Raw genomic sequence first — 53,865 nt, forward strand, 5'->3', positions numbered from 1 at the left:
CTGAAAGGCCAAGGCAGGGCGATCCGGCGCGAAGAGCCGCTCTCCAGAAAAATCTCGTTTACAAGGTCTATGAACCGCCCGCGGTCTCGTTCGATTCGTTTCAAAGTTTGCGAACGAATGTAATCCCGGGGAATTCGTCGCTCCTTCAGCGCTAAGACAGCCTCCGCGATGGATCGAGGATCGGGTGGAACTGTGAGCGAATAGTCGTCATCCAGATAAAGGTCTCGGCCGCCATGGTTCGGCGTCGTGACCACTGGAAGGCCCGCGAGAAGATATTCCGTGCTGGCGAACATTGGTCCTTCCAGGTGAGAGAGACAGATTCCCACGGCTGCACGATTTAGATGCGTGTTCACCTGAGCCGGTGCCAATCGGACAGGCTTGCCGGTGCCGTCAAACTCGTTGATAAAGACGTGATGCGGCGCGAGCTCCCTATGCCGATTTATTCGCGCTCTTTCCGACTCCGTCGTGGAGGATCCGCTTGAATCTCGATAGAAGACAAATGCGCAACGCTGGATGCCAAGCGACAAGTCATGGCGCTTCCACGGAGCCAGCTGCGCATTGTAGATTGCATCAAATTCTACAGGGACGTCATCGAGAGGCCTGAATATGTGTTCGGAGGTTGTTGACGTCTTGTTGTGCAGGACGGCGGCCTCGCCGGACTGATTCAACAGATCAGCCTCGGCCTGAGTGTTGGATAGGAAGATTAGCGAGTGACGGGGGTTCTTGAGTCTATGCAGAACGGCATAGGTCCGGATGGTTTTGACGCTAGCACTGTTTTCGATGGACCAGGTTGGCGAGATGAGAAACCAGGCGCGGTGGCCGCGTGGAAGGAAAGGCATATGACTTGCTAATCCGAGCGGCGTACCGGACATTCCCGAATAGGATATGAACGGATCGTCAGACAGCAAACTGGCCTGAAGAGCAGGTTGCGACTTCGCGGAAGGGTGCCCCTTTCTGACTTTGTGGCCATGACGCAGCATGGCTCTGACAATCTCGAATTTGGTAGGAGGGCGATACCCGTGCTGTAGGGTCAACATGCGGCAATTGCGATCTTGAGTGCGGGGCAAAACTCGCTTCGACAGAGAGAAATTTGGCAAAGAAACATCGCCAGTTGATCGACGGAATATCTCAGGCGATCAAATCTGGTGTACGGAGAAGCGCCTCTTGAAAGAAAACATCGTCCCAAGCGGGGCTGGTTCTCACATCGCGCTACCAACCGTATCCGTTTGCGTAGGCTGTTTCAATCAAGAGGCATTCATCGACACTGCGATCCGATCCGTAGCGGCGCAGACATACACTGCGTTCGAGTGCGTGGTGGTCGATGATTTTTCGACCGACGCTTCCCGCCGAAGGATTGAAGAGTGTCTGTCTCAGCTTGGCGACAGTCGTTTCCGCCTTCTGCCCCGACTGCAAAATGGCGGGCAGTTGGCAACAATGATGACCGGGCTTGACGCGACGGCCGGACCCCTGATCTCCTTTCTTGACGGTGACGATGCTTGGCACCCTGACTTCATAGAATGCCATGTGAGAGCGCATCTCAGCCACACCCGTATCGCGGCGATGTCGAGCTCCGATGAGGTGGTGATAGATACGGCCGGCAAACTGCTTGCGGGCGGTCATCCCGTATTCCACCTGAACGACCCGCGATCGATGCCGAAAATGAGCGGCTACCTGCATGTCGACACCGAAGCTGACCCGACATTATTATTTATTGATCGGGGCACCGTGGGTTGGTTTTGGTCAACCACATCGGGGATGATGTTTCGTCGAGCTCCGCTTGAAATCATGCGTCCATCCGATCCGGACGAAATAAAGATATGTGCCGATGGTTATATGGCTCGTGCCGCCCATATGATCGGCGGAACCGTGAGGATTGGGCGGGCTCTTGGCAGTTATCGGCTTCACGGCGGCAATGGCTGGGCGGACGGGCGCATCCTGGGTACCGGAGTCGGCCTCGGCAGGATGTCGCCTGATACTGAAATAGCGATACGGCGGGCACTGGCCAATCGTTGGTGCGAAGTGGCGCCGGGACTGGAGCATTTAATCTCCCGCCACTCAATGCGTAGGACCTTGGTCGACCTGATCGGACTGTCTGCGGCTTTTGCATTGCTGGAAAAGAACGCCGATGCGGGTTTTCTGCTGAAAGACTGGGCAACACCACAGCTAAAATTGCAGACCAGACTTATCGGTCTCCTTCCTCCGAAACTGAGGCCTCGGCGCTTCCGGGACATAGTTTGATCTGATGAGCCGCTTGCTCGGCAGTCTTACCCGATAAAGAGCATCTTTCGATGCTTCTCTGGACCCACCAAAGTCCTCCGTAGCAACGCACACTACGCGGTCGAATTCCGCCGCTTTTCCTCCACCGCGTCCCAGAACAGGCTGGCGATATCCGCGCCACCAAAGCGCTGCACTTCGCGCACGCCGGTTGGCGAGGTCACGTTGATCTCGGTCATGTAGTCGCCGATCACGTCGATGCCGACCAGGATGAAGCCGCGCTCTTTCAGCGATGGGCCGATGCGGGCGCAGATTTCGCGTTCGCGTTGCGTCAGCTCGGTCTTTTCGGCGCGGCCGCCGACATGCATGTTGGAGCGCGAATCGTGCTCGGACGGAATGCGGTTGATGGCGCCGGCGGCCTCGCCGTCGATCAGGATGATGCGCTTGTCGCCCTTGCGCACATCCTTCAGATAGCGCTGCACGATGTACGGCTCGCGCGACAGCTGGGCGAACATTTCGAGCAGCGAGGCGAGGTTGCGGTCGTCCTCCTTGAGATGGAAGATGCCGGCGCCGCCATTGCCGTAGAGCGGCTTGACGATGATGTCGCCGAATTCCTTGCGGAAGGCCGCGACCTCCTGGGGATCCTTGGTGATCAGCGTTTCGGGCATCAGATCGGGGAATTCGGTGACGAAGATCTTTTCCGGGCTGTTGCGCACCCAGGCCGGGTCGTTGACGACCAGTGTCTTGGGATGGATACGCTCGAGGATGTGTGTGGTGGTGATATAGTTCATGTCGAAGGGCGGGTCCTGGCGCAGCAGGATCACATCCATCTCCGACAGGTCGGTGCGCACTTTGTCGCCCAGCGTATAATGATTGCCCTTCTCGTCGCGGAGCTTCATCTCTTCGATGCGGGCAAACACCTTGCCGCCCAGCATCGACAGCCGGTCGGGCGTATAGTGGAACAGTTGGTGGCCGCGCCGCTGCGCCTCCAGCGACAGCGCAAACGACGTGTCGCCTGCGATCGAGACGGTGGAGACATGGTCCATCTGGACGGCGATCTTCAGGGGCATCTTCCGGTCTCCAGCAGGCTCTGTCGCCGATATACGGAACTTGGCGGCTTCTGCCAATCGCGCTTGCTTGGCCCAGACCTTTAACGGTCGAAGACCAGCCGGGAGTAACCGAGGAACGACAGCGCCATGGCGACCGGCGAGGCGACGGCAAGTGCGGCCAGCGGCGGCAGCGCCGGCAGCGCAAACAGGATGGCGCAGTAGACGAGATAGTTGACGATGCTGGTGGCGATGCCGACGCCGCCATAGCGCGCGCCCTCCTGCGCCAGGCCGCGGCTCGACGGCGAAAAGGTCAGGTGCCGGTTGATCTGCCAGGTGACGCACAGCGCAAAGCCGATCGACAGGACACGGGCGACGAAGGGACCGAGCGGCGTCACCGCCAAGAGCAGCCAGAGCGCCGCGGCATCGGCGACGAAACCAACGCCGCCTGCCAGGACGAAGCGGGCGAGCCGGCTCACGGCCTCAGGCGGCCCGGGGCGTCTTGCCCGGTTCGGCCTTCGGGATTTCATCAGTGCGTTCGCGCCGTTCGACCCGGCCTGACGGCACCGAGAGATAAAAAATGCGCTTCTGCTCGGCGCGTCCGCGCGATACCGAATCGAGGATCAATCCGGTCACCATCGCAAGCATCGAGAGCAGCAGCAGGCCGACCGACAGCACCCAGGTCGGCATGCGCGGCACGAGGCCGGTCTGGGCGAATTCGATCAGCACCGGCGTCATCAGGGCAAGGCTCGACGCCAGGAAGAAAATCGCGAAGGCGCCGAAGAAGCGCAGCGGCTGCGTTTCCTTCATCAGCATGGCGAACATCCACAGGATCCTGGCGCCGTCGCGATAGGTCGACAGCTTCGACGACGATCCCTCAGGCCGGCGGCCATAATCGAGCGCGATCTCGCTCACCGGCAGTTTGAGCTGCGAGGCATGCACCGACATTTCGGTCTCGATCTCGAAGCCGCCGGAAACCGCGGGAAAGCTCTTGACGAAACGCCTCGAGAAGACGCGGTAGCCGGAGAAGATGTCGGTGAAGTCGGCGCCGAACAGCCGCTTGTAGAGGCTATTGAAGATGCGGTTGCCGAAGGCATGGCCGGAACGGCCGGCATCGTCGGTGACGCCGCGCCTGGTGCCTACCACCATGTCGCAGCGCTCGGTCTGCAGGATGTTGATCAGCAGCGAGGCATCTTCCGGCGCATAGGTGCCGTCGCCATCGGCCATCAGATAGATGTCCGCATCGATGTCGGCGAACATGCGCCGCACGACATTGCCCTTGCCCTGGCGCGGCTCGCGGACGACGATGGCGCCCGCTGCGCGCGCCTTGAGCGCGGTCAAATCCCTGGAATTGTTGTCATAGACATAGATCTCGGCCGACGGCAGCGTCTCGCGAAAGCGCCGCACCACCTCGGCGATGGTCAGTTCCTCATTGTAACAAGGCAGGAGCACGGCAATGGCCGGCTCATGGCGGACTTCGTGCGGCATTTCCGTCTCCCGACGCCCGGCGGAGCCTCCGGCCGCGCTCATATGCGGCCTCGCTCAGGCGACTTTACTATTTATTGAAGCTGTTAAGGCTAGGTTTAAGGCCGCAGTCTTTCCGACGAAGGTCATGATGATGAACGCAGCCAAGGCGGGTGCTTCCTCCTGGAAGTCCGATATGACGCTGGCGCTGCTTGCCATGCTGGTGGTGCTGGCTGTCAATGCCGCCACGGGCTTTCGCGAATTGAGCAATGCCGGCGGCGACAATGACAGCCTGCTGCGGCTGGTCGAGGTTCGCGACATGCTGGCCGGCCAGGGCTGGTTCGACCTGCATCAGTACAGGATGGGGCCGGAAGGCGGTTTCGTCATGCACTGGTCGCGGCTGGTCGACGCACCGCTCGCCGCCATCATCCTCGCCGCCTCGGCGCTGACCGGCAGCATGGCCATGGCCGAAGCGATCGCGCAGGTGCTGTGGCCGGCGCTGCTGTTTTGCCTGGCGGTGTTCTTCCTCGCCCGTGCGGCGCGCAGCTTCGCCGGCGTCGGCGCGGTGCTGCCGGCGGTCGTTATCGGCGCGGCGGCGCTGCATTTCATCGGCATTTTCTTGCCGGGTGCGCTCGATCATCACAATGTCCAGCTGACGCTGACCATGGCCAGCCTCAGCCTGCTGCTCGAGGCGCCGGCGCGTCGCTGGGCGGCGCTGATTTCCGGGCTGTGTGCGGCCCTGACGCTGGCCGTCGGCATGGAAACCGCGCCCTATGTCGCCACCATCGGCGCCTGCATCGCTTTGCTGTTCGTCGTCGATCCCGGCGGCGAACGCCGGATCGCCAGGGATTTCGGTCTCGGCTTTGCCGGCGTTTCAGCCCTGGTCTTCGTCAGCACCATCCCGCCATCGGCCTGGGGCCAGGCGCAGTGCGATGCCTTCTCGGCCGTACAATTCGTCGTCGCGGCAATCGCCGGACTGGGCCTTGCCGCCGTGACGTCGCTCAAGGTGTCCAACGGCACGGCCGGACGCCGCCTGATTTCGCTCGGCCTGCTCGCGCTTGTGCTGGGCGCCGTTGTCGCGGCGCTGTTTCCGCAATGCCTTGCGGCTCCCTACGCAACTCTCGATCCGCGCCTCAAGGAATTGTGGCTCGATCACATCGACGAGGCGCAGTCGCTGTTCAGTATTGCCGCCAGCGAGCCGGCCTCGCTGGCGGCGCGCTATGTCACGCCGCTGGTGGCGATCGCGCTGATGGCGCTTCGCCTGCGCGGACCATGGCGCCGCCAGGACAGCCTCGTCGGCGCCTTGCTGGTCGGCGCCTTCATCGTCAGCGCCTGGCAGGTCCGCGGCTCGACATTCTCGATCGCCTTTGCCGTCATCCCGCTGTCGGCCTGGATCGCAAGCTGGCGCGAACGGGCGAGGATCAGCCCTGCGCGCAGCGTATCGCTGCGCATGGCGGCGGTCTGGGTGGTGTCGGTGAATGCCGTCTGGGCCGGCGCTGCCGCCGCGACGTCGAGCGTGTTCGAGGCCAACAAGGTCTCGGTCGAGGCACAGGACACCGACAGCGATCCGTCCTGCGAGCGCAAGGCCTCCTTCGCGGCGTTGGCCCGGCTGCCGGACACCACGGTGCTTGCCATTTCCAATCTCGGCTCGCCCATCCTGGCCTATTCCGGGCACCGCGTCTTTGCCGGCCCCTATCATCGCAACATCGCCGGCGACCTGCTTGCGCTCGATGCCTTCCTCGGATCGGCGGACCAGGCGAGGACGATCGCGGCGGCTCACCACGTCGGCCTGATGGCGCTCTGCCGCGGCAGCGCCGAAAGCAAGATGCTTGCCGCCAAGGCGCCGCAAGGCTTCCTGGCCAGGCTGATGCAGGGAAGCGTCCCCGATTGGCTCGAACCGGTGGCCGAAACGCGCGGAACCCCGGTCGAACTCTACCGCGTCCGCTAAAGCATCATTCGCCAGCGAAAAATCGATTTCGCGATACGCTTCCTAAACGCTTTGCTGCCAGTCTCAGCCTAAATTTCGGGCGTCACAAACAGGGATACCGATGCAAACGACGTTTGGCACCGGGCAGGCAAGCAGGGAAAACTCGGATCTGGCGTTCACCGATGCGCTGACCGGGCTTGGCAACCATCGCCGCTTCTTCGACAAGGTCGATCGCCTGATCAGCGACCGTGCAGACGATCCCGCGCCGTTCACGGTCGGCATTCTCGACCTCGACGGCTTCAAGCCGATCAACGATCTGTTCGGCCACAAGGCCGGCGACGACATATTGATCCAGGTGGCGATGCGGCTGCGCGCCTCGATGGACAGCCACTCTACTGTCTGCCGCATCGGCGCCGACGAATTCGCCTTCCTCTACCCGATGGTGTTCTCGGAGGAGGCGGCGGCCGAGAAGTCGCGCATGATGATCGAAATCCTGTCGGCGCCCTACGATGTCGGCGAACGCACCGCCAGGCTTTCGGCCTCGGTCGGCTGCTCGCTCTTTTATTCCGGCGACGAAACCACGGAAATCCTCGTCAACAAGGCCGAAACGGCGCTCTACCACGCCAAGCGTTCGGGCCGTGGCCGCGTCGTCGTCTACACCCGCGAAATGGAAGAGGCGGCCAAGCGCGTCACCCGCATCGAACAGGCGCTGCGCCGCGCCGTCTCGGCCGGTGAGGTCGAGCCGCATTTCCAGCCCATCGTCGATCTGACCACCCGCCGCACCATCGGCTTCGAGACGCTGGCGCGCTGGACCGATCGCGACCTCGGCGTCGTCCCGCCGACCGTGTTCATCCCGATCGCCGAAGAGCGCGGCATCATCGGCCCGCTGTCGCAGCTGGTGCTGCGCAAGGCGGCCGAAGCGGCGCGCAGCTGGCCGAAGGACCTGTTCCTGTCCTTCAACCTGTCGCCCTCGCAGCTCGTCGACCAGAACACCGGCCTGCACATATTGTCGATCCTCGACCGCACCGGCTTCGATCCGCGACGGCTGGAGATCGAGATCACCGAAACCGGCCTGATGAACGATCCGGCCTCGGCCGAGAAGATCGTCGAGGACCTGCGTCGCGTCGGCATCCGAGTCTCGCTCGACGATTTCGGCACCGGCCAGTCCTCGCTCGGCCGCTTGCGCGAATTCCATTTCGACAAGCTCAAGATCGACCGCGCCTTCGTCTCCTCGATCCTCGACGACCGACCGTCGGAACACATCATCCGCGCCATTCTGGCCATGTGCGAAGGGCTCGGCATGGATGTCGTCGCCGAAGGCATCGAGGAGGAGGCGCAGGCCGACCGCCTCGTTCAGTTCGGCTGCGCCGGCGGCCAGGGCTATCTCTTCGGCAAACCGGTCGATGCCGACGCCACGCTCGGCTACCTCCGCGATTCCTATCGCGGCGCCCTCTACGCCAAGGCAGTCTGACCGGCGGTCTGGCCTGCGTCGAGCAAGTCAGCGGCGCGAGCCAAGATCGACTGTGGCCGCCATCTTGCGGCCTTTTGTCTGACATAAGCCAATCAAATCGCCGTTTTCGCCCTTGCTCCCCGGACTTGGCTGGATAGGATGCGCGCCGACCGGACCGGGAGATGAAGATATGATGCCATCGGCGGATTTTGCCGACCTCAGGGGAGCCTCGGTGCTGATCACCGGCGGCGGTTCCGGAATTGGCGCGGCACTGACCGAGGGCTTCGTTCGCCAGGGCGCCCATGTCGCCTTCATCGACATCGCCGATGGCCCAAGCACGCTGCTTGCCGACCGCGTCGAAAAAGAACTTGGCCGGCGACCGCTCTACCTTAAGACCGATTTGCGCGACGTCGAAGCGTTGCGCACTTCGGCCGCAAAAGCGGCTGAGGCGCATGGCGACGTCACCGTGCTGGTCAACAATGCCGCCTGGGACGAACGCCACGATGTCGCCGACGTCACCGTCGAGTTCTGGGACAACAATCTCGCCGTCAATCTGCGCCCGCATTTCTTCACCGCACAGGCGGTGGCGCCGGGCATGAAGCGGGCCGGCGGCGGTTCGATCATCAACTTCACCTCAACCTCCTATCTCATCAACCACCCCGATATGCCGGCCTACACCGCCGCCAAGGCCGGCATACTCGGCCTCACCAAAGGTCTCGCGGGCAAGCTTGGAGTCGACGGCATCCGCGTCAATGCGATTGCGCCGGGCTGGGTGATCACCGACCGGCAAAGGGAACTCTGGGTCACCGAGGAGAGGCTCGCCGCCCATGTCGCCAAGCAATGCATCAAGCAGGTCATGCAGCCCGACGACATCGTCGGCACGGTGCTGTTCCTGGCCTCCGACGCCTCGCGTATGCTGACGGCGCAGATGTTGATCGTCGACGGGGGTTTCCTGTGAGCCCGGTGAATCAAAATCCGGCAAAAGGCACGCCAGCAGTCGCCGCCGTCGACTGGGGCACGACCCGCATGCGGGTCTGGCTGGTCGACGAGGCGGGCGGGGTGCTTGCCGAGCGTCGCGGCGATGATGGGTTGATCACCGCGCAGCAAAAAGGCTTTTCGACCATCCTCGAGGGCCATCTGGCGGCGCTCGGCGCACCTGACACACTGCCGGTCATCATCTGCGGCATGGCCGGCTCGCGCCAGGGTTGGCTGGAAGCGCCTTACGTCACCGTGCCGGCGCCGCTCAGTGCCATCCTCGCGGGGGCCGCCCGCATTCCCGGCCAGCGCCGCGACATCCGCATCGTGCCTGGCCTGGCGCAGCGCCTGGAAGATGCGCCGGACGTAATGCGCGGCGAGGAAACCCAGCTTGCCGGCGCCGGTTTGCCGGCAAAAGGTCGCCATCTCGTCTGCATGCCCGGCACCCATTCGAAATGGGTTCTGGTCGAAGACGGCGCGGTCGACGGCTTCTGCACCTGGCCGACCGGCGAGCTGTTTTCGGTGCTGGCCACTCACTCGATCCTGCGCCATTCGCTGGGCGAGAGCCCGAAGCCGGTCATTCCGGACAATCCGTTCTTCCAGGAATGGTGCCGCAAGGCTTTGGCCGAGGGCGGCGATGTCACCTCGCGGCTGTTCTCGATCCGCGCCGCCGGCCTGCTGCAGAACCTCAAGGCCGACGATGCCGCCGCTTGCCTGTCCGGCCTGCTGATCGGCGGCGAGATCGCCTCGGCGGGCCGCCGCTATGGCGAAAGCACCACCGCAATCGTGCTGGTCGCCTCGGGGTCGCTAGCAGCCCTCTACAGCCAGGCGCTCGACCTTGCAGGGCTTGCCGTCAGGACGGTCGACGCCGACGAGGCGGTGCGTGCCGGCCTTATCGAGGCAGCGCGGGAAAATGGCATGATCGCCAAATGACTCACCAGAGTGGAGTGACAGCGTGACCCAGACCGCCCCCTTCCCGAAGCTCAAGCGTGGTCTTATCGCCATTCTGCGCGGCCTCAAACCCAGCGAGGCGGTTGCCATCGGCCAGGCGCTGTTTGACGCCGGCATCGAAGCCATCGAGGTGCCGCTCAATTCGCCGGAGCCGTTTTCATCGATCGCCAGCATTGTCACCGCTTTGCCCAAGACGACGCTGGTCGGCGCCGGCACGGTGCTGACTTCAGCCGATGTCGACACCTTGGCCAAGGCCGGCGGGCGGCTGCTGGTCAGCCCCAACATCGATGCCGACGTCATGGCCCGCGCCATGCACCATGGCATGGTGACGATGCCAGGCGTGTTCACCCCCACCGAAGCTTTTCAGGCGATTAGGCTTGGGGCTTCGGCGCTCAAATTCTTCCCGGCAAGCGTGCTCGGGCCCAGCGGCATTTCGGCGATGCGGGCCGTGCTGCCGGCCGATACCGTGGTCGGCGCCGTCGGCGGCGTTTCCGAGAAAGACTTTGCCGGCTACAAAGCCGCTGGGGTGACCGCTTTCGGTCTTGGCTCCAGCCTGTTCAAACCCGGCATGAGCGTCGACGAGGTGGCCACGCGTGCCCGGGCGGCGGTAATGGCCTGGGATGCGGCCTTCGGCGGAGCGGCATGATGGACAACGTTTCGGTTTTCTCGGACCATGTCTGCGAACTCGGCGAGGGGCCGAGCTACGATCCCGCCACCGATACGCTGTTCTGGTTCGACATCGTCAACGGGCTTTTGCTGGAGCAGGGTGTCACGTCCGGCGCGCGGAAGGTCCATGAGCTCGCCCAGATGGCCAGCGCCATCGCCATTGTCGATGGCAATCGCCAGCTCATCGCCACCGAGACTGGCCTGCATGTCCGCGACGTCTCGACCGGCAAGCTGACGCTGCATACGGCCATCGAGGCCGACAATGCGCTGACCCGCTCCAACGATTCGCGCGTCCATCCGTGCGGCGCCTTCTGGGTCGGCACGATGGGCAAGGGTGAGGAGAAGGGCGCCGGCTCCATCTACTGGTTCTTCAAGGGCGAGCTGCGCACGCTTTACACCGGCATCACCGTGTCGAACTCGATCTGTTTCTCGCAGGATGGAACGATCGCCTACTACACCGATACCTCGACCGGCCTGTTGATGCGCGTCGCCTGCGATCCGGCGACGGGCCTGCCGATCGGCGAGTCGAAAGTGTTCGTCGACCATCGCTCGTCGCGGGGCTATGTCGACGGCTCGGTTGTCGACCGTGACGGCGTGCTGTGGAACGCGGTCTGGGGCGGCAAGGCAGTGAAGGCTTATGCGCCGGACGGCACATTGTTGCGCGAAATTGCCGTGCCGGCGGGGCAGTCCTCGTGCCCGGCCTTTGTCGGGGCCAAGGCCGATCGGCTGGCGGTGACCTCGGCCTGGAAAGGCAAGGACGACAAGCAGCGCAAGCTCGACCCACAGGCCGGCATGACCTTCCTGCTCGACATCCCCGTCAACGGCCGCTTCGAGCCGCGCGTGGTCATCGCCTGAGCGCTGTCGCGCAGGCGTCCGCCTCGGTCGGTTTCGCGCAAGTCTGAAGCAGGGGCCATGCCATGGTGGGACAACACCACCGAAGGTCCTGATCCATGCCGCGCCCGACCCTGATCCTCGTCCATGAGCCGGAAAAGGCCTGTCTCGACCGGCTGGTCGCCGACGGCTTTCCCGCCGAGCGTGCCTTGGAAATCTCGTCCTATCTGGCGCAATCGACCGATCTCGCGCCCGAATTCGATGAAATCACCGCCGCTTGCGGGCGGCGCGGCCTCGCCTTTATGCCGGTTGCACTCGACGATGCGGCAAGCGCGCTGGCGAAGGCCGATCCCGCAACCACGCTGGTCTGGACGCTGACCGACGGCATTGCCTATTTCCGCGGTGCTGCAGCGCCCGCACTTGCCAGGCTGAATGGGCTTAGAACCATCGGAGCCGACGATGCGCTGTTCGCGCTTTGCCAGGACAAGTTCCGCTCCGGCGCCGTGCTTTGCGCGCTCGGCCTGCCGGCGCCGCAGGCAGGCCTGGCCCGCGACGGCCGCTGGCTGGCCGCCCCGCCAGCTTCGGAAGCCGGCTGGTTCGTCAAGCCGAACCGGCTCGGCTCTAAGGTAGGCATCTGGCCGGATTCACGCTGCAACGACCTGGCCCATGCGCTGGAGCTTAGCCGGCGGGTCTATGCCGCTTATCGCGACGATGTCGTCGTCCAGCCCTATGTCGGCGGTCGCAATGTCCGCGCCAGCTTCCTTGGGCTGCAAACGGATGCCGGGGCGGAAGCGCTCGGCATTGCGTTCGTCGACTCCGGCGGCGATTTCCAGACCATGGCGGACTCGATGGCGCTTTACGGCGACACCGGCGAGGCCGCCAAGGCGGCTGGACTATACAGCGAGCCGGTGCTGGAGGCGGTTGCCGACACCCAGCCGGCAGCCGCGGCAACCATCCGCCGCATCGCCGAGCGGCTGGTCAGCGGACTTGGCCTGCGCGACGTGTTTTCCATCGATTTCAGGGTCGAGGCCACCGATCATGCCCACCTCATCGAGTTCGAAGTCTGTCCCGGCCTGCCCTGCTTCGATTTCCGCGCCTATTGCCGGCTGCAATGGAGCATGACGCTGGCCGATGCGGTTGCCGAGACGGCGGCGAACCGACTGAACCGACAGGCGATCTGAAAGGCCGCGGGGACCGGCACGACCTACCGCGCCTTGACGGCTTTTGCTCCACCTTTAGTGTCGCGGGACAGTCCTCAGGCAAGGCCGCGCGATGAGCACACCAGCAAGCTCCCTCCATCATCACATAAGGCGCATGGCCGGGCGCGATCCGCATGAGGCGCATCGCGTCGCCACGCCGCTCGAGCTGCTGTTCGATCTGACCTTCGTCACCGCCTTCAGCCTTGCCTCGTCGCAACTGGCGCATGCCTTGGCCGAGGGCCACTACGCGGCGGCGCTGATCGGCTTCGGCTTTGCCAGCTTCGCGATCTGCTGGGCGTGGATCAATTTCTCCTGGTTTTCCTCCGCCTATGACACCGACGATTGGATCTTCCGCCTCGTCACCATGGTGCAGATGATCGGCGTGCTGGTGCTGGCCATCGGCCTGCCGCGCATGTTCGCCTCGATCGAGCATGGCGAACACCTCAACAATTCGGTGATGGTGCTGGGCTACGTCATCATGCGCGTCGCCATGATCTTCCAATGGCTGCGCGCGGCGCGGCAGGACCCTGGGCGGCGGCGTGCCTGTCTCACCTATGCCATCGCCATCGCGATCGCCCAGATCGGCTGGGTGGTGCAGATCCTGGTCGATTTCTCGCTGGCGACGAGCCTGGCTTTCGGCGCGGTCCTGCTTCTCATCGAGCTGGCCGGACCGGTCATCGCCGAACGCCGGGATGGCGGCACGCCCTGGCACGCGCATCACGTCGCCGAGCGCTACAGCCTCTTCGCCATCATCGCGCTGGGCGAAGGGTGGTCGGCACGCTGGCGACGCTGTCGGCCGTGGTCGAGGAGCAGGGCTGGAACCTCGATGCCGCCTTGATTGGCATTGCCGGAATGGGTCTCACCTTCGGCATGTGGTGGGTCTATTACATGCTGCCCTCGGGGACGGTGCTGCACCAGCACCGCAATCGCTCTTTTGTCTGGGGCTATGGCCAGATGCTGATCGTGGCGGCCATCGTCGCCACCGGCGCCGGGCTGCATGTCGCGGCCTATTTAATCGAGCACAAGGCCCATATCGGCCCGGTAGCGACCCTGCTCTCGGTCGCCATTCCGCTAGGCGTGTTCCTGGGGGCGATCTACGCGCTGTATTATTATCTCGTCCAGCGCTTCGATCCCCTCCATGTCTGGCTGCTGGCGGGAACGGCTGCGGTCGTCGCACTTGCCATCATCGCCGCCCTTGCCGGCGTCGACATGGCGGTCTGCCTCATCTTACTCACGCTAGCGCCGGCCGTCACCGTTGTCGGCTATGAGCTGTCGGGGCACCGCCATCAACTGGAGGTGCTGGCGCAGGAGGAAGCGCCGCACTGAGCAGAGCAGCTTCGCGCGTCAGATACCCTCGACCAGCACGATCTCGCCATCGGCTACTTTCTGACGGATGGCGACGGCGCGCTGGTACTCCGGCGAGTGGTAGCAATCGTGCGCCGCGCTGAGCGATTCGAACTCGATAATGACATTGCGGGCGCGGCCAGGCCCCTCGGCCTTTTCATGCTCACCGCCACGGGCAAGGAACTTCACGTCGAAACGGTCGAAAGCGAGCTTGGCGGCAGCGACATAGTCCTTGTAGCCTTCGACGTCGCGCACATCGACGCGGGCTACCCAGTATCCCTTGGGCATTTTCTTCTCCTCGTTACGCGGCGCGCATCTCTTCCAGTATGGCTTCCGCCGCCGCGCGCCTGTCGCTTGCCGCCACGATTGGCCGGCCCACAACAAGATGGCTGGAGCCGTTGCGGATCGCCTGGCCGGGCGTCACCACGCGTTTCTGGTCGCCATGGTCGCTGCCCTTGGGCCGTATCCCCGGCGTCACCACCGCCAGGTCGGGTCCGACGATGCGGCGCACCGCTTCCGCCTCCTCGGCCGAGCAGACGACGCCGCCCATGCCTGCATGCAGCGCCTGTTCGGCGCGCCTCAGCACCAGCGTGTGCGGGTCGTATTCATAGCCGGCGTCGATCACGTCCTGCTCGTCCATCGAGGTCAGCACGCTGACCGCCAGCAGGCACAGGTCGCTGCCGCGCGACGCTTCCACAGCTGCCTTCATCGCCTTGGGATAGGCATGGATGGTCAGCATCGTCATGCCCATGCGCACGATGTTCTCGACACCCTTCGCCACGGTGTGGTCTATGTCGAGCAGCTTCATGTCGAGGAAGATCTTCGTGCCGCCGCTGGCCAACTCCCTGGCGAAGTCGAGCCCGCCGGCGAAGGCCAACTGATAGCCGATCTTGTAGAAGGAGACGACGCCGTCGAGTTCGCGCACCGCCTGTTCGGCCTCTTTCACCGTCGGCACGTCGAGGCCGACGATCAGCCTGTCTCTCATCGTATGGGCCTGCATGGCTGTGGAAATCATGCCCCGGTCCGGGTCGACAGCATGCGCGAGGTTTCGATCAGCGTGCGGCATAGGTGCTCCATCGATTTGGTCAGTCTATCATCCCTGAAATTGCCGTCGCCGTCGAAGGCATTGCCGCCATCGGATACCGAGCATTCCGGCGTCACCATCTCCAGCTGGCAGCGCACCAGCACGGCGCGCAGATGGTTGATGCAGCGGATCCCGGCGAAATGTCCGTTGGAAGACGAGCACAGGCCGGCGACCTTGCCGACAAGCGGCCTCACCGGCCGGCCGCCATCCAGGCGCACCCGGCTCACCCAGTCGATCGTGTTCTTGAGCAATGGCGGGATCGAGCCATTATATTCGGGCGTCGCGATCAGCAGCCCGTCATTGGCGGCGATCAGCCGGCCAAGCTTCACGGCGTTGTCGGGAACGCCTTTTTCCTTTTCGAGGTCCTCGTCGATGATCGGCAGCGGATAGTCGGCCAGCGAAATGCGCGTCACCTCGGCGCCTTGCATAGCCAGCTCCTTCTGCGCCACATCGGCGGTCCTGCCGCTGAAGGCGCCGCTGCGCACCGAGCCGGCAAAGACGAGGATTTTCGCGATCACAGCCATTGGCCACTCTTGTTCCCGGACAGGTACAGCCAGAGGCTGCGCAAATCAACGCACTGGCTCAAAAAACGGAAACGATCGGGGGGGCAAGCGCGCGAAGGTGTGCCGAGCAGCTGGGCTATTGCTAGTGGGTGACCGCAATTCTTGCACTCAGCGCGATGAGTGCAACTCCGAGCAAGGCATCTATCGGCCTGCGGACGCTGCCATATACCGACCGAACCCTTCTTGTGGAGAACATTAGCGCGACAAGCCCAAACCACGCCATCGCGACCAGCCCGATTATGGCCAGCGACACTGCCTGGACCCAGATCGGAGCCTGCATCGGCAATACCGATATGAACAGGCTCGCGAAGAACGCGGCCGTCTTCGGATTTGTAATTCCGACAACGAATCCGCTTCGCCAAGGAGCCGTAGTCTCTGCGCCACCGACGACCAGCGGTGGCCGCGCCTGCCAAGCCGACAAAAGGATCTTGCTGCCCAGGTAACCGAGATACACGGCACCGGCGATCCGGACGGCAAGGCGAGCCCATGCAATCTGCGTCAGTACGAGGCCCAGGCCACAAATCGCGAGAGCCGCCCACACCATGATCGCTGCGGCAATGCCAAGCGCCACATGGAACCCCGCGCGACGGCTGATCAGCGCATGGGAAGTCACGGCTACAAAATCGGGTCCTGGGCTCATGGCGCCGAGCAGGAAGACCGAAGCAAGGGTCAGGAATTGCGGAAGGTAGCTCATGCGATACTCCAGTTTCAGTCTCGTCGTACCGCACGCCTGCATGCCGGAGAGCCAGGAAAGCCGCTCGCCGATTTCGAGGGTCGTTTCCCTCACCTTCACAAAACCTACAGCGCTCGTTAATATGAGCGAAATGAAAGATATTTCGGCAGCCATGAACAATGCTAATATCAACATCACGATGCTGCGCGTCCTGACATCGCTCAGCGAGACGCGCAGCTTCACCAAAACCGCCGAGCGGCTCTGTCTTTCTCAATCGGCCATAAGCCATGCAATGAAGGCGCTGGAGGAGATCGTTGGCGCGCCCCTCGTCATACGTGATCGGCGCGGTGTCGCTTTCACCGCAACCGGCGAGGCGGCTTTGGACGCGGCGCGCGCCGCTTTGCATGCTTTAGGCCGTCTTGTCGGCCTACGGGAACACTCCATCAAAGGCAGAGTACGGCTCGCGCTGGTCAGCAGCGCCTCGGTAAAGATTGCTCCATATGCGTTGAACATTACTTCCGTCCGGCACCCGGAGCTTGCTGTCGAACTGCTCTTGGGCACGGATACCGAGGTGGCGGAGTGGGTCGATCGCGGTGCCGCCGATATTGGACTGTCCTACATCGCCGGCAATTGCCAAGCCGAGGAACTTGTCGACGACGAACTCTTTGTGGCGTCATCGCAAAAGAACTCAGTCCAAGGCGGGTCATTTCCGATCCGCGCTCTCGACGGCCAGCCATTCATCATGTCGAGCGGCGGCTGCGGACCAATGCTTGCCGAATTGTTCCAGGATTTTGGCGTTGCGCCAGTTGTCATCCTGTCGGCGAGCGATATGGCGGCGCTGCTTGCTCTGGTTGGGGCCGGGCGCGGTTTGTCGATTGCGCCAGGCCTGGCGTTTCCGGCCGATTGGCAGCGAACCGTCGCGAGGCGTCCTCTGGAGCCGCGTGCGCGTCGGCCTCTGCTGCTTCTGTTCTCCAGCAGCGCCGAAGCAACGGCCGTGCGGGCCATGTGCGCGGCGATCAGAGAGGTCGCCACGAGTTTGCGAGGCGGATAACAGTCAAGGATGTGGATCGACCCTCAATCGAGCTTCCTTCGGGAGACGTCGATCCTCTACAAGGCGCCAGAGACTTCTCCCGCCCCCAATACCAGCTAATGCGCTTCGCGCCGGTAGATCCACAGCTGCGTCGGCGGGATGTTGCGGAAGATGAAGTCGAAATGCTTGACCGTGTAATTGCCGCGGCCGGGCGGGATCGGCGACAACGGCCCATAGGTCAGCTGCACGATCGGCCGTCCAACCGGGATGCGGTCTAACAGGCTTTCAATATAGGCGATCCGCTGTGCGACCGGGAAATTTAGCAGCGGCACGCCGGAGACGACGGAATCGAAAACCATACCGCTCTTCTCGCCAAGCGTGGCGTTGAGATTGAAGGCATCGCCCTCGATGACGTTGACGCCGGGATAGAGCTGGCGCAGATGGCGCACGAAATCGGTGGAATATTCGACCGCGTAGAGGTTTTCGGGCTTAACGCCCTGGGCGAGGATTGCACGCGTGATGACGCCTGTGCCGGGGCCGACTTCAAGTACCGGCAGGCCAGACTTCGGATTGACGATGGAAGCCATCTTGCGGGCGGTGACGGAGCTTGTCGGCACGATCGAACCGACCGACTTCGGCTTGTCGATCCAGCCTTTGAAGAATTTGAGTTCGTCGTCGAACTTTTCCGCCAGCGCCTTCCGCAATCCCGGACCACGTGCCATGCAAGTTCTCCTCAACACTCCCCGAACGCTACTTAGCAGCTAACAGGTCCAAGGCAAGGCGCGATCTGGCATAAGATGTTGATGACGTTCGGGAAGCGTGGCGGCCTTGGTTTGGGTTCAGTGCTCGCCGAAGGATTCGAAAAAGTCCTTCATGCGGGCGAAAAAGCCGCTCGACTGGGGCGAATTGTCCTTCGACGACAGCTGCTCGAACTCTTCCAGCAGCTCGCGCTGGCGGCGCGACAGGTTTTGCGGCGTTTCGACCGCGGTCTGGATATAGAGGTCGCCGACATTGGGCTGGCGCAGCACCGGCATGCCCTTGCCCTTGAGGCGGAACTGGCGGCCGTTCTGCGTGCCTTCGGTCACTTTCACCTTGGTCTGACTGCCGTCCAGCGTCGTCACCTCGAACGAGCCGCCAAGGGCGGCCGTCGTCATCGATATCGGCACCTTGCAGTAGAGATCGGCGCCGTCGCGCTGGAAGAATTCATGCGGCTTCACGGCCAGGAAAATATAGAGGTCGCCCGATGGGCCGCCGCGCAGGCCCGCCTCGCCCTCATTGGCAAGCCGGATGCGGGTGCCGTCCTCGATGCCGGCCGGGATATTGACCGACAGCGAGCGTTCCTCGGTGACGCGGCCCTGGCCGGCGCATTTCGGGCACGGGTCCTTGATCGTCTGGCCGCGGCCTTGGCATTGCGGGCAGGTACGCTCGATCGAGAAGAAGCCTTGCGTCGCTCGTACCTTGCCGTGGCCATGGCACATCGAGCAGGTCACCGGCTGGGTGCCGGGCTTGGCGCCTGTCCCGGAGCATTCCGTGCATGAGATCGAGGCCGGCACGCGGATTTGCGCGGTCTTGCCGGCAAACGCTTCTTCCAGCGTGATTTCCATATTGTAGCGCAAATCGGCGCCGCGTTCGCGGCCGCCCGACGAGCGGCGCTGGCGCCCGCCCATCATGTCGCCGAAAATATCTTCGAAAATGTCGGCGAAGCCGCCGGCGCCAAAACCTTGCGCGCCGCCATTCATGCCGCCCTGCTCGAAGGCGGCGTGACCGAAACGGTCATAGGCCGCGCGCTTCTGCGGGTCCTTCAGCGTTTCGTAGGCTTCGTTGATTTCCTTGAACTTGTGCTCGCAGGAGTGATCGCCGGGATTGCGGTCGGGATGGAACTGCATGGCGAGCTTGCGGAAAGCGCTCTTGAGCTCCTTCTCGTCGGCGCCCTTTTGCACGCCCAGCGTCTCGTAGAAATCAGCTTTCATCTTTTCCCGCAGTCCGGATGCTCAACGTCTTGATGCATGTTGCGTCGTTTGCCGGCACGTTGTCTCGATTTAGGAGCGGTGATGCCCGGATGCTAGGGCCGGCGCGCTTGTGCCTGTGTTTTTCAGTGACTTTTTCGGCAAGGCCCGCACTTTTTCAGCGAGGGTTGCAAAAAAGCCCGGCTTTGCGCCGGGCTTTCCGCTTTATTTGCCGTCAACCGGTCAGGCCGACTTCTTCTTCTCGTCGTTTTCGTCGATTTCCTCGAAATCGGCGTCGACCACGTCGCTATCCTTGGCCGCGTCCGCCTTGGCGTCGGCTTCCGCCGCTTCCTTCTGCGAAGCTTCGTACATGGCCTGGCCGAGCTTCATGGATGCTTCGGCAAGCGTCTGCGACTTGGCCTCGATGTCGGCGGCATCGTCGCCTTCGGCAGCAGCCTTCAGCGCCGTGATAGCCTCCGATATCGCCGTGCGCTCGGTTTCCGAAACCTTGTCGCCATATTCCTTCAGCGACTTCTCGGAGGAGTGCACCAGCGCCTCGGCCTGGTTGCGGGCCTCGACCAAAGCACGCCGCTGCTTGTCGGTCTCGGCATTGGCTTCGGCGTCCTTGACCATCTTCTCGATGTCGGCGTCCGAAAGGCCACCAGAGGCCTGGATGCGGATCTGGTGCTCCTTGCCGGTGCCCTTGTCCTTGGCCGAAACGTTGACGATGCCGTTGGCGTCGATGTCGAAAGTGACCTCGATCTGCGGCACGCCGCGCGGCGCCGGCGGAATGCCGACCAGGTCGAACTGGCCGAGCGCCTTGTTGTCGGCAGCCATTTCACGCTCGCCCTGGAAGACGCGGATGGTCACGGCCGACTGACTGTCTTCAGCGGTCGAGAACACCTGGCTCTTCTTGGTCGGGATGGTCGTGTTGCGTTCGATCAGGCGGGTGAACACGCCACCCAGCGTCTCGATGCCGAGCGACAGCGGCGTCACGTCGAGCAGCAGCACGTCCTTCACGTCGCCCTGCAGCACGCCGGCCTGGATGGCGGCGCCCAAAGCGACGACTTCATCCGGGTTGACGCCCTTGTGCGGCTCCTTGCCGAAGAACTGCTTCACGATCTCCTGGATCTTGGGCATGCGGGTCATGCCGCCGACCAGGACCACTTCGTCGATCTCGCCAGCCTTCAGCCCGGCATCCTTGAGCGCCGCCTTGCAGGGCTCGATGGTGCGCTGGACGAGATCGTCGACCAGCTGCTCGAACTTGGCACGGGTCAGCTTCAGCGTCAGGTGCTTGGGGCCGGTCGCGTCGGCGGTGATGAAGGGCAGGTTGATTTCCGTCTGCGTCGTCGACGACAGCTCGATCTTGGCCTTTTCAGCCGCCTCCTTGAGGCGCTGCAGCGCAAGCTTGTCGTTCTTCAGGTCGATGCCCTGTTCCTTCTTAAACTCGGCCGCCAGGTATTCGACGAGACGCATGTCGAAATCCTCGCCGCCGAGGAAGGTGTCGCCATTGGTCGACTTCACTTCGAACACGCCGTCGCCGATTTCGAGCACCGAAATGTCGAACGTGCCGCCGCCAAGGTCATAGACGGCAATGGTCTTGCCATCCTTCTTGTCGAGGCCGTAGGCAAGTGCTGCAGCCGTCGGCTCGTTGATGATGCGCAGCACCTCAAGGCCGGCGATCTTGCCGGCGTCCTTGGTGGCCTGGCGCTGGGCGTCATTGAAATAGGCCGGAACGGTGATGACCGCCTTCTCGACCTTCTCGCCGAGATAGGCCTCCGCCGTTTCCTTCATCTTCTGCAGGATCATGGCCGAGATCTGGCTGGGCGACTGCTTCTTGCCGCCGGCCTCGACCCAGGCATCGCCATTGTCGCCCTTGACGATCTTGTAGGGGACAAGCTTCTTGTCCTTCTCCGTCACCGGGTCGTCATAGCGGCGGCCGATCAGGCGCTTGACCGCGAAGATGGTGTTTTCAGGATTGGTGACCGCCTGGCGCTTGGCCGGCTGGCCGACGAGACGTTCGCCGTCGCCCGAGATGGCGACGATGGAAGGCGTCGTGCGCGCGCCTTCCGCATTTTCAATGACCTTGGGCTCCTTGCCATCCATGATGGCGATGCAGGAGTTGGTGGTGCCGAGATCGATACCGATTACTTTTGCCATTTTTCTAGTCTCTCCGCTAAGCAGGCTCTCAGGACCCGTAAGGCGTTCCGACGAAAGCCCCTGTTCACAAGAAATTCCGCTCCGGCAACCGGCATTCCGGCACTGGGCGGCTTGGCGCGTATATAAGAACAGGCGGCATCGGGCGCAAGCATTCTGCGCATGGCATCCACCGCGCCGCACTTGGCGCCTTTGAACAGCCGCCCAGCGGCCCGGATGTGCTCCAACCGCGCTCAAAACCCCAGGATCTGCGCGATCCCCCGGCGAAGCGCCCAGTCAGGGCTTCGAAACCACAAGAAAACGTCACCTATGCGTGAGAGAGGCGGCTCCTGGCTGAGGAAGGCGCCTGCCCACAGCAGACACAGGCAAAAGCGTCACGCGGCCTGCGACAGCGATTTATGCGCCTCGGCCAGGATTTCGAACGAGCGCACGCGTGCCGCATGGTCGAAGATCTGCGCGGTCACCATCAGCTCGTCTGCGCCGGTGCGGCGCACGAACGCGTCTATGCCTTGCCGGACGGTTTCGGGAGAGCCGACGACGGCGCAGGACAGCGCCTGCGAAATCATGGTTTTTGCCATCGGCTCGAGCGTCTGGTCATAGCCCTCGACCGGCGGCGGCAGGCGGCCGGCCCGCCCGGTGCGCAGATTGACGAAGGCCTGCTGGAGCGAGGTGAACAGCAGTTTTGCCTCTCCATCGGTCGGTGCGGCGAAAACGTTGAGGCCGAGCATGACATAGGGCTTGTCCAGCTGTTCCGAAGGCTGGAAGCGCGAACGGTAGATCTCCAGCGCATGGTCCAGTTCGGCCGGCGCGAAATGCGAGGCGAAGGCATAGGGCAGGCCGAGCATGGCGGCGAGCTGCGCGCCATAGAGGCTGGAACCGAGGATCCAGACCGGCACCTTCTGGCCTTCGCCGGGCACGGCGTGGATACGCTGGCCTTCCGCGGCCGGCTGGAAATAGCCCATCAGCTCGACGACATCCTGGGGGAAATTGTCTGACGCCTCGAGATTGCGGCGCAGCGCGCGCGCTGTTCCCATATCGGTGCCGGGCGCGCGGCCGAGGCCGAGGTCGATGCGGCCGGGGTGCAGTGCCGCCAGCGTGCCGAACTGCTCGGCAATCACCAGCGGCGCATGGTTGGGCAGCATGATGCCACCGGCGCCGACGCGGATGGTCTTGGTGCCGCCGGCGACATGGGCGATGACGACGGCGGTCGCCGCGCTGGCGATGCCCGGCATGTTGTGGTGCTCGGCCAGCCAGTAGCGCCTGTAGCCGAGCCGCTCGGCATGGCGGGCCAGGTCGAGCGAATTTGCCAGCGATTGCGAGGCGTCGCTGCCTTCGACGATCGGCGACAGGTCGAGAACGGAAAGTGCGGTCATGGGCCTCAAGCCTTTACGATGTTCAACTGCCTGACCCTGGTTTCGAAGGCGCGGTCGGGAATGAGGATGTCGAGCTGGTGCCAAGCAGCGGGTCCAAATTCTCGAACGGGATCGCCTGCGGATGCTGGCGATGCGACGCGCTCAGCGTGCCGAGCGGAGCATCGATCGGGCCGCGATAGCCGATGCGGTCGAAATAGGAATCGAGGTCGAAGGAGGCATCGTTCATCGCAGGGTCCGGGTTGACCGGCTCGATATAGGCACTCCGCCTGAAGACAACAAATGCGAGATGACGGACAGGCGCGGCAAGCTTATGGCGCGGCCTTTCCGTTCTCTTCGGCCGCTTCCTCCTCCACCACGGCCGTCTGCTGTGCGGCGAGAAAATTGCCGACATGGCTGAGGCCATCGAAATGATCGCAGAACACTTTGACGACGACCAGCAGCGGCACCGCCATCAGCGCGCCGACAAAGCCCCAAAGCCAGGACCAGAAGGCGATGGCGATGAAGATCGCCACGGCGTTGATCTCGAGGCGTCGGCCGACAACCATCGGCGTAACGAACTGGCCTTCGACGATGTCGCACAAAAGCACGAAGCCCGGCGCCAAAAGGGCGTAGGTGATCGAGTCGAAGCTGATCATCGCAATGACGCTGACCAGCACGATGGTGATCAGCGCGCCGACATAGGGCAGGAAGTTGAGCAGCGCCGCCATCGTTCCCCAGACGAGCGGGTTGGGCATGCCGAGCGCCCACAGGCCAAGGCCGATAACCGCGCCGAGACCGGCATTGATGACGGTGACGGTGAGCAGATAATGCGAGATTTCGCGCTCGACGTCATAGACGACGCGCAAGGCCCGCTTCTTCTCACTGAGGCTGGCGAAGGACTGGATGATCTTCTCATAGAACATCGTGCCTGACGCCAGCAGGAACAGCGACAGCACGAAGATGATGGTCAGGCTTGTCCCCGCCGACAGGACGTTGCTGGCGGCGGCCGACAGGACGCCGGACTGCGCCATCGCCACCTTCTGGATGCCCGGCTCCTGCGAGGTCTCCGTCATCTGTTCGATCTGATGCGAGATCTGCATGATCCTCTCGAGCGGACGCCGCAATTGCGCCAGCCGTTCGGTAAGTTGTTGGCCGATCGACGAGGTGTTGTTGAGAAGGTCGATGACCGGGCCGCTGAGCAGATAGCCGGCAACGCCGAAGACGCAGATCGACAGCACGACCAACATTGTCGCCGAAACCACTTCCGGAATGCCGCGCTTGCGCAGGAAGCGCACGATTGGTGTCAGCGTCAGCGTCAGCAGGAAGGCGAGGATGACCGGCATGAAGAAAGCACGCGCGAAATACAGCGCGTAGATGGCCATGAACAGGAAGATCCCGATGAGCAGCGAACGCATCAGATGCGTGTCGGCACGCGCCACAACTCTCGCCTCTTCGGTCTCGGCAAGGCCAGCACCCAAAGCGGCGGGTTCGGCTTTCATGATTTTCCCTCAGCGGCGCACCGCAATTGGTGCTTTCCCCTGACGGAAACGCCTCTGCAAGCCCAAGGTTCCGTTAGCCGGCAAGGCCTCAATCCGGGCCGCCCGTCGCTCAGGCGGCTGGCGCTGCGACGGCGACGCCGGGCTTGGCGGTCTCCTTGCGTACGATCGGCGCCACCTTGGTGCCGTACAGTTCGATCGCCTTCATGATCTTGGCGTGCGGCATGGCGCCGATCGCCATCTGCAGCAGGAAGCGGTCATTGTTGAAGATCTTGTGCTGGGCGACGATCTTTTCCGCCACCTGCTCCGGATCGCCGACGAATAGCGCGCCGTTCGGACCACGCGACTGATCGAAATGCGCCCGCGAGGTCGGGCCCCAGCCGCGCTCGCGGCCGATGCGGTTCATCACTTCGGCCTGCGGGCCATAGAAATCGTCGGCCGCCTGTTCAGTGGTGCCGGCGATGAAGCCGTGCACATTGATGCTGGTGGCAAGGCCCGAGGGGTCGGTACCGGCCCGCCTTGCGGCATCGCGATAAATGTCGAACAGCGGTGCAAACCGCGCCGGCTCGCCGCCGATGATGGCCAGTGCCAGCGGCAAACCGAGCACGCCCGCGCGCGCCGCAGATTGCGGCGTTCCACCTATTGCGATCCAGATCGGCAATTTGTCCTGTAGCGGCCGCGGATAGACGCCGAGGTCGTTGATCGGCGCGCGCAGATTGCCGGACCAGGTAACTTTGACGCCGCCGCGTATGGCCAGCAGCAAATCGAGCTTTTCGGCGAACAGCTCGTCATAGTCCTCGAGATTGTAGCCGAACAGCGGGAAGGATTCGATGAACGAACCGCGCCCGGCCATGATCTCGGCCCGGCCGCCCGACAAAAGGTCGAGCGTTGCGAACTGCTGGAAGACGCGAACCGGATCGTCGGAGGACAGCACGGTGACCGCGCTGGTCAGCTTGATGCGCTTGGTGCGTTCGGCGGCAGCGGCCAGCGCCACCACCGGCGCGGACGCGGCATAGTCGGGGCGGTGATGTTCGCCCAGACCAAAGACGTCGAGGCCAACCTGGTCAGCCAGCTCGACCTCCTCGATCAGATTGCGCAGCCGCTGATGCGGGCCGATCGCGCCGGGGCCGGGCTCCGGGCTGACGTCGGCGAAAGTGTAGAGACCGAGTTCCATGGCATGTCATCCAAATGTTCTGATTTGCCGCTAGAGGTAGCGGCGAGCCGCCCCGGCCGCCAGAGGGGCGGATAGTGAACAGTGCATGTCGGTTTCGGCCGGCTTTGTTTCAGGGAAAACGCGTCTCCCGGCTGCAACAGTATAAACTTTCATGGCTGGCATACCGTTTTGGCGCTTGAACTCTCGGTTTTCGCGCGTATGTAAGCGTCGCGAATTGACTTCAGGGAAGTGGACTTGGCTATCTACAGGGAAAAAGACATTTTCGAGCGGCGCAATGCCGCGAACGAGGCAAAGAAGGCGCTTCTGGAGCGCTTCAAGTCAAAGCCGGCGGCTGATGATCCTGCGGTTCTGGCCAAACAGGCCGAACGCAAGGCGATTCTTGAGGCTCGCGAGATACGCGAGGCCGAAAAGGCCAGGCTGAAGCAGGAAAAGCTGGCACGCGAGGCGGTCGAGAAGGCCGAGCGCGAGGCAGCAGCCGAAGCGGCGCGTATTGCGGCCGAAGAGGCAGCGCAGGCTGAAGCGAAGATCAAGGAAGCCGAAGAAAACGAGCGCATTGCCCGTTTGCTGGCCGACGAAGCCGAACGCAAGGCCAAGCGCGACGCACGCTATGCGGCCCGCAAGCAGCGTACCGGCAGGACGCCTCCGGGCTTCTCCGCCCGCTAACGCTTCGATCGAAACGATCGGACATCAGGGTCGCCTTCCAGCGGCCCTGAATGTGTTTGTGCGTCGATTTCCTTGGTTGCTTTGCTCAGGCGGCGAGCTTCAGCCCCATAATGCCGCAGACGATGAGCGCAATGCAGGCGAGCCGGATGGCCGTCGCCGGCTCGCCCAGCAGCCAGATGCCAAGCAGCGCCGTGCCGACCGTGCCGATGCCGGTCCACACCGCATAGGCCGTCCCGACAGGCAGCGTCTTGAGCGCCAGGCCGAGCAACCCGAGGCTGATGATCATCGAGGCGACAGTGAGCACCGTCGGCAGCGGCTTCGAGAAGCCGTCGGTGTATTTGAGGCCGATCGCCCAGCCGATTTCGAACAGGCCGGCGAAAAACAGAAAAATCCACGACATCGGGATGCACTCCATTCCATGAGCATGGCGGGCCGTCCCGGCCGATTTATGGGAAGGCGCGAGGTCGTCCTCGCCGCTTCGACACAAGCGGCTGCGCCGGTGCGATCAACAAAAACACCGGCCGCATCGTTCATGCCGCCGGTGTCAAAATCTGCGCCGAAACGGTTTGTCCGGATTTCAACCGTCCAAGATCTTCCGAGGCGGGCTTACTTTTCCTTGAGCCTCATCGCCTTGACGGGCGGCGCCTTGAGTGCCGGAGCCGCTGCGGGCTTCTTGGCGTCTTTTTTCGGCTTCCGAGCTTCCTTGCCCGCCTTCATCGCACCTTTAGCCATGATTCGTTCCTCCAGTTGCTGGGAGGCCAACTGAAACAAGAGAAACGCCGGACTGCAAGAGGGCTGCGTCTGTCGCCGGCGCCGTCGGGCCGCTTTCAACCGGTTTCTAATTTGCTCGTAAACCATTCCGGTCCGTGCCATGGTTGCCTTCGCACTGCAGCATCGGCCATGCCTTCGCCCGGCGATGATCAGGCAGTGCGGTCAGGACGACAATGCGAATCCGCATCGGCAGCGAGATGAGTTTCGATTTTCCGCAGGAAACGCCGCTGATCGCGATGCTCAACGTCCACTACTCCAGGGCCTCCGATCTCGAGCGCCCGGATTTCCTGACCTCCAACCCGCCGGTGCCGATCCAGAGCTACCGCGACAGTTTCGGCAATTGGTGCAACCGTTTCGTCGCCCCGCCCGGTCGCTTCACCTTCGGCACCGATTCGGTAATCCGCGACCCCGGCACGTTCGAGATGGGCGACCTGATGGCCTGGCAGCACGAGGTGCGCGATCTGCCGTCGGACACATTGCTGTTCCTGTTGCCCAGCCGCTTTTGCGAGAGCGATCTGCTGGCCAGCGAAGCCTGGCGGCTGTTCGGGCATACGCCGCTCGGTATTGCCCGCGTCCAGGCGGTCTGTGACTTCGTCCACAACCATATCGTCTTCAGCTACGGCAATGCGCGGCCGACCCGCACCGCGGCGGAAGCCTATCGCGAGCAAAGCGGCGTCTGCCGTGACTTTGCCCACCTCGCCGTCACCTTTTGCCGTGCGCTAAACATCCCGACCCGCTACTGCACCGGCTACATCAGCGACATCGGCCTGCCCAAACCTTGGGCGAGCATGGATTTCGCAGCCTGGATGGAGGTCTATCTCGGTGGCCGCTGGCATGTCTTTGACCCGCGCAACAATTCGCCACGCATCGGCCGCATCCTGATCGCGTCGGGTCGCGACGCCGCCGACGTGCCGCTGACCCACATCTTCGGACCGGGCACGCTGGCTGGTTTCAAGGTGTGGACGGACGAGATCATCGAATAGGGGCGTCTTTCCGCAAGCTGGCCTTCAACCTGAACGACCAGGCGATTCGTGCGTTGTGATGCCTGTGGAGCTCGGCGGCAGGCCGTTACATTGGGCGCCTTGGAGGGACAGCATGGCAGCGCATGGCGGGTCGAAGACGGTCATCTACGCGGCGCTCGCCGGTAATTTAGCTATTGCTATGACCAAATTCGTCGCCGCCTTCTTCACCGGCAGCTCGGCGATGCTGTCGGAAGGCGTGCACTCGCTGGTGGATACCGGCAATGGCGGGCTGCTGCTCTACGGCATGCACCGCGCCGCCCGTCCGCCGGACCGCACGCACCCGCTCGGCCATGGCCGCGAGCTGTATTTCTGGAGCTTCATTGTCGCCCTGCTCGTCTTTGCGCTCGGCGCTGGCGTGTCCTTCTATGAAGGCGTCGTCCACATCATGGCGCCTCAGCCGGTCGCCAATCCCAAAATCAACTACATTGTGCTGGGCCTCTCAATGCTGTTCGAGGGCAGCTCCTGGTACGTGGCGCTGAAGGAGTTCCGCCAGCAGAAGGGCAACCAAGGCTGGCTGCAGGCCGTGCAATCGAGCAAGGATCCGAGCGTCTACACGATCCTGTTCGAGGACAGCGCCGCCCTGCTCGGTCTGTTCGTCGCCTTCGCCGGCATATTGGCGGCCGAACTCCTCGACATGCCCGAGCTCGACGGCGTCGCCTCGATCGGCATCGCGATGATCCTCGGCGCCACCGCCATCTTTCTGGCGCGCGAAAGCAAGGGATTGCTCATCGGTGAGCCGGCCTCGCCGGAAGTGCAGGCCAAGGTGCTGGCCATCGCCCAGCAGGATCCGGCAGTGCAGCGGGCCAACGGCGTTCTCACCGTCCATCTCGGCCCGCAACAGATCGTCGCTGGGCTGAGCATCGAATTCGAGGACCATCTGACGGCGCCTGAGATCGAAGCCTGTGTCGAGCGCATCGAGGCGCTCTTGAAAAAAGAAATGCCGGAGATCACCAGACTGTTCGTCAAGCCGCAGACGACCGGAACCTGGGAGCACCGGCGCAAGCAGGTCGAGGCGGCGTCGGACTAGTTCTGGACCAGCAGTCCACCGTTGGCGCCATCGCCTGGTCCCGCTAAGATCACCCGACGGATTTCGGAGAATCAACGATGAAAATCGATGGTGGGTGCCATTGCGGCGCCATAACTTATGAAGCAGACGTCGACCCGGAAAAGACCTCTATCTGTCATTGCACCGACTGCCAGCAACTGACCGGTACCGCCTTTCGTGTCACTGTTCCCGCGCCTGAGGATCATTATAGGATCACAAAGGGCACACCGAAGGTTTATATCAAGACGGGATCGAGCGGCGCCAAGCGTGCCCAGGCGTTCTGCGGCGACTGCGGTTCCCATCTTTACGCAACGTCGGTTGGCGACGGGCCGAAGGTCTATGGGATCAGGGCGGGGACCGCGCGGCAACGCGAGGATCTCGTTCCGACCCAACAGAAATGGCACCGATCGGCCCTGCACTGGCTTCCGGAATTCGAGGGCGTAAGCATCGTAGAGGCGCAGTAGCACCTGCCTCCCGGTTAAACGCGGCCCAAACCAGCCAATAATGTGCTAGGCTAGCCATCAAACGGATGGCGGGGGATAGCAATGTCGGAAACGGACAAAGTGTTTGCCGGCTCGATTCCGGAAAACTACGACCATTACATGGTGCCGCTGATCTTCGAGCCGTTCGCCGCGGATTTGGCACGACGGGCAGCGTCCTTGTCGCCCGGCGCCGTCCTGGAAGTCGCCGCCGGTACCGGCGTTGTCACCCGCGCATTGGCTCCAAAACTGTCTCCCGGCGCAAGCTATGTCGTGACCGACCTCAACCAGCCTATGCTCGACTACGCGGCCTCGCGACAAGCTCCCGACAGTCGCATACAATGGCGTCAGGCGGATGCTCTGGCGCTGCCGTTCGAAGATGCGGCTTTCGATCTCGTTTGCTGTCAGTTCGGCGCGATGTTCTTTCCCGACCGAGCCGCCGGCTATCGCGAAGCAAAGCGGGTCCTGAAGACCGGCGGCCATTTCCTGTTCAACGTGTGGGATCGCATCGAAGAGAATGTATTCGCCAATGATGTGACGAATGCTCTTGCGGAGATTTTTCCGAACGATCCGCCCCGCTTTCTCGCCCGCACGCCGCACGGCTACAATGACACTGCATTGATCCGCGGCGAGTTGGAAGCCGCAGGTTTCTCCCGTGTGGTGATCGAGACGAGGGCCGAACAAAGCCGTGCCTCCTCGCCGCGCCTTCCGGCGGTTGCCTATTGCCAGGGAACTCCGCTTCGCAACGAAATCGAGGCCAGAGGAAAACTGGAAGCCGCAACCGATCACGCCGCGTCCGTGATTGCAGCCAGGCACGGCAGCGGCGAGGTTGCGGCCAAGATCCAGGCGCACGTGATCGTGGCTACGGTCTAATGCATGTCGCCCAGAAGTGTGCCGCGGTTCCGGGACAACGACATGCATCAAAACAAAGACTTAAGCGCGTCGTATGAATCCGTTTCAGCGCGACGCGCTTTAATCGTCGCCTTCGACGACACGTAGCCTGAGCTGCCCCGTCTTGGAATCCGCCACCCGCACCCCGGCTTCGGCCTTGGCGGGTCCGCCACCGCGCACTTCGGCTTCGCTTTCGCCAAACTCCAGCGCTTCGATCTTTTGGCCGCGCTTGGTCACCTTCGACGTCGACACCAGTATCTCGTCGATATCCTTGGCCGACTGGCCAAAATGCGTCTGCAACCGGCGCACGCGTTCGTCGACGCGCGCGACGTCTTCCATCAGCCGGATCACCTCGCCTTGGATCAGATGCGCCTGTTCGCGCATGCGGGCGTCCTTGAGGATGGCCTGGATGACCTGGATCGACAGCATCAAAAGCGACGGCGAGACGATGATGACACGCGCCCGGTGCGCCTTCTGGACCACGGCGTCGAAATTCTCGTGGATTTCGGCGAACACCGATTCGGACGGCACGAACATGAAGGCGGTGTCCTGCGTCTCGCCCTGGATCAGGTATTTTTCCGAGATATCGCGGACGTGAATTTCGATGTCGCGGCGGAAAGCCTGGGCCGCGATCTTCTGTTGTTCGGCGCCATCGGCGGCGCGGATGGCGTTCCAGGCTTCCAGCGGAAACTTGGCGTCGATGGCAAGCTGCGGCGCACCGTTCGGCATCCTGACCAGGCAGTCGGGACGGCTGCCGTTTGACAGTGTTGCCTGGAACTCGTAGGCGCCCATCGGAAGGCCGTCGGCGACGATCGCCTCCATGCGCGACTGGCCGAAGGCGCCGCGCGTCTGCTTGTTGGACAGGATCGCCTGCAATTGCACGACCTGGCCGGCCAGCGACTGAATGTTGCCTTGCGCGGTGTCGATGACCGCCAGCCGTTCCTGCAGTTTGGCGAGGCTCTCATGCGTCGATTTGGTCTGTTCGGTCATGGTTTGACCGAGCCTGCCGGTCATGGCGTCGAGGCGCTGGCCGATCGACTGGTTGAGTTCGGCCTGCCTTGCGCCGAACACGTCGGCGATGGCGCCCATGCGGCCCTGCATCTCGGCCTGGCTTTGCAAAATGCCGGCCATCCGCGCCTCGGCGTCGCGGGCGTGGTCGGCGGCTTCCGCCGCGGCGATGGTGCGCGCCTTGGCCGATCGCCACAGCGCCACGACAAGCGCCAGGAACAGGCCGAGAAACACCAGCGCGCCGAGGGCCAGTGCATGGCCGAGCGTGATCGTCGTGGCGCCAAGCCGGGCAACGGGTTCGGAAAGGATGGTGCTCAGGTCGTTCATCCCGCCAGCATAGCCGATTCGCAGACCTGGCACAGATCAAAACGTGAACGAGACCGATTCGCACCGGTTGACGCTTCTCCTGCGACGTTTTAGGTGAGGCGCCATGTCGATCAAGCCGCTCATCATCCTTCCCGATCCCATCCTGCGCCAGGTTTCCAAACCAGTCGAACGCGTCGACGCGCCTTTGCGCAAACTGGCCGATGACATGCTGGCGACGATGTATGATGCGCCGGGCATCGGCTTGGCCGCAATCCAGATCGGCGAGCCGCTGCGCATGCTGGTCATCGACCTCGCCAAGGAAGACGAGCCGCCGGCGCCGCATGTCTTCATCAATCCCGAAATCCTCGAAAGCGCCGACGCCCGCTCGGTCTACGAGGAAGGCTGCCTGTCGATCCCGGACTATTACGCCGAGGTCGAGCGTCCCGCCTCGGTGCGCGTGAAATATCTCGACCGCGACGGCAAGCTGCAGGAGATCGAGGCCGAAGGCCTGATGGCGACTTGCCTGCAGCACGAGATCGACCATCTCAACGGTGTGCTGTTCATCGACCACATCTCGAAGCTGAAGCGCGACATGGTGGTCAAGAAGTTCAAGAAGCTCGCCAAGGACAAGGGGCCGGGCAAGCTGGTGGGATAGGCCCTGCTTTCGGCGACTCGCACAAAATCCCGTCTCGACCCGCCCCTATTGAGAGACGCTTCCTTGCGTGATATCATTGATATCAGACTGGAGACTCAGATGGGCGATATGTTGATCAGAGATATTCCCGAGCCGTTGAAGCGTGAAATCGAGCATGCGGCACGCAAGGGCGGCCAAAGCCTCTCGCTCAAGGCGATCGATTTATTGCGAAAAGGCATGGTTGCGGAAAAAGAAGGCAAGGCCGAGCCTGGACTCACGGCTTGGGATGCGATTCGCGCTGCCTTCGCCTCGGAAAATGCAATCAGCGACGAATTTGCGCAGATGATGGATGAGATCGAAGCGGAACGGAAACGCGACTTTGGCCGCACCATTGAGAATTTCGAGTGATAATCCTCGATACCAATGTCGTCTCGGAAGCGAGCCGGCCCGCGCCCGATCCAAACGTCGCTAAGTGGTTTCGCAGACAGGACCTGCTCGACCTCTATCTCTGCGGTCCTGTTGTCATGGAGCAGTCCTTTGGAGCCGAAAGGTTTCTGAACAAGACCGGCTCGGACCGCCACGTCCGTGCACTTGACCACCTGGTTTCGAAGCAGTTTTCGGGACGTGTCGTCGAATTTGCCGGTCCCATTCCCCGTCTGGCGGGCAAGCTCCGGGCAATGCGGGAAACTATCGGCCGGCCGATCAGCCTTTCCGATGCCATGATCGCTGCCATCTGCCTGTCGCACGACGCTATGCTGGCGACGCGCAATATTAAGGACTTCGAAGAGCTTGACCTCAAGATCGTAAACCCGTTTGAAGCAGACGCTTGAGCGGACTGCCGCGCGCAGAACAGGATACTGGACGAAAAATGCCGCTTCGCGTCATCTTCATGGGCACGCCGGAGTTTTCGGTGCCGGTGCTGCGCGCGATTGCCGAGGCCGGGCACGAGATAGCAGCCGTCTACACGCAGCCGCCGCGCGCCGCGGGCCGCCGCGGGCTGGAGCTGACACCGTCGCCGGTGCAGCGCGAGGCTGAGCGGCTGGGCATCGAAGTGCGCACGCCGCTGTCGCTGAAGGGCGAGGGCGAGCAAGCTGCTTTCCATGCGTTGCGTGCCGATGTCGCAGTCGTCGTCGCGTATGGTTTGCTGTTGCCGAAGGCTATTCTGGAGGCTCCGCGCCTCGGCTGCCTCAATGGCCACGCCTCGCTTTTGCCGCGTTGGCGTGGTGCAGCTCCCATCCAGCGAGCCATTATGGCCGGCGACGTCGAAACCGGCATGATGGTGATGCGCATGGAAGAGGGCCTGGACACCGGTCCGGTGGCACTGGTTGAAAAATGCGCCATAGAGCCCGACATGACGGCCGGCGATCTGCACGACCGCTTGATGAACATTGCTGCCACGCTGATGGTGGAAGCGCTGTCCCGATTGGAGACAAATACCCTGGCATCGACTTTGCAGGCGGCTGACGGGGTGACCTACGCCAGGAAAATCGATAAGTCGGAGACACGTGTGGACTGGACGCGCCCGGCTGCGGAGGTCCACAATCACATTCGCGGCCTGTCGCCATTTCCCGGCGCCTGGTGCGAGGCCGACATCGGCGGCCGCACGGAACGGCTGAAACTGCTTCGCTCGACGCTTTTGGAAGGCACGCTTTCTGAAAGCATGGGCGAGTCGGGAGGAATTCTCGATGACCGGCTGACGGTCGCCTGCGGGTCGGGCGCGGTCAGGCTGGTCGAAGTTCAACGGGCAGGCGGAAAGCCCGCTGCCGCGCAGGAGTTTCTGCGCGGGGCCAAGATCGAAAAAGGAATGAAGTTCTCATGAGCATGATGTCGATACGCGGCGCGACGCCGCGGGACCGCGAGGCCATACGCCTGGTCGAGGAACACGCATTCGGCCAGCAGGCGGAGGCCGGGCTGGTCGACGCTCTGGTCACCGGCGGCGACGCCGTTGTCGAACTGGTGGCGGAAGAAGACGGCCAGGTGGTCGGCCACATCCTGTTTTCCAGGCTGTTCGTCCAGAACGGCGGCAAGCAGTTCGCAGCCGTGGCGCTGGCGCCGTTGGCGGTGGAACCTTCGTTCCACGGCTCGGGCATTGGCGGTGCGCTGATCCGCGAGGCGCATATCCGCCTCAGGGATGGCGCCGAGACGCTCGCCGTTGTGTTGGGCGATCCGGCCTATTACGGCCGCTTCGGCTACAGCCATGCGCGCGCCGAAAAGTTCGAGAGCGAATATCAGGGCGAAGCGCTGCAGGCGCTGGCCTGGGGTGACGCACCCGAAAAAGGCAAACTGGTCTACGCCCAGGCCTTTACCGCACTCGCCGCCTGAACGAAGGGTGTATGCCGCGTTTTCGTCTCGATATCGAATATGACGGCAGCCTTTTCGCCGGCTGGCAACACCAGGCGGATCAGCCTTCGGTGCAGCAGGCGATAGAGCAGGCGATCGAGAAATTCTGCGGTGAGGCGGTGCGGATACGCGCCGCCGGCCGCACCGACGCCGGGGTGCATGCGACCGCCCAGGTGGCGCATGTCGACCTCGCCAAGGCATGGCCAAACGACAAGGTGCGCGACGCCGTCAACGCGCACCTGCAGGCGGCAGGCGCGCGCATCGCCATCCTGCAGGCGACGGTTGTCCCCAATGAGTTCGACGCCCGTTTCTCGGCCACCGGACGCCACTATCTCTATCGCATCCTCAACCGGCGCGCGCCTGCAGCGATGGAAAAGGGCAAGGTCTGGTGGGTGCCGAAGCGGCTCGATGCGGACGCCATGCACGAAGCGGCGAAAGTCCTGCTCGGCCGACATGACTTTACCACCTTCCGCTCGACGCAATGCCAGGCCAACAGTCCGGTGCGGACGCTGGAGCGGCTCGATGTAAGCCGCCAGGGCGACCTGATCGAAGTCAGGGCCTCGGCGCGCTCTTTCCTGCACAACCAAGTGCGCTCCATGGTCGGTTCGCTGAAACGCGTCGGCGACGGCGGCTGGACCGCCGCCGACCTCAAGGCAGCGCTCGCGGCGCAAGACCGCGCCGCCTGCGGCCAGGTGGCGCCGCCCGACGGGCTTTTTCTCGTCGGTGTAGACTATGCGGAAAAGTTCTAAGCCGGAGCGGCGGTCGGCACCGTGATGCCGAGCAGTGCCACTAGGCCGAACAAGACGGCCAGAGACACCACCAACATGCCTGCGAACACGGCGCTGCCGACAGCCGCGCCCTTGCCGATCGCGGCGTTGGTCATCCGCCAGGAGAGTACCAGCGACAGCACCACCAGAACCAGCCACACCAATTCGGCAACCGGGTTGCCGGACGGCAGGAAAAGCCTGATCAACGCTGATGGCAGCAGCATCCAGGCGGTGATCGCCGATGCCCAGTTGCTGGCGACGACATAGTGGACGAAGCGGTCGCCGATGCCGGCGCGCGATGCTACCAGGGCAAGCACAACGAGGGGCAGCAGCCACGAGCCGAGGTCGACGGTCGCCAGGCGAACCAACATGCCCAGCCGGCCGGCGAACGCATTGGGGTCGCCGATCTCGTTGGCCGTGCCGACCCAGCCGACGATCATCGCCGGCGCGGCGACGACGATGGCGAAGAAGGAATTCCAGAAGCCGTCCGCCGACAGGTCGAGCAGCCGCAAGCCGTCGGCCTTCCCGAGCATCAGCCGCCAGGCGCCGTTAAGCGATGAAGAGGTCTCGTCAACCGAAAGCATGATCAGCCCTGCTCGAACCAGTCATCGATGAAGCGCTGGTAGATTTGGGTCAGCGTCTCGAGGTCGGCCAGTGCGACGCGCTCGTCGACCATGTGCATGGTCTTGCCGACCAGGCCGAACTCGACCACCGCGCAATAGTCCTTGATGAAACGCGCATCCGAGGTTCCGCCCGAGGTGGACAGCGCCGGCTCCTTGCCGACTGTCGCCTTGATCGACCCGCGCAGCGTCTCGATCAGCTTGTCGTCGCGCGTCAGGAAGACATGGCTTGGCCGGTCGCGCCAGATCAGCTCGTAGTCGACCGGCGTCTTGCCGGTCCGGTATTTCTTGCGCTTCGCCGCCTGGTCGAGGCGGTTATGGATCTCGGCCTGCACCGTCTCGGCAGTCCATGTGTCGTTGAAGCGGATGTTGAAGGTGGCTGTCGCCTTGGCCGGAATGACATTGGTCGCCGGGTTGCCGACATCGATCGAGGTCACTTCCAGATTGGTCGGCTGAAAATCCTTCGTGCCCTTGTCGAAGACGGGCGACAGCAAGGCGTCGACCAGGCTGATCAGGCCGCGCACCGGATTGTCGGCGAGCAATGGATAGGCGACATGGCCCTGGCGGCCGATGACCGTGACACTGCCCGACATCGAGCCACGCCGGCCGATCTTGATCATGTCGCCGAGCGTGTCCGGATTGGTCGGCTCGCCGACGATCGCGGCGTCCCATTTCTCGCCCTTGGCCGCCGCCCAGTCGAGCAGTTTTGTCGTGCCGTTGATGGCCGGCCCCTCCTCGTCGCCGGTGATCAGCAGCGAAATCGAGCCTTTCGGACCACCCTTTTTCTCGACATGGCGCGCCACGGCAGCGATGAAACAGGCAATGCCGCCCTTCATGTCGACGGCGCCGCGGCCATACATTTCGCCCTTGGCGATCTCGGCGGCAAAGGGCGGATGCGTCCACGACGCCTCGTCGCCCGCCGGCACCACGTCGGTATGGCCGGCAAACATCAGATGCGGCCCATTGCCGGAGCGACGCGCGTAGAGGTTCTCGATGTCGGGGGTGCCGTCTTCGGAAAACACCGGGCGTTCGACGGAAAAGCCGAGCGGCTTCAGCATGCCTTCCAGGGCAGCCAGCGCGCCGCCCTCGGCGGGCGTTACGGAGGCGCAGCGTATGAGGGTCGCGAGGTTGGCGGCGGGATCGGTCGGCAGTTTCATGGGCAAAGCGATAGTCGAAAGCGAAAGGCCTGTCACGGCCAGAGATGATGACCGGTCCTGCCGCCGACATTATGGTTTTCATGTCGTATAGTGCAGGCCAACACGAGATAATCGCATGGCCAACGCCGAAAAGACCATCGTCATTGCCGGCGCCGGCAGCATCGGCTGCTATGTCGGCGGTTGCCTGGCGCTGGCCGGACGCAAGGTGGTGTTTTTGGCGCGGCCAGGCATCGCGACGGCCTTGCTGGACGGTGGCCTGCGCATCACCGATCTTGATGGTCGCGACCGATCCATGCGGCCGGAGTCCGTCACCACCGATCCCGCCGCTGCCCTCGCCAGTGCCGACGTGGTGCTGGTGGCGGTCAAGAACGGCGCTACCGAGGAGATGGCGTCGCTTGTTGCCGGACATGCGCGCGGCGATGTCGTGGTGGTCAGCCTGCAGAACGGCGTCGGCAATGCCGACCGGTTACGCGCCGGGCTCGGTGGACGGACTGTGCTCGCCGGCATGGTGCCGTTCAATGTCGTCCAGTCGGCCATAGGCAATTTGCCGCTTCACGTGCATCGCGCCAGCGACGGCAAGGTCATGATCGAAGATGGCGTGACCGGCCTTGCCGGCCTTCTCGATGTCGAAGGGCTTGGCGTGGAAACCCATCCCGACATGAAAGCCGTTCAGTGGGGCAAGCTGCTGATCAACCTCAACAACGCGCTGGTCGCCTTGTCCGGCCTGCCGCTGGCGAGCGAACTTGCCGACCGCCGCTGGCGGCGGATCCTGGCCGGTCAGATCGACGAGGCCCTGGCGGCGATGAAGGCGTTACATATCGCGCCGGCGCGGATCGGCGGCTTGCATCCCGTCCTGCTGCCGAAACTGCTCCGGCTGCCGGACTGGCTGTTCCGGCTGGTCGCCCGCCGCATGCTCGCCATCGACCCGCAGGCGCGTTCGTCGATGTGGGACGACCTCCAGCGTGGTCGGCCGACCGAGATCGGTGACCTGCAGGGGGCCGTCCTGAGCCTCGCCGAAAAGGCCGGCACGCCGGCGCCTGTGCTGAAGCGGGTCACCGCCCTGGTGCGGCAGGCCGAGCGGGAAAAGCGCGGCTCACCCGGGCTGACGCCGGAAGCCGTCACTGGATAGTCTACTCGCCGCGAGCGTCGGGCCAAGCCCGCATAGCCCGAAAACAGGCGCGTGCGCCCGCCGCGTCACAGCTTTGGTGCGCGCCTCGGAGCCGGCGCTTTGCTCGCCGGGCCTGGCGCCGGCAGGGGCTGCGCCGCCGGGTGGTTCTCGATCAGCGTGATCTTCTGCCAGATCTTGCGCGACAGGTTGGACGCCAGGTTCTCGACGTCGTTGACGCCGTCGATGACCACATCGTCATTGACCGACTGCGCAAACAGCGCCGCGATCTTGCCGGTGATCGACAGCATCTCCGAGCAATAGTCGAGGTAGCGCGCCAGGTCGGCGGCATTGGTGATGCGCGCCGGCGAATGCGCGGTCGGCCTGAAATTGGCGGACAATGCTGCCGGATCCTTGGTCAGCTGGTGCATGTCGATGACATGGATCAGCGATCTCAACCCATGCAGATGGCGAAACACCCGCTTGCGCTTGATGCGCTCCTCGGTGCGGATCAGCGCCAGCAGGCCGAGCACGGCAAGGATCATCATGTTGATCGTGGCTTCGATGCCTTGCACCGACTGCACCGCATCGTCGGCCTGCGAGATATGGATGAGCGGCAGGATGGTGCCGACGAACAGGAAGATCAGCGCGCCGGCGGCAACTGCGGCGACGATGGCGCCGCGCAGCCACCAGATCGGCGCTTCCAGCGCCTGCGCCGCCTTGGCCAGGTCGCGCGACAGCGACACCAGTTCGGCGGCGACGCCGCGCAGGCCGGCATCGGGAAAACGCTCGGCGACGCGCTCTTCCAGCCGCTCGGCGGTGTCGATGATCAGTTTCGGATCAAGCGTGCGGTAGCGCATGGCGAGATATCCGGTCGGCGCTCATGGTTCAGCCGGCGCGTTGCTGCGTTTGCCGTAGCGGTTCGGACCGGGGTCACCCCGGAAACACGCTAGAACGATGAGAAGAATGGGGCCGATGACAAGAGAGATCAACGCGTAATAAGTCGGCTTGCCGAAATCATGAAACCGCTTTGCGGTTACCGCAAAGCTCGACCATGTCGAGATGAGCAAAACGACCCAGAACACAAGTGCCCAGTTCTGGCTGGTTGCGGTGCCGGGTTCCAGTCTCGACAACTGGTAGAGCGGGAAAAACTGTGCAAGCACCAGCAGCAGCCCGGCGAACACGTAGGCACTTGGGCTGACGCGCCCTGAGAGGCTGAAGAAAAGCCAGGGAAGTGGTGGTGTGTTGGGCAATCTGGAGCGCTCTGGTTGCTCGGACAGGATCAATCACGCAGCAGTTCGTTGATCGAGGTTTTCGACCGGGTCTTGGCATCGACGCGCTTGACGATGACGGCGCAGTAGAGGCCAGGGCCCGGCTCGTTGTTCGGAAAGGCCTTGCCCGGCATCGAGCCGGCGACGACGACCGAATTCGGCGGCACCTCGCCATAAAACACTTCGCCGGTGGCGCGGTCGACGATCTTGGTCGACTGGCCGATGAACACACCCATTCCGAGCACCGAGCCTTCGCGCACGATGCAGCCCTCGACCACTTCGGAGCGCGCGCCGATGAAGCAATTGTCCTCGATGATGGTCGGGCCGGCCTGCATCGGCTCCAGCACCCCGCCGATGCCTACGCCGCCCGAGAGGTGCACATTCTTGCCGATCTGGGCGCAGGAGCCGACCGAGGCCCAGGTGTCGACCATGGTGCCGCTATCGACATAGGCGCCGACATTAACGAAGGACGGCATCAGCACCGCGCCCGGCGCGACATAGGCCGAGCGGCGCACGATCGAAGACGGCACGGCGCGGAAGCCTGCCTTCTCGAAATCGACCGCGCTCCAGCCGTCGAACTTCGACGCCACCTTGTCCCACCAGACCGCCTGGCCGGGGCCGCCCTTGATGATCTCCATCGGATAGAGCCGGAACGAGAGCAGCACCGCCTTCTTCAGCCATTGGTTGACATGCCATTTCCCGTCGGCCTTGCGCTCGGCGACGCGCACGGTGCCACGGTCGAGCAGGTCGAGTGAGGACTGGATGGCGTCGCGCGTTTCGCCCCGGGTCGCGGTCGAAATCGTGTCGCGCTCCTCGAAGGCCTTCTCGATCGTCTTTTCGAGGCTGGCCAGATCAGGCTTCGACATGAATTCGCTCCGTTACCACGCTGTTAAGGCCGTCGGCCTTAACCTTGTTTTGAAAGTCGCGCGGACCCTATGTTAAGGCGTATTGGGGGTCAATCGCGCGTGCGCCATGGGACGGCGCAAGTGAACTGTTGGGACGGGTAGAAAGCATATGACTCCTATGGAAAAGGCGGGATGGACGCCGCTGCCGCATTCGGACGAGGATCTGGAGCGCTCGAAAAGCGTTCCCGACACGCCGCAGACGCGCGCCGAAACCTACCGGCTGGCCTGGAACGATCCCGACTTCATGACGCGCCGGGAATTGCGCGCTGTGCGCTTGCAGCTTGAGCTCTTGAAGCCCGAAATGATCCTGGCCGAGCGCGGCATCCGCTCGACGGTCATCCTGTTCGGCGGCGCGCGTATTCCCGAGCCCGGCGGCGAGGCCTGGGCCGCCAAGAACGAGACGCAGAAGAAAAACCTCGAGGAAAACAGCAAATATTACGAGGAGGCGCGCAAATTCGCCCGCCTCTGCTCACAGCAATCGGCCACGTCCTACTACCGCGAATTCGTCGTCGTCACCGGTGGCGGCCCAGGCGTGATGGAGGCGGGAAATCGCGGCGCCGACGATGTCGGCGCGCCGTCGATCGGCCTCAACATCGTCCTGCCGCACGAGCAGGCGCCGAACGCCTATGTGACCCCGGAGCTGTGCTTCAACTTCCACTATTTCGCCATCCGCAAGATGCATTTCGTGATGCGCGCCAAGGCCGTCGCGGTGTTTCCGGGCGGCTTCGGCACCATGGACGAGTTCTTCGAGACGCTGACGCTGATCCAGACCGGCCGCATGGAACGCGTGCCGGTGATCCTGTTCGGCAAGGCGTTCTGGCAGCGCGCGATCGACCTCGATTTCCTGGCCGAACAAGGCACCATCACGCCCGGCGACCAGGATATCATCGACTTTGTCGACACCGCCGACGAGGCCTGGGGGATCATCAGCCGCTTCTACAAGTTGGGGGAGTAGGGGAACCGGGAATTGAAGAACTGAAGAATTGAGGAAAAGGAGGTCCGGATCGGTCTCCCTTTCACCAGTTCTTCAATTCTTCAGCTCCTCAATTCCTCTACCCCCTCCACTATCCCCGTCAGAAACGTCGCGAGATCGTCGGTGACGAAATCGACGTCGTCCTCATTGGCCGGATCGCGTTCCCAGATCTCGGCAAAGGTCGGCTCGAAATTGCGCGGCACCACCAGCACCGTGGTCATGCCCAGTGATTTCGGCACCTCCAGGTTGCGGGCGAGATCCTCGAACATCACCGCATTGTGTCCGGTGACGGCGTGCAGTTCGGCAAACTTCTCATAGGTCTGCCGCGACGGCTTCGGCGTCAGCCCGGCGGCGACGATATCGAAAATGTCGTCGAAATGGTCGAGTATGCCGAGCTGGCGCGCGGTGCGCTCGGCGTGCCTGCGGTCGCCATTGGTGAAGATGAACTTGCGGCCGGGCAGCTGGCGGATGGCGGTGCCCAGCACCGGATCCGGCACCAGCCACGAATAGTCGATGTCGTGCACCTTTTCGAGAAAATCGTCGGGGTCGATGCCGTGGCGCGTCATCAGCCCGTTCAGCGTCGTGCCATATTCGAGATAGAGTTCCTTCTGCAGCTTGCGCGCTTCCTCGCGCGGTAGCGTGAGCAGTTCTCCGACATAGGCCGTCATCTTGACGTCGATCTGCGAAAACAGATTCGAATGGTGCGGATAAAGCGTGTTGTCGAGGTCGAACACCCAGTCGGTGACATGGGCGAAGCGGGCGGGATCGGGCAGCGTGGTCATGGCGTCCTTATGGCATGAAATATCTGCCGTTCGAACCCCTTTCTGATGTAGAGCTTATCCACAACCTATGTGCATCTAGAGTTGTAAAAAATGGGCTCACCATTCAAATTTTAGCCATCACGGAAAGGTGGCCTTCAGGGCTTGCTGGCACAGAGACGGTTCAGTGGGAGCCAGCGATGAGTCGCATAGTCTTAAAGTCCGCCGCGGTCGCATTCGGCTCGGTAGCCATCTCGCTTTTGCTGACGCTGATCATCGTTCCCGCCATGGGTTTTCCGGTCGACCGCACTGTCTGGCTGACATCGACGGTGTGCCCGCTGGCGCTCGCCTGGATCGCCTGCGCCAGCACCTTCTGGCAGAGCGACCGACTGAAAAACGCGCATCGCGATCTCGCCCGCGCGCATGCCCAGCTCGCCGCCGCGCATCGGCGCCTGTCGGCGAAGGCGAGCCGCGACGACATGACCGGCATGCTCAACCGCGAGAGCTTCTTTGCCGCGTTGGACGGCTCGCGGCGCAAATCCGATCGCGGCGCGCTGCTGATCATCGACGCCGACCATTTCAAGGCGATCAACGACAGTTTCGGCCATCTGACCGGCGATGACGCACTGGTGTTGATCGCCAGCGCCATCGAGCGCGGCGTCCGCAGCGGCGACGTGCTCGGCCGCATTGGCGGTGAGGAGTTCGGCGCCTTCCTGGTCGGCGCTACGGAAGCCGAAGCCCGGCGCGTGGCCGAGCGCATCCGCCGTGAAGTCGAGCTGGTCCGCTTTCGTCCGGTCGACGAGCGCACGGTGCCGCTGACCGTCTCGATCGGCGGCATCACCTGTGCGCAAGATGCCGATGTCTCGGACCTGATGCGCGCCGCCGACCGCCGGCTCTACGAGGCCAAGCACCGCGGCCGCAATTTGTCGATCCTAGACCGGGATATTTCCGAAGCTGCCTGAGGTGTTGGTGGTGGGGCTGTTATCGGATCGCCGACATTGTTTCCACGCAACTGCGCCGTTTACCGGGTTGTAACTCGTTTACAGGCAAGGCTTGGCACGGGAATGGCATGTCTGGCCGGTACCTGTGCCGTTCAGGGAACGCTATGCGTGGATCGAAGCCCCCATCCAGAGACGTGTCATGAGTTTGTTCATCAGGAAAATATCGCGCCGCACCATCGTGCAGGCGCTGATTGCGATGCCGGCGCTACAGCTTTTTCGCAAGCTGCCTGACAGCGACCGCCCCCCGGCCGATCCCGACGAGATCGTCGTGGTCAATGGCTGGATCCTGAAGCGGAGCGACCTGGCATGATCTTCGACAGCTATGAGGCGTTTCGAGCCTCGGATTTCAAGCCCAAGGTCTGCATTCTCGGCTCCGGGCCGGCCGGCACCACCATTGCCAGAAAGCTCGGCGCCGCCGGCATTCCGGTCGTGGTGCTGGAGGCCGGCGCACGCGAATTCAGCGACGAGTCGCAGGATTTCTACCGCGGCTCCACGGTCGGCGATCAATATTTCGATCTCGACATCACCCGGCTGCGCTTCATGGGCGGGTCGTCGAACCACTGGGCCGGCTGGTGCCGCGTGCTAGACAAGCAGGACTTTGAGCCCAAGGCATGGGCGCCGGACACCGGCTGGCCAATCGCCCGGACCGACATCGAGCCCTATCTGTCCGAGGTGCACGACATACTCGAGCTTCCCGACTTCAAGCCCGATGTGCCGATTTCAGACGACATACGCTGGGTGCAGCTGATCAAGAGCCCGGCCGTGCGCTTTGGCGAGAAATTCTCCGACGAGCTCGACAAGAGCAAGAACATAGCGCTCGTGCTCAACACCTATGCCACCGAACTTGCCGGCGACGGCAAGCGAGTGACCGGCGCCAGGCTGTGGTCGAACGGCAAGGATGCCGGCGCTTTCAGCGCCGATTATTTCATCGTCTGCGCCGGCGGGCTGGAGAATTCGCGGCTGCTTCTATGGTCGAACCAGCGCTCGAATGGCGGCGTGGTGCCGAACGCCACGGCACTTGGCCGCTACTGGATGGAGCACCCGACCTTCGAGGGCGGCAATGCCATCCTGGCCGATTACAGCGAGTTCGAGGTCGATGCCGTCAACGAGGCGTTCTTCTCGCCGACGCTCGCCGCCATGGAGCGGCTGCAGATCATGAATTTCGGCATACGCCTGATCGAGACGCCCTATGCCGGCGTCAAGAGCCTGATTGCCGACCTTGCCTGCACCGCGCCCGAGGCCGCCGAATGGGTCGCCTACCAGCTCAGCCAGAACCTGCGCTGCGCCGCCCAGCTCTACGTCGCCTGGGAACAGGCGCCGCTGGCCTCGAACCATATCGAATTGTCGAAGACCGATGTCGACCGTGCCGGCGTGCCGCGCATCGAGCTGCACTGGAAGAAGTCGCCGTTGGAGCGCCGCACCATCCTCGAGGGGCTCAAGTTGTTCGGAACGACGCTGATCGAGAAGGACCTCGGCCGCGTCCGCATCATGGACTGGCTGACCAATGGCGAGGACTACCCGACGGATGAGGAACTGGCCGGCCACCACCACATGGGCGGCACGCGCATGGGCACCGATGTCGTCAAGAGCGTGGTCGACGCCAACTGCAAGGTGCACGGCATGGATAATCTCTATGTCGGTGGTTCCTCGGTATTCTGCACCTCTGGCGAATGCAATCCAACGACGACGATCACAGCGCTTGCCTGCCGGCTAGGCGACCATCTGACCAAAGTAATCACGGTGTGACGAAGTCATCCACGGTGTGACGAAGTCATTACCGTCTGATTGTCAAAAAAGCGAACGGCGCGACAGGATTGCTGCCGGCGCTACCCATGCCTTGGTGTCGAAACCCTCGGAAATCAGCGCCAACGAGATCTCCGTCCTCCTTTGTGGGGAGGGATTAAGGGTGGGGGTAGGTGCCGCGCAAACCCTTCAGGATTTGCTAAACCGTCGCTGGATCCAGCGCCGGCTGCCCCTTGCGGCGGGCGACGATCGCCTTGAAATCGGCGGTCCGGAACGCATCGCGCAACACGTCGAAGGACGGCAGCACGAAATAAGCGCGCTGGAACTTGTCGATCTCGTAGCCGGTGCGCATCACCGTTTCGAGGTCGAAGGGCACGTGGTGCGCGTCCGGGCTCGCGACGGCGAACTGCAATTCGGTGAACGACGACATCAGCCCGGCGCCGAAAGCTTTCCGCTTCTGGCCCTCCTCCTGTATCAGCCCGTATTCGGCGGTGTACCAGTAGAGCCGGGTGATCATCTCGTCACCGCCCAGTGCAATCACGCTCTCGGCCTTTTCGCCATACAACTGCATGAAGTCGGCAAACACCGGCTGTGTCAGGATGGGCACATGGCCGAAGAAGTCGTGGAACATGTCGGGTTCGACGATGTAGTCGAGCTCGTCCTTGGTGCGCAGCCAGTTGGTCACCGGAAAGCGCCGGTTGGCGAGATGGTCGAAGAAGGGCGCGGCCGGGATGAGGCCAGGCACTGCGACGATTTCCCAGCCGGTCAGCTTGCGCAGCTTGTCTGAGACCGCGCCGAAATCCGGGATCTTGTCGAGCAGGCCGAGTGCGGCGATCCCATCGAGATAGGAATGGTGCGCCAGCTTCTGCGTCAGCTTGGTCTGCCGGTCGCACAACGTGCGCCACACCGCCTGTTCGTCGGCGCTGTAGTTGTAGCCCTGCGCCACGGTGAAGTCGGAACGGCACACTGAATAGTCGCCACGCAGGCCTTGCGCCGCGCAATCACGGGCATATTCGGCAACGCTCATCGTCGTCATGGCTCTTCTCCCCTGATCGTGACACTTGAATCTGTCCGCAGAGTCTAGCGGCGGCCGGCGAGGCAATTCAGCTTTGATGATGGCTTGGGTCCATGATTTGAGGTAAAAATCACCAAGCAGAAGCTGAAAGAGAGTGAAAATGCCTCAGTTCGACGATTTCGAGATCAAGATGCTGGATGTTCTTCAGCGCGATGGACGCAAGCCCGTGTCCGAACTGGCGCAGGAGATCGGCCTGTCGACGACGCCTTGCGCCCGCCGCTTCGAGGCGCTGCAGGAGGCCGGCATCATCAAGGGCTTTGCCGCCGTGCTCAACCGCCGCGCCGTCGGCCTGATGGTCGAGGTGTTCATCCAGGTGCGCCTCACCAGCCACAGCGACGGTTCGCCCGAAACCTTCATCGCCGCCGTGCAACGCATGGACGAAGTGTCGTCATGCTGGACGATGACCGGCGACCACGATTTCCTGCTGCACGTCATGGTGCCGTCGGTCGACGAACTCAACGCCTTCGTCATGCACCGCCTGATGCGCCTTGCCGGCGTGCGCGACGTTCACACCCAGCTGGTGCTGCAGAACATCAAGGGCCCGGGCCACGTGCCGCTCGCCCACCTCAGGCGGTAGGACACGCATCGCCATTTCTGCGGAAAAGCTGCACGCAAACTGCTGAACGGAGCCCAAATGCGAAACTGAAACGCCGGCCACGCCATGCGGACCGTCGCTCAAAGGTCCGTCATGAACATCGTGCTGATCAATCCGCCGCACACCGCCATCGGCAGCCGCGTGCCCGATGACCATCTGCCACCGCTCGGCCTGCTGGCACTGGGCGGCCCGCTTATCGACGCCGGCCATAAAGTCCGGCTGGTCGATGCCGAATTCGGGCCGATGCCGTTGGAAACGCTGGTGCGCGATGCGCTCAGCGGCCAGCCCGATTGCATCCTGATCGGCCACTCCGGCTCGACCTCGACGCATCCCACCGCGCTCGCGATCGCCCGCATGGTCAAGGCGCTCGAGCCGGCGACGCTGGTGATCTATGGCGGCGTGTTCCCGACCTATCACTGGCGCGACGATGCGCTGGTACACGCAAATGGGCCGCCGCGTGGTTCCACGAGGTCTGGGGTTTTCTGGCCCGCGACCGCCGCCTCAAGGATGGTCCGACGCTGGCTGAGTTCTGGGGCGCTCCGCAGGATGCCGATGAGGAATCCATGCTCGTCATGCGCCCGTCGCGCAAGCCGGCCGAAGCGGCTGTCGCGATCTCGGCCGGCACCTGACCGGCTCGCTGCCATTCATAGATACGTACCGTATGCGTATTGACATACGCGGCGTATGTACCCACCTCATGCATACGGGACGTATGTGAGTGCCCCGGACAATGGAGTGAAAATGACCAAACGTGACGCGATCTTTCCTGCCGGCAGGCAGGCTCTCTACGAGATCAATCGCTATTCTGCTGCAATCCGATCGGGCGATCTTTTGTTTGTCTCGGGCCAGGTCGGCAGCCGCGAGGACGGGTCGCCCGAACCTGTCTTCGAAAAGCAGGTCCAGCTTGCCTTCGATAATCTCGCGGCAGTACTGAAAGCAGCGGGCGCCACGTTCGACGATATAGTCGACGTGACCACCTTCCACACCGATCCGGCAGCGCAATGGCCCGTGATCGATGCCGTTCGGCTGAAGGTGTTCGGTGAACCGCCCTACACCAATTGGACGGCGGTCGGCGTCAACTGGTTAGCCGGCTTCGACTTCGAGATAAAGGCCATCGCGCGCCTGCCCCAGCCTGCCTAACGGCTGGCCAGCCGATCGACTGGCCGCCAAGCAAGTTGCACCTCAGGGCACGATCAGCGTGCCGGCGCCGTGTTCGGTGAACAGTTCCAGAAGCACCGCATGCGGCGTCTTGCCGTTGAGGATGACGACGCCTTCGACGCCGCGCTCGATCGCCTCGATGCAGGTCTCGACTTTGGGGATCATGCCGCCCGACACCGTGCCGTCCTTGATCAGCGCCTTGGCCTCGGCCACCGTCAGCTCGTCGATCAGCTTCTTGTTCTTGTCGAGCACGCCGGGCACGTCGGTCAGGAACAAAAGGCGCGTCGCCTGGCAGGCGCCGGCGATGGCGCCGGCGAAGGTGTCGGCATTGATGTTGTAGGTATGGCCATCGCGGCCGGGCGCCACCGGCGCCAGCACCGGGATCATTTCGGAGCGCGCCAGCAGGTCGAGCAGGGTGCGGTCGACTTCGACCGGTTCGCCGACGAAACCGAGATCGAGCACACGCTCGATGTTGGAATCCGGGTCGATCATGGTCTTGCGCGCCTTTTCGGCGAACACCATGTTGCCGTCCTTGCCGCACAGGCCGATCGCCCATTCGCCCTCGGCGTTGATCAGCGCGACGATCTCCTTGTTGATCGAACCGGCCAGCACCATCTCGACGATTTCGACCGTCTTCTGATCCGTGACGCGCAGTCCGCCTTCGAACTTGGATTCGATGCCCATCTTGGCCAGCATGGCGCCGATCTGCGGCCCGCCGCCATGGACGACGATCGGGTTGACGCCGGACTGCTTCAGCAGCGCGATGTCACGGGCGAAAGCCTTGCCGAGCTCGATATCGCCCATGGCATGACCGCCATATTTCACCACCACCGTCTTGTGCTCGTAGCGCTGCATATAGGGCAGGGCCCGCGAGAGCAGGGCGGCCTGCATTTCGGCGGTGGCGGTGATCTCCGTCATCGGCATGGTTCCCTGGATGCGGGTAAGGACGGCGGCGTCTTAGCGGGAATTGGCCCAGGCCGCAAACAGCTTTGCTATCACGATGATGAGATCTGCCGGATCAGGCCGGCACCTTGAGCGGCGCCCGCCGCGTCAGCCACCCGGAAACCTTCTCCATCTGCGCGGCGAGCGACAAAAACGTCTGCTCGTCGCCGGGGCGGCCGACGCCCTGGATGCCGAGCGGCAGGCCTTCTGCATCGCCGGCCGGTGGGTGAACCACAGGCTCTTGTCCATCAATTGCCCAAACAAGGATCTGATCTCCAAGAGACGGGTCAAATGCAATTTGTCGAGCAGGTTTTCGATGAGCTCGTCGGCCCCCTTCGGGTCCATGGCGCCTCAGGCAAGCGGCGGATGCGCAATGATCGGGTTGCCTCGGCGCGCGCGATCGCAGCATCGACAAGGTCTGGCGGCGAGATCTCGCCTCTGTGCACAGCCTGCCAAGTCGGTTGCATCGTTCTCCCACAGCATCTGTTCGGCCGACATTGCTGTTCCCCTTTCTGCGGGAGGCTAACGACAGCCGATTTCCTTGGCACCGACCGGCGATTACTGGCGATCGGGCGCGGACATCGTTTGCGTGGACAACAAGATTTCTGCCTTTGCAAATAAATTGTGATCGCTTAGCTTGTCCGTATGACGCCGCAGGATATCTCCACCCTGATTGTCCGGACCTCGATGAAGGATCGGACTGCGTTCGATCTGCTTTACCGGCAAACCAGTGCGAAACTTTTCGGCGTGTGCCTTCGTGTATTGAAGGATCGCGGAGATGCGGAAGAAGCGCTGCAAGAGGTCTTCGTCAAAGTGTGGACGAAGGCGGATCGTTTCGCTGTTTCTGATCTCAGCCCAATCTCCTGGCTGGTGGCCATAGCACGCAATCATGCGATTGATCGCATCCGCTCGCGACGCAAGCCTGCTGCCGATATCGATGCCGCGCTCGACGTGGCTGACCCCGGTCCCGGGCCAGAGGCTATGGTTGTTGCGGGCGGTGAATCCGAGCGCATCTATCAGTGCCTTGAAGAGTTGGAACAAGACCGGGCGCAAGCCGTTCGGGGTGCGTATTTGAACGGCGAAAGTTACGCCGAGCTCGCGGAACGTCATAAGGTTCCGCTCAACACGATGCGGACATGGCTGCGCCGCAGCCTGTTGAAACTTAGAGAATGTCTGGAAAGATGACCCTGGCAGAAGAAAATGGACCGGAACGTGGAGGCGACGACCTGCTCGCAGCCGAATACGTTCTCGGCGTGCTGCCGGCGGATGAGCGCCAGATAGCCTCCGGACGCATCGACGCGGAGACCGGCTTTGCCCGTCTCGTCGATTCCTGGGAAGTGAACCTCTCGCCGATCGCTGCCGCTTATGCTGAGGTAGAGCCGCCGGCCACGGTCAAGCCGGCTATCGATCGCCGGCTGTTCTCCTCCACCGCGGCGTCGATGACGGCGCCGAGCGGCAGTCTCTGGTCCAGCCTTGCCTTCTGGCGCGGCCTCACCGCAGCGGCTCTCGCGGCCCTGGTACTCTATGTCGCCGTGCCCTACGTCAGGTCGCCGGTCGTCGTGCCACAGGAGCGCCTCGTCGCCTCGCTGGCCGCCGAAGGCAGCGATGTCAAATACCTCGTCGTCTACGACGCATCCCGCCGCGATGTCGGCCTGTCGCTGGTTTCGGGCGAACGCGCCCCCGGCAAGGACTTCGAACTGTGGATGATCGAAGGCAAGAATGCTCCGGTCTCGATGGGTGTCATTCCCGCCGGCCAGGTCACGCACATTCCGGTTACCCCGGCAGTGCAGCAGAAGCTGGCGCAAGGCGCCGTGCTTGCCGTCAGCGTCGAGCCGACGGGCGGTTCGACGACCGGACAGCCGACCGGACCGGTCGTTGCCGCGGGCGACCTGAAGGGCATCTGATAAATCGTAAGATCATGACGTGACAATGAAGGCAGCGGAAGTACATCTTCCGCTGTTTTCGTTTTGGATACGCTGCTGGAGATTAGAGATTCGATCTCCGGAGATAATTCGCCGACAAGATAAAGGATAAATTTTTCCCGGCGCGCGGAAACTCAGGCAGTTCTATTACGTATCTCCTCATGTTCCCGAAAGAGGAAACAACAACCCTGAGGAGTTCGAACACTATGCGTAGAATCGCCACCCTTTTGCTCGCCGGTACCATTGCCGTCTCCGCCCTCGCCACAATCGCCTATGCCGAGAATCCGATGGTTGGCGGCGCCGCCATGTACGCCAACAAGAACATCGTTGAGAACGCCGTCAATTCGAAGGATCACACGACACTGGTCGCCGCCGTCAAGGCTGCCGGCCTGGTCGAGACACTGCAGGGCGCCGGCCCGTTCACCGTGTTCGCGCCGACCAATGAGGCCTTCGCCGCGCTTCCGGCTGGCACGGTCGAGTCGCTGCTCAAGCCCGAGAACAAGGACAAGCTCACCAAGATCCTGACCTGCCATGTCATCGGCGCCAAGGCGATGGGCGCCGATGTCGCCTCGATGGCCAAGGCCGATGGCGGCACCCACAAGGTCAAGACGGTCGGCGGCTGCGAGCTGTCGCTCAAGGCCGATGGCGGCAAGGTCACCGTAGCCGACGAGAACGGCAATGTCGCCAATGTCACGATCGCCGATGTCGAGCAGTCGAACGGCGTCATCCACGTCATCGACAAGGTCCTGCTGCCGAAGATGTAACAAAGCCCCTGCCGCCGACGAACAGGCGGTAAGCTCCTGCAGATTGCGCGGCCCCGCCCCCGTGGGCCGAGCAACGACCGAGCGCTCCATCCCGTCCGCAACAAGCGCGGAGCCGGTGTGGAGCGTTCGTTTGCAGGACAACCGTCACCGGCTTTTGATTTTCCAGTGGCGGCCAAATCTGGCAAAACAACCCGCAGGAGGATTTCTGTCATGAACCGTCGAGATTTGCTTTTGAGCGGCGCCGCCATCGTTGCCGTGGCCGGCGCGGCGGCAACGTTGCGCATGGGCGGGCCCGCTAAGGCTGCCGAAACCTTCGAGGTCACCAAGACCGACGCCGAATGGCACGCCATCCTGTCCGACGAAGCCTTCAACGTGCTGCGCAAGGAAGGCACCGAGTATCCCGGCACCAGCCCGCTGCTGAACGAGCATCGCAAGGGCATTTTCGCCTGCGCCGGTTGCGACCTGCCGGTCTACCCCTCAGACACCAAGTTCGAGTCCGGCACCGGCTGGCCGAGCTTCTGGCAGGAGATTGCCAACGCCGTCGGCAAGACCGAGGACCGTTCGCTGGGCATGACCCGCACCGAGGTTCATTGCCGCCGCTGCGGCGGTCATCTCGGCCATGTCTTCGATGACGGTCCCGCACCCACCGGCCTGCGCCATTGCATCAACGGCGTGGCGCTCAGCTTCAAGCCGGCCACTGCCTGACCGTTCGGCGTCTTTTGGCGGGATTGGGGATTTGGCGCCGGCGTGACGACCGCCTCCTATCTCTTGAAATGGGGCGAAAACAGTCAACTTCAAGAATTGGCAGACGGCTTTTTATGCGTAGATTCCGCAGCCCTTAACGAGAGGGCCAGAACCTATGCAACTAACTGAAGCACGGGCTCGCGACGGCGAGCCCAAATCGACCTCCAAATCGACCGACGGTGTTGATGCGGACCGGCCGCGAATATCCCATTCCGTGGTGATCGCCGGCGGCGGCCCGACCGGGTTGATGCTGGCCGGCGAGCTTTCCCTGGCCGGCATCGATGTCGCCATCGTCGAGCGGCGCGAGAACCAAGACCTCGCGGGCGCGCGCTCGGGCGGCCTGCATTCGCGCACCATCGAGATCTTCGACCAGCGCGGCATTGCCGATCGGTTCCTGTCGCAAGGCCAGACCGCACAGGTCGCAGGCTTCGCCGGCGTTTCGCTTGATATCAGCGACTTCCCCACCCGCCACAATTACGGGCTGGCGCTGTGGCAAAAGCACATAGAGCGCATCCTTGCCTGCTGGGTCGAGGAGCTTGGCGTCACGTTCTACCGTGGCCGCGAGGTGACAGGCTTGGTGCAGGATGGCGGCGGCGTCGATGTCGCGCTGAGCGATGGCGGGTCGCTTCGTGCCGATTATCTCGTCGGCTGCGACGGCGGCAGAAGCCTCGTGCGCAAGGCGGCGGGCATCGAGTTCCCCGGTTCCGAGCCGACAACCAGCAATTTGATCGCCGAGATCGAGGTAACGGAAGAGCCGCAATGGGGTATCCACCGCGATGCCATCGGAATTCACGGCCTCAGCAGACTGGAAGACGGTACGGTGCGGGTGCTGGTGACCGAACGCGAGGTCGGGGCCGGCGGCGTGCCCACATTGCATGAGCTCAGCGAGGCGCTCATTGCCGTCTACGGCACCGATTACGGCGTCCACAATCCAACATCGCTGGCCCGCTTCACCGACATGACCCGGCAGGCAGCCTCATACCGCAAGGGGCGGGTGCTGCTCGCCGGCGACGCCGCGCATGTGCATCCACCGGACGGTGGACAGGGGCTGCAGACCGGCGTGCAGGACGCGGTCAATCTGGGCTGGAAGCTCGCCCAAGTGGTCAGGAAAACTGCGCCCGAAAGCCTGCTCGACAGCTACCAGGCAGAGCGCCACCCGATTGCCGCGCGTGTGATGAAAAACACCATGGCGTCGGTCGTGCTCCGTCGCGAAGACGAGCGCACCAAGGCGCTGCGCGATACAGTGTCGGAACTTCTCGGCATGGAAGAGCCGCGCAAGCGTTTTGCCGGCCTGTTGTCCGGCCTGGACATCCACTACGATATTGGCGAGGGGCATCCGCTGCTGGGGCGTCGCATGCCGGATCTCGACCTCGTCACCGCTGCCGGTCCGCTGCCGGTTTTCGCCCTGCTGCACGACGCTCGGCCGCTGCTGCTTAATCTTGGTGAGCCCGGCGCTTTTGGTATCGGCCAGTGGGTGGAGCGGATTCAGCTGGTCGACGCCAGCTACGATGGCGCGTGGGAGCTTCCGGTGCTGGGGGCAGTCGAAGCCCCACGCGCAGTGCTGGTCCGGCCTGACGGTTATGTGGCCTGGGTCGGCGGCCCTGAAGCAGCCGGGCTAACCGACTCGCTGACCAAATGGTTTGGGCCGCCTCGACCAAGGAGCT

At 63.1% G+C, this 53,865-nt stretch carries 61 protein-coding genes and 1 pseudogene (2 of these 62 running past the window's edge); 35 read left to right on the forward strand and 27 right to left on the reverse strand.

Annotated elements, in window-relative coordinates; genetic code table 11:
• Positions 1-980, reverse strand: partial view of a glycosyltransferase gene (locus NKH54_RS21070; RefSeq protein WP_155924238.1) — the 5' portion only. The gene continues 85 nt to the left of window position 1, outside the view; the window shows 980 of its 1,065 coding nt (coding positions 1-980); its start codon is at positions 978-980; its stop codon lies off the left edge, out of view.
• A gap of 184 nt (positions 981-1,164) precedes the next feature.
• Here NKH54_RS21070 and NKH54_RS21075 point away from each other — a divergent pair, with 184 nt between their 5' ends.
• On the forward strand, positions 1,165-2,238 hold the full coding sequence (locus NKH54_RS21075) for a glycosyltransferase family 2 protein (RefSeq protein WP_023819273.1): 1,074 nt from the start codon (positions 1,165-1,167) through the stop codon (positions 2,236-2,238).
• 92 nt (positions 2,239-2,330) lie between these two features.
• Here the strand turns inward: NKH54_RS21075 and gshB are convergent, their stop codons facing one another.
• The 3 genes from gshB to NKH54_RS21090 form a co-directional block, all read right to left on the reverse strand.
• Positions 2,331-3,284 carry a glutathione synthase gene (gshB, locus tag NKH54_RS21080; RefSeq protein ID WP_353028817.1) on the reverse strand — a complete coding sequence of 318 codons (954 nt, stop codon included), beginning with the start codon at positions 3,282-3,284 and terminating at the stop codon, positions 2,331-2,333.
• Between the two features lie 80 nt (positions 3,285-3,364).
• Positions 3,365-3,739: a GtrA family protein gene (locus tag NKH54_RS21085; RefSeq protein ID WP_352985012.1), complete on the reverse strand. Its 375-nt coding sequence runs from the start codon at positions 3,737-3,739 to the stop codon at positions 3,365-3,367.
• A gap of 4 nt (positions 3,740-3,743) precedes the next feature.
• Positions 3,744-4,748, reverse strand: a complete 1,005-nt coding sequence (locus tag NKH54_RS21090; protein WP_352985011.1) for a glycosyltransferase — start codon at positions 4,746-4,748, stop codon at positions 3,744-3,746.
• A 127-nt stretch (positions 4,749-4,875) separates the two neighbouring features.
• Between NKH54_RS21090 and NKH54_RS21095 the strand changes: the two genes are divergently transcribed.
• From NKH54_RS21095 to NKH54_RS21135, 9 genes are all read left to right on the forward strand, one after another.
• Positions 4,876-6,672 carry a GtrA family protein gene (locus tag NKH54_RS21095; protein ID WP_352710555.1) on the forward strand — a complete coding sequence of 599 codons (1,797 nt, stop codon included), beginning with the start codon at positions 4,876-4,878 and terminating at the stop codon, positions 6,670-6,672.
• A gap of 100 nt (positions 6,673-6,772) precedes the next feature.
• On the forward strand, positions 6,773-8,122 hold the full coding sequence (locus NKH54_RS21100) for a putative bifunctional diguanylate cyclase/phosphodiesterase (RefSeq protein ID WP_023673185.1): 1,350 nt from the start codon (positions 6,773-6,775) through the stop codon (positions 8,120-8,122).
• 169 nt (positions 8,123-8,291) lie between these two features.
• Positions 8,292-9,059, forward strand: coding sequence for an SDR family NAD(P)-dependent oxidoreductase (locus tag NKH54_RS21105; RefSeq protein WP_353028818.1), 768 nt, complete (start codon positions 8,292-8,294; stop codon positions 9,057-9,059).
• Between the two features lie 5 nt (positions 9,060-9,064).
• On the forward strand, positions 9,065-10,009 hold the full coding sequence (locus tag NKH54_RS21110) for a 2-dehydro-3-deoxygalactonokinase (protein WP_353028861.1): 945 nt from the start codon (positions 9,065-9,067) through the stop codon (positions 10,007-10,009).
• 22 nt (positions 10,010-10,031) lie between these two features.
• A complete protein-coding gene (locus tag NKH54_RS21115; RefSeq protein WP_353028819.1) occupies positions 10,032-10,673 on the forward strand; it encodes a 2-dehydro-3-deoxy-6-phosphogalactonate aldolase in 642 nt (213 codons plus the stop codon).
• Positions 10,673-11,548: an SMP-30/gluconolactonase/LRE family protein gene (locus tag NKH54_RS21120; protein WP_353028820.1), complete on the forward strand. Its 876-nt coding sequence runs from the start codon at positions 10,673-10,675 to the stop codon at positions 11,546-11,548. The genes NKH54_RS21115 and NKH54_RS21120 overlap by 1 nt, the downstream gene beginning before the upstream one ends.
• A gap of 95 nt (positions 11,549-11,643) precedes the next feature.
• Positions 11,644-12,705 carry a D-alanine--D-alanine ligase family protein gene (locus tag NKH54_RS21125; protein WP_352764744.1) on the forward strand — a complete coding sequence of 354 codons (1,062 nt, stop codon included), beginning with the start codon at positions 11,644-11,646 and terminating at the stop codon, positions 12,703-12,705.
• A 91-nt stretch (positions 12,706-12,796) separates the two neighbouring features.
• Positions 12,797-13,561: a low temperature requirement protein A gene (locus NKH54_RS21130; protein WP_353028821.1), complete on the forward strand. Its 765-nt coding sequence runs from the start codon at positions 12,797-12,799 to the stop codon at positions 13,559-13,561.
• Positions 13,492-14,049 (forward strand): low temperature requirement protein A, encoded by a 558-nt coding sequence (locus tag NKH54_RS21135; RefSeq protein ID WP_353028822.1) that lies wholly within the window; start codon positions 13,492-13,494, stop codon positions 14,047-14,049. Before NKH54_RS21130 ends, NKH54_RS21135 begins: the two co-directional genes overlap by 70 nt.
• An 18-nt stretch (positions 14,050-14,067) precedes the next feature.
• Here NKH54_RS21135 and NKH54_RS21140 read toward each other — a convergent pair whose 3' ends face one another.
• The 4 genes from NKH54_RS21140 to NKH54_RS21155 form a co-directional block, all read right to left on the reverse strand.
• Positions 14,068-14,355 (reverse strand): DUF1330 domain-containing protein, encoded by a 288-nt coding sequence (locus NKH54_RS21140; RefSeq protein WP_023692990.1) that lies wholly within the window; start codon positions 14,353-14,355, stop codon positions 14,068-14,070.
• Between the two features lie 13 nt (positions 14,356-14,368).
• Positions 14,369-15,082 (reverse strand): orotidine-5'-phosphate decarboxylase, encoded by a 714-nt coding sequence (gene pyrF / locus NKH54_RS21145; RefSeq protein ID WP_023687488.1) that lies wholly within the window; start codon positions 15,080-15,082, stop codon positions 14,369-14,371.
• The gene (locus NKH54_RS21150; RefSeq protein ID WP_023687487.1) at positions 15,079-15,675 is read right to left on the reverse strand and encodes an NADPH-dependent FMN reductase; all 597 of its coding nucleotides are present in this window, start codon (positions 15,673-15,675) and stop codon (positions 15,079-15,081) included. The genes pyrF and NKH54_RS21150 overlap by 4 nt, the downstream gene beginning before the upstream one ends.
• 121 nt (positions 15,676-15,796) lie before the next feature.
• Positions 15,797-16,561 carry a LysE family translocator gene (locus NKH54_RS21155; protein WP_353028823.1) on the reverse strand — a complete coding sequence of 255 codons (765 nt, stop codon included), beginning with the start codon at positions 16,559-16,561 and terminating at the stop codon, positions 15,797-15,799.
• Between NKH54_RS21155 and NKH54_RS21160 the strand changes: the two genes are divergently transcribed.
• Positions 16,539-17,438 carry a LysR family transcriptional regulator gene (locus tag NKH54_RS21160; protein ID WP_353028824.1) on the forward strand — a complete coding sequence of 300 codons (900 nt, stop codon included), beginning with the start codon at positions 16,539-16,541 and terminating at the stop codon, positions 17,436-17,438. The genes NKH54_RS21155 and NKH54_RS21160 overlap by 23 nt on opposite strands.
• Positions 17,439-17,533: 95 nt before the next feature.
• On the opposite strand, the gene pmtA is transcribed toward NKH54_RS21160, so the two are convergent.
• The 7 genes from pmtA to NKH54_RS21195 all read right to left on the reverse strand — a co-directional run bounded on the left by pmtA (position 17,534) and on the right by NKH54_RS21195 (position 25,542).
• Entirely contained in the window at positions 17,534-18,139 is a 606-nt protein-coding gene (gene pmtA / locus NKH54_RS21165; protein ID WP_023681321.1) for a phospholipid N-methyltransferase PmtA, read from the reverse strand.
• 117 nt (positions 18,140-18,256) lie between these two features.
• Entirely contained in the window at positions 18,257-19,387 is a 1,131-nt protein-coding gene (gene dnaJ / locus NKH54_RS21170) for a molecular chaperone DnaJ (RefSeq protein WP_023681322.1), read from the reverse strand.
• Positions 19,388-19,606: 219 nt separating this feature from the next.
• Positions 19,607-21,523, reverse strand: coding sequence for a molecular chaperone DnaK (dnaK, locus tag NKH54_RS21175; RefSeq protein ID WP_023673200.1), 1,917 nt, complete (start codon positions 21,521-21,523; stop codon positions 19,607-19,609).
• 371 nt (positions 21,524-21,894) lie between these two features.
• The gene (locus NKH54_RS21180) at positions 21,895-22,893 is read right to left on the reverse strand and encodes an LLM class flavin-dependent oxidoreductase (RefSeq protein ID WP_023673201.1); all 999 of its coding nucleotides are present in this window, start codon (positions 22,891-22,893) and stop codon (positions 21,895-21,897) included.
• Between the two features lie 22 nt (positions 22,894-22,915).
• Positions 22,916-23,119, reverse strand: coding sequence for an arylamine N-acetyltransferase (locus NKH54_RS21185; protein ID WP_023687482.1), 204 nt, complete (start codon positions 23,117-23,119; stop codon positions 22,916-22,918).
• An 82-nt stretch (positions 23,120-23,201) separates the two neighbouring features.
• Complete coding sequence (locus tag NKH54_RS21190; RefSeq protein ID WP_023681324.1) at positions 23,202-24,371, reverse strand: AI-2E family transporter; 1,170 nt, start codon at positions 24,369-24,371, stop codon at positions 23,202-23,204.
• A gap of 109 nt (positions 24,372-24,480) precedes the next feature.
• Positions 24,481-25,542, reverse strand: a complete 1,062-nt coding sequence (locus NKH54_RS21195; RefSeq protein ID WP_023732768.1) for an LLM class flavin-dependent oxidoreductase — start codon at positions 25,540-25,542, stop codon at positions 24,481-24,483.
• Between the two features lie 234 nt (positions 25,543-25,776).
• Here NKH54_RS21195 and NKH54_RS21200 point away from each other — a divergent pair, with 234 nt between their 5' ends.
• Positions 25,777-26,205 (forward strand): DUF6481 family protein, encoded by a 429-nt coding sequence (locus tag NKH54_RS21200; protein ID WP_023673205.1) that lies wholly within the window; start codon positions 25,777-25,779, stop codon positions 26,203-26,205.
• 85 nt (positions 26,206-26,290) lie between these two features.
• Here the strand turns inward: NKH54_RS21200 and sugE are convergent, their stop codons facing one another.
• Both sugE and NKH54_RS21210 read right to left on the reverse strand, forming a co-directional pair.
• Positions 26,291-26,605 carry a quaternary ammonium compound efflux SMR transporter SugE gene (sugE, locus tag NKH54_RS21205; RefSeq protein WP_023681326.1) on the reverse strand — a complete coding sequence of 105 codons (315 nt, stop codon included), beginning with the start codon at positions 26,603-26,605 and terminating at the stop codon, positions 26,291-26,293.
• A 206-nt stretch (positions 26,606-26,811) separates the two neighbouring features.
• Positions 26,812-27,078, reverse strand: a complete 267-nt coding sequence (locus tag NKH54_RS21210) for a hypothetical protein (RefSeq protein ID WP_353028865.1) — start codon at positions 27,076-27,078, stop codon at positions 26,812-26,814.
• Between the two features lie 71 nt (positions 27,079-27,149).
• Here NKH54_RS21210 and NKH54_RS21215 point away from each other — a divergent pair, with 71 nt between their 5' ends.
• From NKH54_RS21215 to NKH54_RS21230, 4 genes are all read left to right on the forward strand, one after another.
• Complete coding sequence (locus tag NKH54_RS21215) at positions 27,150-27,959, forward strand: transglutaminase-like domain-containing protein (protein ID WP_023687480.1); 810 nt, start codon at positions 27,150-27,152, stop codon at positions 27,957-27,959.
• Positions 27,960-28,071: 112 nt separating this feature from the next.
• Positions 28,072-29,025, forward strand: coding sequence for a cation diffusion facilitator family transporter (locus tag NKH54_RS21220; protein WP_023696044.1), 954 nt, complete (start codon positions 28,072-28,074; stop codon positions 29,023-29,025).
• 77 nt (positions 29,026-29,102) lie between these two features.
• Positions 29,103-29,507 (forward strand): GFA family protein, encoded by a 405-nt coding sequence (locus NKH54_RS21225; RefSeq protein WP_023673210.1) that lies wholly within the window; start codon positions 29,103-29,105, stop codon positions 29,505-29,507.
• A gap of 81 nt (positions 29,508-29,588) precedes the next feature.
• Entirely contained in the window at positions 29,589-30,395 is an 807-nt protein-coding gene (locus tag NKH54_RS21230) for a class I SAM-dependent methyltransferase (RefSeq protein WP_023814531.1), read from the forward strand.
• A 99-nt stretch (positions 30,396-30,494) separates the two neighbouring features.
• Here NKH54_RS21230 and NKH54_RS21235 read toward each other — a convergent pair whose 3' ends face one another.
• Positions 30,495-31,748, reverse strand: coding sequence for a DNA recombination protein RmuC (locus NKH54_RS21235; protein ID WP_023692996.1), 1,254 nt, complete (start codon positions 31,746-31,748; stop codon positions 30,495-30,497).
• Between the two features lie 103 nt (positions 31,749-31,851).
• Between NKH54_RS21235 and def the strand changes: the two genes are divergently transcribed.
• The 6 genes from def (at position 31,852) to truA (ending at position 35,450) form a co-directional block, all read left to right on the forward strand.
• Entirely contained in the window at positions 31,852-32,382 is a 531-nt protein-coding gene (gene def, locus NKH54_RS21240) for a peptide deformylase (RefSeq protein WP_023739790.1), read from the forward strand.
• Between the two features lie 99 nt (positions 32,383-32,481).
• Complete coding sequence (locus tag NKH54_RS21245; RefSeq protein WP_023739789.1) at positions 32,482-32,769, forward strand: hypothetical protein; 288 nt, start codon at positions 32,482-32,484, stop codon at positions 32,767-32,769.
• A complete protein-coding gene (locus tag NKH54_RS21250) occupies positions 32,766-33,191 on the forward strand; it encodes a type II toxin-antitoxin system VapC family toxin (protein WP_023732763.1) in 426 nt (141 codons plus the stop codon). Before NKH54_RS21245 ends, NKH54_RS21250 begins: the two co-directional genes overlap by 4 nt.
• Positions 33,192-33,229: 38 nt before the next feature.
• On the forward strand, positions 33,230-34,180 hold the full coding sequence (gene fmt / locus NKH54_RS21255) for a methionyl-tRNA formyltransferase (RefSeq protein WP_023725313.1): 951 nt from the start codon (positions 33,230-33,232) through the stop codon (positions 34,178-34,180).
• The gene (locus NKH54_RS21260; protein ID WP_023692998.1) at positions 34,177-34,683 is read left to right on the forward strand and encodes a GNAT family N-acetyltransferase; all 507 of its coding nucleotides are present in this window, start codon (positions 34,177-34,179) and stop codon (positions 34,681-34,683) included. The genes fmt and NKH54_RS21260 overlap by 4 nt, the downstream gene beginning before the upstream one ends.
• 11 nt (positions 34,684-34,694) lie before the next feature.
• Positions 34,695-35,450 (forward strand): tRNA pseudouridine(38-40) synthase TruA, encoded by a 756-nt coding sequence (gene truA, locus NKH54_RS21265; RefSeq protein ID WP_023739788.1) that lies wholly within the window; start codon positions 34,695-34,697, stop codon positions 35,448-35,450.
• Here the strand turns inward: truA and NKH54_RS21270 are convergent.
• The gene (locus NKH54_RS21270) at positions 35,447-36,052 is read right to left on the reverse strand and encodes a hypothetical protein (RefSeq protein ID WP_023739787.1); all 606 of its coding nucleotides are present in this window, start codon (positions 36,050-36,052) and stop codon (positions 35,447-35,449) included. The two genes, truA and NKH54_RS21270, sit on opposite strands and share 4 nt — an antisense overlap.
• A 2-nt stretch (positions 36,053-36,054) precedes the next feature.
• Entirely contained in the window at positions 36,055-37,245 is a 1,191-nt protein-coding gene (dapE, locus tag NKH54_RS21275; protein ID WP_023739786.1) for a succinyl-diaminopimelate desuccinylase, read from the reverse strand.
• A 115-nt stretch (positions 37,246-37,360) separates the two neighbouring features.
• Between dapE and NKH54_RS21280 the strand changes: the two genes are divergently transcribed.
• Entirely contained in the window at positions 37,361-38,374 is a 1,014-nt protein-coding gene (locus NKH54_RS21280) for a 2-dehydropantoate 2-reductase (protein WP_023739785.1), read from the forward strand.
• Positions 38,375-38,439: 65 nt separating this feature from the next.
• Here NKH54_RS21280 and NKH54_RS21285 read toward each other — a convergent pair whose 3' ends face one another.
• Genes NKH54_RS21285 through dapD form a run of 3 tightly spaced genes read right to left on the reverse strand, consistent with a single transcriptional unit; the run spans position 38,440 to position 40,487 of the window.
• Entirely contained in the window at positions 38,440-39,210 is a 771-nt protein-coding gene (locus tag NKH54_RS21285; protein WP_023739784.1) for a hypothetical protein, read from the reverse strand.
• Between the two features lie 21 nt (positions 39,211-39,231).
• Positions 39,232-39,636 (reverse strand): DUF805 domain-containing protein, encoded by a 405-nt coding sequence (locus NKH54_RS21290; protein WP_084014378.1) that lies wholly within the window; start codon positions 39,634-39,636, stop codon positions 39,232-39,234.
• On the reverse strand, positions 39,633-40,487 hold the full coding sequence (dapD, locus tag NKH54_RS21295) for a 2,3,4,5-tetrahydropyridine-2,6-dicarboxylate N-succinyltransferase (RefSeq protein WP_023739782.1): 855 nt from the start codon (positions 40,485-40,487) through the stop codon (positions 39,633-39,635). Before dapD ends, NKH54_RS21290 begins: the two co-directional genes overlap by 4 nt.
• A gap of 148 nt (positions 40,488-40,635) precedes the next feature.
• Between dapD and NKH54_RS21300 the strand changes: the two genes are divergently transcribed.
• Positions 40,636-41,481: an LOG family protein gene (locus NKH54_RS21300; RefSeq protein WP_023681343.1), complete on the forward strand. Its 846-nt coding sequence runs from the start codon at positions 40,636-40,638 to the stop codon at positions 41,479-41,481.
• 80 nt (positions 41,482-41,561) lie between these two features.
• Here NKH54_RS21300 and NKH54_RS21305 read toward each other — a convergent pair whose 3' ends face one another.
• Positions 41,562-42,281 (reverse strand): pyrimidine 5'-nucleotidase, encoded by a 720-nt coding sequence (locus tag NKH54_RS21305; protein WP_023687469.1) that lies wholly within the window; start codon positions 42,279-42,281, stop codon positions 41,562-41,564.
• Between the two features lie 176 nt (positions 42,282-42,457).
• Between NKH54_RS21305 and NKH54_RS21310 the strand changes: the two genes are divergently transcribed.
• From NKH54_RS21310 to NKH54_RS21320, 3 genes are all read left to right on the forward strand, one after another.
• Positions 42,458-43,219 carry a GGDEF domain-containing protein gene (locus NKH54_RS21310; RefSeq protein ID WP_023681345.1) on the forward strand — a complete coding sequence of 254 codons (762 nt, stop codon included), beginning with the start codon at positions 42,458-42,460 and terminating at the stop codon, positions 43,217-43,219.
• A gap of 178 nt (positions 43,220-43,397) precedes the next feature.
• On the forward strand, positions 43,398-43,568 hold the full coding sequence (locus NKH54_RS21315; RefSeq protein ID WP_197031281.1) for a hypothetical protein: 171 nt from the start codon (positions 43,398-43,400) through the stop codon (positions 43,566-43,568).
• Positions 43,565-45,004 carry a GMC oxidoreductase gene (locus NKH54_RS21320; protein WP_023693003.1) on the forward strand — a complete coding sequence of 480 codons (1,440 nt, stop codon included), beginning with the start codon at positions 43,565-43,567 and terminating at the stop codon, positions 45,002-45,004. The genes NKH54_RS21315 and NKH54_RS21320 overlap by 4 nt, the downstream gene beginning before the upstream one ends.
• Positions 45,005-45,200: 196 nt before the next feature.
• Here the strand turns inward: NKH54_RS21320 and phhA are convergent, their stop codons facing one another.
• Positions 45,201-46,037 carry a phenylalanine 4-monooxygenase gene (gene phhA, locus NKH54_RS21325; protein WP_023693004.1) on the reverse strand — a complete coding sequence of 279 codons (837 nt, stop codon included), beginning with the start codon at positions 46,035-46,037 and terminating at the stop codon, positions 45,201-45,203.
• A gap of 139 nt (positions 46,038-46,176) precedes the next feature.
• Between phhA and NKH54_RS21330 the strand changes: the two genes are divergently transcribed.
• The 3 genes and pseudogenes from NKH54_RS21330 (at position 46,177) to NKH54_RS21340 (ending at position 47,811) form a co-directional block, all read left to right on the forward strand.
• Entirely contained in the window at positions 46,177-46,653 is a 477-nt protein-coding gene (locus tag NKH54_RS21330) for an Lrp/AsnC family transcriptional regulator (RefSeq protein ID WP_023687465.1), read from the forward strand.
• A 111-nt stretch (positions 46,654-46,764) separates the two neighbouring features.
• Positions 46,765-47,097 (forward strand): annotated as a pseudogene (locus NKH54_RS21335) (cobalamin-dependent protein); the annotation flags it as partial.
• Between the two features lie 315 nt (positions 47,098-47,412).
• On the forward strand, positions 47,413-47,811 hold the full coding sequence (locus NKH54_RS21340) for a RidA family protein (protein WP_353028825.1): 399 nt from the start codon (positions 47,413-47,415) through the stop codon (positions 47,809-47,811).
• Between the two features lie 42 nt (positions 47,812-47,853).
• On the opposite strand, the gene argB is transcribed toward NKH54_RS21340, so the two are convergent.
• Both argB and NKH54_RS21350 read right to left on the reverse strand, forming a co-directional pair.
• Complete coding sequence (argB, locus tag NKH54_RS21345) at positions 47,854-48,747, reverse strand: acetylglutamate kinase (RefSeq protein ID WP_013528489.1); 894 nt, start codon at positions 48,745-48,747, stop codon at positions 47,854-47,856.
• A 100-nt stretch (positions 48,748-48,847) separates the two neighbouring features.
• Positions 48,848-49,006, reverse strand: a complete 159-nt coding sequence (locus tag NKH54_RS21350) for a hypothetical protein (RefSeq protein WP_353028826.1) — start codon at positions 49,004-49,006, stop codon at positions 48,848-48,850.
• 410 nt (positions 49,007-49,416) lie between these two features.
• On the opposite strand from NKH54_RS21350, the gene NKH54_RS21355 reads away from it, so the two are divergent.
• The 5 genes from NKH54_RS21355 to NKH54_RS21375 form a co-directional block, all read left to right on the forward strand.
• Positions 49,417-49,956 (forward strand): sigma-70 family RNA polymerase sigma factor, encoded by a 540-nt coding sequence (locus NKH54_RS21355; RefSeq protein WP_023673234.1) that lies wholly within the window; start codon positions 49,417-49,419, stop codon positions 49,954-49,956.
• Entirely contained in the window at positions 49,953-50,675 is a 723-nt protein-coding gene (locus tag NKH54_RS21360; RefSeq protein WP_023687460.1) for an anti-sigma factor, read from the forward strand. Before NKH54_RS21355 ends, NKH54_RS21360 begins: the two co-directional genes overlap by 4 nt.
• 224 nt (positions 50,676-50,899) lie before the next feature.
• Positions 50,900-51,457 carry a fasciclin domain-containing protein gene (locus tag NKH54_RS21365; protein WP_023687459.1) on the forward strand — a complete coding sequence of 186 codons (558 nt, stop codon included), beginning with the start codon at positions 50,900-50,902 and terminating at the stop codon, positions 51,455-51,457.
• Between the two features lie 210 nt (positions 51,458-51,667).
• On the forward strand, positions 51,668-52,162 hold the full coding sequence (msrB, locus tag NKH54_RS21370) for a peptide-methionine (R)-S-oxide reductase MsrB (RefSeq protein ID WP_023687458.1): 495 nt from the start codon (positions 51,668-51,670) through the stop codon (positions 52,160-52,162).
• Positions 52,163-52,316: 154 nt separating this feature from the next.
• A protein-coding gene (locus NKH54_RS21375; protein WP_353028827.1) for an FAD-dependent monooxygenase crosses the window boundary here: on the forward strand, positions 52,317-53,865 show its 5' portion. It continues 20 nt past the right edge of the window; only the first 1,549 of its 1,569 coding nucleotides appear in the window; its start codon is at positions 52,317-52,319; the stop codon falls past the right edge of the window.

Source organism: Mesorhizobium sp. M1004, assembly GCF_040318795.1.
In the GTDB taxonomy this organism is placed as follows: domain Bacteria; phylum Pseudomonadota; class Alphaproteobacteria; order Rhizobiales; family Rhizobiaceae; genus Mesorhizobium.

What these genes read in the sequence shown, in the direction of transcription:
- gshB (WP_353028817.1), bottom strand. Translation starts at nt 3,284, where the DNA reads ATGCCCCTGAAGATCGCCGTCCAGATGGACCATGTCTCCACCGTCTCG.
- NKH54_RS21090 (WP_352985011.1), bottom strand. Translation starts at nt 4,748, where the DNA reads ATGCCGCACGAAGTCCGCCATGAGCCGGCCATTGCCGTGCTCCTGCCT.
- NKH54_RS21095 (WP_352710555.1), top strand. Translation starts at nt 4,876, where the DNA reads ATGATGAACGCAGCCAAGGCGGGTGCTTCCTCCTGGAAGTCCGATATG.
- NKH54_RS21100 (WP_023673185.1), top strand. Translation starts at nt 6,773, where the DNA reads ATGCAAACGACGTTTGGCACCGGGCAGGCAAGCAGGGAAAACTCGGAT.
- NKH54_RS21105 (WP_353028818.1), top strand. Translation starts at nt 8,292, where the DNA reads ATGATGCCATCGGCGGATTTTGCCGACCTCAGGGGAGCCTCGGTGCTG.
- NKH54_RS21120 (WP_353028820.1), top strand. Translation starts at nt 10,673, where the DNA reads ATGGACAACGTTTCGGTTTTCTCGGACCATGTCTGCGAACTCGGCGAG.
- NKH54_RS21125 (WP_352764744.1), top strand. Translation starts at nt 11,644, where the DNA reads ATGCCGCGCCCGACCCTGATCCTCGTCCATGAGCCGGAAAAGGCCTGT.
- NKH54_RS21130 (WP_353028821.1), top strand. Translation starts at nt 12,797, where the DNA reads ATGAGCACACCAGCAAGCTCCCTCCATCATCACATAAGGCGCATGGCC.
- NKH54_RS21140 (WP_023692990.1), bottom strand. Translation starts at nt 14,355, where the DNA reads ATGCCCAAGGGATACTGGGTAGCCCGCGTCGATGTGCGCGACGTCGAA.
- pyrF (WP_023687488.1), bottom strand. Translation starts at nt 15,082, where the DNA reads ATGATTTCCACAGCCATGCAGGCCCATACGATGAGAGACAGGCTGATC.
- NKH54_RS21150 (WP_023687487.1), bottom strand. Translation starts at nt 15,675, where the DNA reads ATGGCTGTGATCGCGAAAATCCTCGTCTTTGCCGGCTCGGTGCGCAGC.
- NKH54_RS21160 (WP_353028824.1), top strand. Translation starts at nt 16,539, where the DNA reads ATGAAAGATATTTCGGCAGCCATGAACAATGCTAATATCAACATCACG.
- NKH54_RS21155 (WP_353028823.1), bottom strand. Translation starts at nt 16,561, where the DNA reads ATGGCTGCCGAAATATCTTTCATTTCGCTCATATTAACGAGCGCTGTA.
- pmtA (WP_023681321.1), bottom strand. Translation starts at nt 18,139, where the DNA reads ATGGCACGTGGTCCGGGATTGCGGAAGGCGCTGGCGGAAAAGTTCGAC.
- dnaJ (WP_023681322.1), bottom strand. Translation starts at nt 19,387, where the DNA reads ATGAAAGCTGATTTCTACGAGACGCTGGGCGTGCAAAAGGGCGCCGAC.
- dnaK (WP_023673200.1), bottom strand. Translation starts at nt 21,523, where the DNA reads ATGGCAAAAGTAATCGGTATCGATCTCGGCACCACCAACTCCTGCATC.
- NKH54_RS21180 (WP_023673201.1), bottom strand. Translation starts at nt 22,893, where the DNA reads ATGACCGCACTTTCCGTTCTCGACCTGTCGCCGATCGTCGAAGGCAGC.
- NKH54_RS21185 (WP_023687482.1), bottom strand. Translation starts at nt 23,119, where the DNA reads ATGAACGATGCCTCCTTCGACCTCGATTCCTATTTCGACCGCATCGGC.
- NKH54_RS21190 (WP_023681324.1), bottom strand. Translation starts at nt 24,371, where the DNA reads ATGAAAGCCGAACCCGCCGCTTTGGGTGCTGGCCTTGCCGAGACCGAA.
- NKH54_RS21195 (WP_023732768.1), bottom strand. Translation starts at nt 25,542, where the DNA reads ATGGAACTCGGTCTCTACACTTTCGCCGACGTCAGCCCGGAGCCCGGC.
- sugE (WP_023681326.1), bottom strand. Translation starts at nt 26,605, where the DNA reads ATGTCGTGGATTTTTCTGTTTTTCGCCGGCCTGTTCGAAATCGGCTGG.
- NKH54_RS21210 (WP_353028865.1), bottom strand. Translation starts at nt 27,078, where the DNA reads ATGGCACGGACCGGAATGGTTTACGAGCAAATTAGAAACCGGTTGAAA.
- NKH54_RS21215 (WP_023687480.1), top strand. Translation starts at nt 27,150, where the DNA reads ATGCGAATCCGCATCGGCAGCGAGATGAGTTTCGATTTTCCGCAGGAA.
- NKH54_RS21220 (WP_023696044.1), top strand. Translation starts at nt 28,072, where the DNA reads ATGGCAGCGCATGGCGGGTCGAAGACGGTCATCTACGCGGCGCTCGCC.
- NKH54_RS21225 (WP_023673210.1), top strand. Translation starts at nt 29,103, where the DNA reads ATGAAAATCGATGGTGGGTGCCATTGCGGCGCCATAACTTATGAAGCA.
- NKH54_RS21230 (WP_023814531.1), top strand. Translation starts at nt 29,589, where the DNA reads ATGTCGGAAACGGACAAAGTGTTTGCCGGCTCGATTCCGGAAAACTAC.
- NKH54_RS21235 (WP_023692996.1), bottom strand. Translation starts at nt 31,748, where the DNA reads ATGAACGACCTGAGCACCATCCTTTCCGAACCCGTTGCCCGGCTTGGC.
- def (WP_023739790.1), top strand. Translation starts at nt 31,852, where the DNA reads ATGTCGATCAAGCCGCTCATCATCCTTCCCGATCCCATCCTGCGCCAG.
- NKH54_RS21245 (WP_023739789.1), top strand. Translation starts at nt 32,482, where the DNA reads ATGGGCGATATGTTGATCAGAGATATTCCCGAGCCGTTGAAGCGTGAA.
- fmt (WP_023725313.1), top strand. Translation starts at nt 33,230, where the DNA reads ATGCCGCTTCGCGTCATCTTCATGGGCACGCCGGAGTTTTCGGTGCCG.
- NKH54_RS21260 (WP_023692998.1), top strand. Translation starts at nt 34,177, where the DNA reads ATGAGCATGATGTCGATACGCGGCGCGACGCCGCGGGACCGCGAGGCC.
- truA (WP_023739788.1), top strand. Translation starts at nt 34,695, where the DNA reads ATGCCGCGTTTTCGTCTCGATATCGAATATGACGGCAGCCTTTTCGCC.
- NKH54_RS21270 (WP_023739787.1), bottom strand. Translation starts at nt 36,052, where the DNA reads ATGCTTTCGGTTGACGAGACCTCTTCATCGCTTAACGGCGCCTGGCGG.
- dapE (WP_023739786.1), bottom strand. Translation starts at nt 37,245, where the DNA reads ATGAAACTGCCGACCGATCCCGCCGCCAACCTCGCGACCCTCATACGC.
- NKH54_RS21280 (WP_023739785.1), top strand. Translation starts at nt 37,361, where the DNA reads ATGGCCAACGCCGAAAAGACCATCGTCATTGCCGGCGCCGGCAGCATC.
- NKH54_RS21285 (WP_023739784.1), bottom strand. Translation starts at nt 39,210, where the DNA reads ATGCGCTACCGCACGCTTGATCCGAAACTGATCATCGACACCGCCGAG.
- dapD (WP_023739782.1), bottom strand. Translation starts at nt 40,487, where the DNA reads ATGTCGAAGCCTGATCTGGCCAGCCTCGAAAAGACGATCGAGAAGGCC.
- NKH54_RS21300 (WP_023681343.1), top strand. Translation starts at nt 40,636, where the DNA reads ATGACTCCTATGGAAAAGGCGGGATGGACGCCGCTGCCGCATTCGGAC.
- NKH54_RS21305 (WP_023687469.1), bottom strand. Translation starts at nt 42,281, where the DNA reads ATGACCACGCTGCCCGATCCCGCCCGCTTCGCCCATGTCACCGACTGG.
- NKH54_RS21310 (WP_023681345.1), top strand. Translation starts at nt 42,458, where the DNA reads ATGAGTCGCATAGTCTTAAAGTCCGCCGCGGTCGCATTCGGCTCGGTA.
- NKH54_RS21315 (WP_197031281.1), top strand. Translation starts at nt 43,398, where the DNA reads ATGAGTTTGTTCATCAGGAAAATATCGCGCCGCACCATCGTGCAGGCG.
- NKH54_RS21320 (WP_023693003.1), top strand. Translation starts at nt 43,565, where the DNA reads ATGATCTTCGACAGCTATGAGGCGTTTCGAGCCTCGGATTTCAAGCCC.
- phhA (WP_023693004.1), bottom strand. Translation starts at nt 46,037, where the DNA reads ATGACGACGATGAGCGTTGCCGAATATGCCCGTGATTGCGCGGCGCAA.
- NKH54_RS21330 (WP_023687465.1), top strand. Translation starts at nt 46,177, where the DNA reads ATGCCTCAGTTCGACGATTTCGAGATCAAGATGCTGGATGTTCTTCAG.
- NKH54_RS21340 (WP_353028825.1), top strand. Translation starts at nt 47,413, where the DNA reads ATGACCAAACGTGACGCGATCTTTCCTGCCGGCAGGCAGGCTCTCTAC.
- argB (WP_013528489.1), bottom strand. Translation starts at nt 48,747, where the DNA reads ATGACGGAGATCACCGCCACCGCCGAAATGCAGGCCGCCCTGCTCTCG.
- NKH54_RS21355 (WP_023673234.1), top strand. Translation starts at nt 49,417, where the DNA reads ATGACGCCGCAGGATATCTCCACCCTGATTGTCCGGACCTCGATGAAG.
- NKH54_RS21360 (WP_023687460.1), top strand. Translation starts at nt 49,953, where the DNA reads ATGACCCTGGCAGAAGAAAATGGACCGGAACGTGGAGGCGACGACCTG.
- NKH54_RS21365 (WP_023687459.1), top strand. Translation starts at nt 50,900, where the DNA reads ATGCGTAGAATCGCCACCCTTTTGCTCGCCGGTACCATTGCCGTCTCC.
- msrB (WP_023687458.1), top strand. Translation starts at nt 51,668, where the DNA reads ATGAACCGTCGAGATTTGCTTTTGAGCGGCGCCGCCATCGTTGCCGTG.